Origin of the sequence: Streptomyces iconiensis (assembly GCF_028657195.3) — a bacterium.
In the GTDB taxonomy this organism is placed as follows: domain Bacteria; phylum Actinomycetota; class Actinomycetes; order Streptomycetales; family Streptomycetaceae; genus Streptomyces; species Streptomyces iconiensis.
In genome coordinates, this window is record NZ_JANCPR020000055.1 from 1 (window position 1) to 56,941 (window position 56,941).

Genomic DNA, 56,941 nt, shown 5'->3' on the forward strand with positions numbered 1-56,941 from the left:
ACGAGACCCACTCCAAGGCCCTGACGATCGACCCGATCAACATTCCCGTCTCCGACCACTCCACCTCCGACGTCACCGTCGACCCCGTCGGCACCGGCAAGCAGTGAACCCGCGCCGTACACGGGGAAGGGGCCGTGTCTTGCGAGAACACGGCCCAACCTGCCCTGCGAAGTGGCCAGTTGGGAGTCAGGGCGCTATTCCGGCGCGGGGCATCCCGGGATGGACAGCGGGCCGCTGAAGGGTCCGGCCCAGGGCGGCGATGCGGTATGCGATCGCCACCGGTTCCGTGGACACGATCGCTCGCTCGACCATGCCGTTGCGCCCCAGTCGCCGCAGGCATGCCGTCGGCGACTTCAGTGTGACAGCGGGCAGTGCTGCCGGAGTTCGTGGACGGTGACCACGACATTCGGGTGATCGTTCTCGACAGCGCGGACGCGGGCTTCCGCAGAGCACCATCGCCAAGCTGCGGGGACTGGGACGCGGCGGAGGTGCGGAACTGCTGTCGGCTTCCCGGCTTCCCGGCTTCCCGTTCACCCGGCCCTCCGGACCTCCGACCTCCCGGCCAGCGGTCGTGTCGGTGATCAGATGGATGGCGAGGGCCGGACGGGCCCTCGTTCACCAGGTGTGGAGGCTGAGGCATGAACGTTGAGGAGATCGGGCCGCGTATGGCGGGCGACAGGCTGATGTACCACCGGGCCGTCCGGGTCGATGAACCCCGTAGCTGGCTGTTCGTCTCCGGCCACGAGGCCCGTGATGACGACGGCGCGATCACCCACCGGGGCGACATGGCCGGCCAGATCCGCCTCACGCTGCGGCGGCTGGGTGAGACCGTTGCCGAAGCCGGAATGACGATGGCGAATGTCGTCCAGATCCGCGTCTTCACCACGGACCTGGCCGAGTGCAAGGCCCACTACGCGGTCTTGATGGACGGCCTGGCCGAGGTCCACTGCCGGCCGACCAGCGTTCTGGCCGAGGTCAGCGCCCTGTCCGACCCCGCCATGCTGATCGAGATCGAGGCAGTGGCGGTGCGCTGACCCGAAACGGGCCCTGGCCTTCCACCCGCGCCCTGGTCTCGCACCCGCGCCGGTACGGGTGCGAGACCGCTGTTGAGGGTGCAGGCCCTACGCGCTGTCCTGGTCACCACCCTCGGGCTCGGGGTCACGAGGTGCCTCCGGGGGCATCGGTCCACCGTCGTGCTGGCCGCCGTCGGCTTCGGGGGCGGCCACGGCGGTGGGCTCGGCGGTGACCTCGGACAGGTCCCGGGGGTGCCGGAAGGGGGTGCCCCGCCATCCCTCGGCGTCAGGTGTGCGTGTCTCGTACGTCTCGACGGGCGCGACGCTCATGCTCAACCTCCTCTTTCAACAGAGGCCGTGCCGCCGTACCGTCGAGGGCACGGCCCGTTGGCCGCGGCGGCTGCTGCCGCCGCGGTGGGTCACCCACCTCGGCGCTCGGCCTGTCCAGGGTTTCCGTCGCCGGGGTGGGCGTGTGACGGTGACAACGCTAGGGACCGGTTGTTCCCGGCTACGAGCCGATTGCGGGTGATTGCACGGCACTTGCGCAGATCACCCGAGTGTTTCCATGACCGACGCGATCAGGGCGCGTGCTTTCGCTCCGTGGACCGCCATGTCGGCGAGCGTCGCGAACGTGTCGGCGTACATGGCTACTTCGCTGGGCTGCGTGAGCGTGAGGTAGCCCGAGACAAGTTCTACGTTGACCTGCGCCTTGTCGAAGATCCAGAACCCTTCCACGGGCATGCGTGACCGACCCAGCCTGGCGGGGATCACGCCGACGCTCACGTGGGGCAGGGCGGCGAGCGACAGCAGGTGGTCAAGTTGTTCGGCCTGCGTGTCCGCGTTGCCGAGTGCGTTGCGCAACACCGCCTCTTCCACGAGGAAGGCGAAGCAACGCTGGCCCTCGCGCAGCACGCGTTGACGCTCTATCCGCGCGGCCACGGCGTCAGCCACGTCGTCCACGACCGCACGCCTACGCTGCACGCCGCGCAGCACGTCCTCCGTATACCCGTACGTCTGGAGGAGCCCCGGAAAGAGGCCGGGGGAGTACGCACGGAACCAGCGGGTCTTTTCGTAGAGCGGCAAGCGTGCTTCCTGTGGTCGCCGCAACCCCGCACCCATGCGATGCCACTCCACCCACATGCCTTCTACGGCGTGGAGGGACGCGATCAGGTCCGCGGTCAGGTCGTCCCGGCCGCAGGCGCCGCACCAGGCCCGGATGTCGTCGGCGGACGGCGTCGTCTTCGCCGTCGATATCCGGGAGACCTTGGACGGGTGCCAACCGCACGCGTGTGCGAGCGACTTGCCGTCCAGACCGGCGTCCTTGCACAACTCGCGCAGACGGTCGGCAAGGACTTTCCTGGCCTGCTGGACACTGGATGATCCGGAGAGGGGCATGGTGCGTCAGGCCGGCCTGTACTCCTCGTGCGGCGTGGCCCGTTCCCACACTGTTTCGAAGGCCGCGTTGACCAGGCTCACGACGGCCGGTTCTGTGCGCCACTCCCGGTCGACCACCTCCCCGACGCCGGAGAAGTACGTGAACAGCACGGCCGAGCCGTCGAACATCCACAGGTCCGTTCCCGGCAGCGCGATGTCCGCCGCCCTCCGCCGGGGCAACCAGCGGACCAGTTCACCGGCCGCGACGTTGGGGAACGTCACGTCGTACTCGTACCGGATGTAGTCCGTCACCGGCTCCGAGACGATCCGGGCCCGACGCATCACGACTCCTCGCGCCGTCGTCTCGGCCGCCAAGTCACCCCAGGACGCCCACCAATCGGGCAGCCGCTCGGGGTCGTTGCCATAGCGATGGCCGGCGCGCCAACGAGCGAACTCCGGGTCATTCGGTGTGTAGCTGTCACGCATCTCCAGATGCACGGCGGAGTGCCGTGCCGTGGCCAGCCCCTCACGCGCGGGATGCTTCACCGTCGCTGCCCTCCGTTACGGAGACGTGGTTCACCCACAGGGGTGTTCGGGATGATCCCCAGGAAACGCGGTTGCATGGGCCTCTCCCCACCTCCGGCCAATTGGGTCGATTGCGCGACCATTTCGGACAAGGGGAGAGCCGTCAAGAGTGAACATTGGCCGCCCACCGGTGCGCCGGCCCGATGGCTCAGTCGGCCGAACTCGTGGAATCCACTGCTGCGTTGGGTCCCGTGCGGAAGGCGCGGCGGTAGGCGGAGGGGGTGGTGTTCAGGGCGTCCCGCATGTGCTGGCGCAGGTTGGTGCCGCTGCCGAGGCCGGTGCCGGCGGCGATGTCGTCTACGGGCTGGTCGGTGGATTCCAGCAGGTGGCGCGCGTGCTTCAGGCGGGCCGAGGTGAGCCATTCGGCGGGGGAGAGGCCGGTCTCCTGCCGGAACCGCCTGGTGAACGTGCGCACGCTCATGTGGCAGTGCCCCGCCAGGTCCTTGAGGGACAGCCGCCGGTCCAGGTGCTCGACCATCAGCGTGCGGGCCCCGGCCGTCGAGGTCCCCGCGTCCTCGGTGACCGGGTGGTCGATGTACTGCGCCTGCCCGCCCTCCCGCATGGGGGCGACGACGTTGTACCGGGCGATCCGGTTCGCCACCGAGCTGCCGTGGTCCTCCCTGATCAGGTGCAGGCACAGGTCGATGGCCGCCGCGCCGCCGGCCGAGGTCAGGATTCCGCGGTCGTCGACGTAGAGCGGGTTGGTGTCCAGATCGACCGCGGGGAAGAGCCGGGTGAACTGCCGCGCGTAGCGCCAGTGCGTCGCGGCCCGGTGGCCCTCCAGCAGTCCGGCCGCCGCGAGCACGAACGAGCCGGTGCACAGCGACACCATCCGTGCCCGGCGCGAAGCCGCCCCGAGTGCTTCGGCGACACGGGAGTCCAGCACACCGTCGTCGAGTACGTCCGGCGCGCGGGTGCCCGCGACGACCACGGTGTCCGCCTGCTCCAGCAGGGACAGGTCGCCCTGGGGCAGCACGCCGTACCCGTTCACCGTCATCACCGGGGCGCCGTCCGGCGTGATCGTCCGTACGTCGTACGCCGCTTCTCCCGCGCGTGAGGTGACCATGGCGAGCATCTGGGCCGGAATGCTGAGGTCGAAGGCGACCGCGGGCGCGAGGGCGAGAACGGTCACCCGGTGCGGAGCTGCATACGTCATGGCCCGATAGTTGCACATCATGGCCCCCGGGCCACTTCTGCGGTGATCGGAAACCGGAGAGGCTGAGGCCAGTTCGCTTTCCGCACCACACGAAAGGTGGCCGCAGGCCATGTCCATCCCCGCTGTCGACCCCGAGATCCAGTCCCTGCTCGACACCTCAGACGCCGAGGTCTTCCCCCTCCACGACCTGGATGACGTCCTCGCCGATCCCGAGCGATACAGGCTGCTGCGGGAGCACCCCGCCACCCCCGTCGACGACCGGGTGAAGGTCGAGGACCTGTTCATTCCCGGGCCCGGCGGACAACTGCGGCTGCGGGTCTACCGCCCCACCGCCGAGGAGACCCTGCCCGTCGTCCTCTACCTGCACGGCGGTGCCTTCACCTACGGCTCTCCCGAGGCCGAGGAGGACCACGCCCTGCTGTACGCCGTGGAGGCCCGAACCGTCGTCGTCTCCGTCGACTACCGCCTCGCCCCCGAACACCCCTTCCCGGCCGCGCCCGACGACGCCTACGCCGCGCTGACCTGGCTCGCCGCACACGCGGCCGAGATCGGCGGCGACCCGGAACGGATCGCCCTCATGGGCGTGAGCGCCGGCGGGAACATCGCCGCCTCCACCGCCCAGCGCGCCCGCGACCTCGGCGGCCCGAAGGTGGCCTTCCAGCTCCTGACCTACCCCGTCACGGACAGCCACCAGGCCAGTGCCTCCCTGCGCGAGGCCACCGACACCCCGGTCCTCAACCAGACCGCAGCCGCCTGGGCCTGGCACTACTACACCGGCGGCGACAACCACACGCCCTACGCCTCCCCGCTCCAGGCCACCGACCTCAGCGGACTGCCTCCCGCCCTCGTCGTCGTGGCGGAGGTCGACCCGCTGCGCGACGAAGGCCGCCAGTACGCCGAGCGCCTCAGCGCCGCCGGGGTCACCACCGAACTCATCCAGGTCCCTGGCGCCGTGCACGGCTTCGACCTGATCTTCCCGACGACCCGCGTCAGCGAACGCAACCTGGCGGACCAGGTACGCGCCCTTCGCGACGCGCTCCACGGCTGACCGATCGCCGGCTCACGCAGCCCGCGGATTCAGGTGTTTGCCGCGTGGGGGTCGGCTGTCGCGTGGGGGTCGGCCAGCGGGCTCGTCGTGCCGTGTGCGGGTGGTGCGGAAGGAGACAGGAGGAAGGCAAGCGCCATCAGTACGGCGGCGATCAGGGGAACGTATGCGATGCCCAGAGTGCCCACGGCCACCCCGCCTGTGGCGGCGGCGACGCCGGTGCCGAGGTAGAGGCCGGCGATGTTCAGCGACAGAGCGGTCATACCTGCGGAAGGGGCGGCGGCAGCCAGGATGCTGCCCTGCACCGGCGGGGTGAGTGCCCAGGCGAAGAAGGCCCAGCAGGCGATGACCGCGGTCAGGACATACCGGTCGCCGATGCCGCTGAAGACGAGCCCGGCGGCCAGGGCGAGCGCGACCGCATGGCCGGCCAGGACCAGGCGCAGGCTTCGCTGGGGCCCCCAGGAATCTGCCGCCCGACCCGAGAGAAGAGCCCCGGCAAGACCGGCGGCGCCGACCAGGAACAGCACGAACGACAGCAGTCCGTACGAGCCGTGTGCCACCTCGGCGGTGTACGGACCGAGGTAGGTGTAGAACATCAGCCCGCCGCCGGCGGCCAGGAACGTCACCGTCACCAGGCGGAGTACGGCCCGGTTCCGCAACGGTGCCAGGCGCTCCCGGAGTGGTGCCGGGGCGCTGCCGGGTACGGCGGGGGCGGTGGCCAGCAGACCCACGGCTGCGACGGCCGCGACCGCGGCGATCGTCCAGAAGGTCGCGCGCCACCCGAAGGCCCCGCCGAGCCATGAGCCCAGTGGCACTCCGCTGAACAGCGCGGCGGTCATCCCGGCCGTCACCACCCCCAGGTAGCGCCCCTGCGCGCCGTCGGGGGCGCCGGCCGCGGCCGTGGCGAAGGCCGCGGAGGCCACCGCCGCCGCACACAGCGCGGCAGCCACCCTGGCACCCATCAGGAACCAGTAACCAGGGGCGAGCGCCGCCACCGCATTGGCCACCACGAACAGCAGCAGACCGACGACCAGAACGGTCCGCTTCGCGAACCGTTCGCACATCACGGACAGCGTGGGCGCGCCGACGGCGTAGACCACGGCGAACACGGTCACCAGCTGCCCGGCGGCGGCGACGCTCACCTCCAGGTCCTCGGCGACAGCGGGCAGCACGCCCGCGACGACGAATTCGTCGGTGGCGGTGGCCAGCAAGGTCAGGAACAGGATGTACAGCCAGCCCGGAAGGGCAGCTCTCTTCATCGGTCTACTACCTCCGTGGAACGCGGTGCGCGTCCCTCGCACGCTAGGTAGTGACACCAGTGTCAAGGTCAAACGCCGGAGCGCAGCAACCGCGCGAAGCCGTCGGTGTCCGCGGACTCGGCGCGCAGACGGGCGATCCTCTCCACGAGTTCGGTCCGGTGCCGCTGGAGCTGCTCCGCTTTGGCCTCCACCGCGGCGAGCCGCTGCTCGTACATGGCGAGCACTTCGTCCGGGCTGCCGTCACAGGCCAGGAATTCCTCAGTCTTCATGTCCAGGCACGGCGCCACCACGCGGATGTCCTCCGCCGTGAGACCGGCCCGGAGCGACTCCCGCACGTTCAAGACCCGGTTGACCGCCCGCTCGTCGTACTCCCGCCAGCCCTTGCTCGTCCGCGCCGCTTCCAGCAGGCCCTGCTGCTCGTAGTAGCGAATCGAGCGGCGACTGGCGCCCGTACGCTCGGAAAGCACCCCGATCTGCATGACCCCTCCTCGCGATGTCGAGGCCAACGGTACGGGGGCCCGCACCCGCAGCGGGCGGACCGTCCAGCCGCACCCGCAGCGGGCGGGCACGCGGCCTTCCCTGACCGGGGCCAGCAACCCGGACAGCTCTCAGCACGGCCCTCAACTGCGGGCCGTCTCCTAGCTGTCCGGCTTCCAGTCCTGTACGAGGAGCCCGAGGATGACCTCGTCCAGGAACTCGCCCAGCACCCAGGCCGAGGAGCGCAGTACGCCCTCGCGGACGAAGCCGTTGCGCTCGGCGGAGCGCAGCATCGCTGCGTTGTCCGACAGTGTCTCGATCTGCAGCCGCTGCAGGCCGCGCACGGCGAAGCCGTAGTGGCACAGCGCCGCGACCGCGTCGGTGCCGTAGCCCTTGCCTCGCGAGTCCGGCAGCAGTCCCATCCCGATGTGCGCGGACCGGTGGTGGCTGTCGATGCCCCACAGCGACGCGGTACCGAGCAGCGTGCCGCCGGCCAACTCCACCACCGAGAACGGAACGGTCTGCTGGTCCTTTTCGTCCACCACGAGCCGCGGGTCCTTCGACTCGGCCGTCATCGGCCGCCACGGCTGGCCGTCGGCGCGCGCGGAGTTGACCACGTCGTTGTACAGCTCGGCCCGCAGGATCGGGATGTCGTCCTCGTGCCGCGCCCTGAGCCCGACCTTGTCGCCTTTTAGCATGCAAGCTTCTTATCCGGCCGGGTCGGCCCGCGGCAAATGGTTATGAGTGCGCCTCCGCCGGAAGTAACCGCCCGTCCCCACCGAGAGACGACCATGCAACGGGCCCCGCCCCCGCCATGCAGCGGGAACGGGGCCCAAGTCGCCTACGCCGTAGGTCGGTTACCCGTCCTTGAGCGCCGTGATGAACGTTGTCCAGGCGGCCGGTCGGACGGTGAGGGCGGGGCCATGGGGCTGCTGCTTGGAGTCGCGGACGGCCATGGCGCCGTCGTGCAGGCGGGCGCCCTCGACGCAGTTGCCGCCCTGGTCGTTACTGTGGCTCGACTTGAACCACTCGATGTCACGGGGGACCTCAACCGTGCCGTTCATGGGTATCAATGCTCCTTGACTGCCTTCTTGATCAGATTCAGGGACTCTTGAGGCCCCGGGGCAAGTGCTTGCAGGTCGCCGAACGCCTCCTCGTACCGCTCCATGTCCCCTTCCCGGCGGCTGACCCACGCATCCGCCATGTTCTCCAGATAGACGAGGGACCGCATCGCCGCGCGATCTGGGAATTGCAGGACTACGAACGGGCCGTTCATTCCCGAATGTGCCCCGCAGCTGAACGGAACCACCTGGACCCGCACGTTCGGGAGGGTCGTGGCCAACTCCACGATGTGGTTGAGCTGATCACGCATCACCTCGGGACCGCCGACCGTACGGTGCAGCACGGCCTCGTTGATGATGGCCGTCAGCTTCAGCGGAGACCGCTTCCTCCGCAGCACTTCCTGACGGTTCATCCGTACGGTGACCAGGTTATCCACTTCTTCGGCGCTCTTGCCTTGGTGTGCCCGCTCGTAGATCACGCGGACATACGCCTCGGTCTGCAAGAGGCCGGGCACGAACTCCGACTCGTAGTTCTGGAGGGTGCTGGCCGTGGCTTCAAGTCCCAGGAACGCCTTGAAGCCCGGCGCGATGACAGGCCGGTACTCCGGTGACTGCCACCAGTCGCTCCGCGTCTTGGTCACGGCTGCGTACCCTTGAAGCATCGCGCGCTTCTCGTGAGTTGCCCCGTAGATCTCGCACAGCGCTATGACATCGGACGGCTCCACCGTCGCGTTCTCGCCTGTCTCCATGCGGGACAACTTCGAGGAGCTCCACAGGAGTTTGCGGACGACCTGGCGGCCGTTGAGCCCTCTGGCCTGGCGCAACTGCCTTAGTTCACTTCCGAGTTGTAAGCGGCATAGGGCGGGAGAGGCTGACTCGATGTCGGTGATCACGTGGTTCCTTCCTCCGGTGATGCGAGGAACGTTCTGCTGGCGAGCGGGGCAGCGCGCTGGTGGATGAACACCGCGCTGAGCAGCGGAAATTGGCGGACAAACTTGTGCAGGCAATCCCGCTGTCTCTCTCCCGACGGTAACTGCCTCGGTGTCACTCTGTCCTGGATTGCTCACAGAGAGCACACGGAGGAGTCCATGACGAGTTACCGATCGCCCGCGTGCGGTATCGGGCGGCATCAGGAGTGCCGGCATGCGAGGGCGAGGCAGGCGCCTGTGGGGGTGCCGGTGAGTTATGAGGCGTGCGTGTGTGCGTGCCACCGAGGGGTGGAGGGGGTCTGTATGTGGCTGTACGACAGGGAGAGGACGGCCATTCCCGCCGCGCCGGAGCTGCGGCTGTTGCCGTGGTCCACGGAGTCGGGGAATCCGTGCTACCTCAGCGGTGCGGGGGACTCCACGCTCGCCCTGTACGCGGACGAGTTGGAGGACGCCCAACTCGCCGACGGCGACCGGGCGTTGAGGCGCATCGTTGAAGTACTGGACGCGGGCGGCGGGGCAACGGTGGAGGTCGTCAAAGAAGCGGTCACCGCGCTCAGCAACGTCCTCCGGGTTGCCGACAGCAGGGGCGCCCGGCTGCCGGGCGCCCGGTGCTCCGGCTGCGGGGTCGTGATGATCAGTGGGGCAGAGTAGGGGCATGCCTACGTACGACACGATGCGCTGCCACCTTGAGACCGAGCGGTTGATACTGCGGCCGTGGGCCGAGTCGGACGCCGAAGAGTTCCGGGACCTGCTCTCCGAACGCGGTGACGGTGCGCCCACGGTTGAGCGCACCCGTACGTCCATCGCGGAGCTGCTCGCCGCGACGGAGACCACGGGGTTCGCGCTGCTGCCCATACAGCGCCGGGAGGAAGGCGACTTCATCGGCTATTGCGGGTTGATCATCGGCCGCTCCACCGTGGAGGAGCCGGAAATCGCGTACGAGCTGTTCCAGCGCGCGCACGGGCGTGGCTACGCCACCGAGGCGGCCCGCGCGGTGCTCGATGCCGCTGTTGCGACGGGGCGGAAACGGCTCTGGTCGACCGTCGGCGCGTGGAACACGCCGTCGCTCCGTGTCCTGGAGAAGCTCGGGTTCGAGCGGGATCACGTTTCGACGGAGGACAGCGGCGAAGTGGTGTGGCTCACGCGTTCGTTGCCGTAACGCGTGGAGACCTGGGGGCCCGTGGACCCCTCAACAGCGCATGGCAGCTCAATAGCGCATGGCGGCGAAGTCGATGGGCCTGGGCCGGAGCGACTGGACGCGGGTCGTCAGCCGCTTGATGCGCCTGGTCATCTCCGGCGCGGGGAGCCGCTTGCGGTCGCCGTGTCCCGGTAGCAGCCACTCGAAGTGCAGCCGGTCGGCGGTTCGAGCCAAGGAGGCGCCCAACTCCGCGATGGAGTACCAGGTGACGCTCTCGGCCACTTCCACATCGGCCGTCGTACGCGACCAGTACAGGCTGTCGCCGCTGAAGCAGTACCTGCCGTCCGCGACATAGAGCACGCTGCCCCGGGTGTGCCCCGGGAGCGGGTGAGCTGTCACGCCCTCACCGATCTCGGCCGGTTCCGTGCCGCGCAGGATGCGGTCGGCGTCCGGCGCGGCGTCGAGGTCACCCTCGTGGATCCACAGCCGGGCGCCGAAGCGGTCGGCGTAGCGGCGGCCGTGAGCGGCATGGTCCCGGTGGGTGAGCAGGACATCGGTGACGGGCCCCAGCTCCTCGTGCTCCTCGTACCGCGTGGCCAGCGTGCTGCTCCAGCGGGGCGTATCGATCATCATCGTGGTGCCGGAGGACGGCCGGCGCAGCAGGTAGGAGTTGGCTCCCGCCGTGTGCGGGGAGTTGTGCCCGCACAGGTGGACCTCGTCCGTCAGGGCCAGGGGGAAGGGGTCCAGGGCGCCGTCGAGTCGCCCGCCGGAAGGGCGGATCGAGCGGGAGGGGCAGGCGAAGGCGGCGGCGTGCAGCTGCCTGGCCTCCGCCCTGTTCTGCGGCTGCCGGATCACCTCGGAACGGCCGGCGGCCTCGCGTACCAGTTCAGGGGCAAGCTGGCGCGCGACATCGCAGTTCGTACAGCGGCCGTCGACATACCAGCCGCCGTCCCCCTCGCTCAGCTCTTCCACCCCGGTGGCCGCGCCCTGGTCTCCCGTCGGCGCGGGTGGCAGACCGTCGTTCATGGTGACTCCGTCCTGGATGTGTGCAGGCTGTACGCCTTCCCCAGAGGTATCCCGCGCCGGAGAAAAAGAGGAAGGGGGGCCGGTGCTTGTACTTTCCGGAGGGGGCCACTCTGCGAGGGAGCAGGGAAAAGGGCGGAATGTGCCGGATGTGTGCTTCGGCAACTGCGGGGTGGGATGCGGGTGTTGTGCCCCTCAGCTGTTACTCCGGGCACAGGGCGGCGGTCGGTGCTGCCACGGCGCGTGGTCGGCGCGACGCCGGAACGGGCCCGTCCATGCGCGGCTCCGGGACGGTGGCCCGTTCATGCGCGACGCCGAACGGTGGCCCGTTCATGCGCGACGCCGAACGGTGGCCCGTTCATGCGCGACGCCGAACGGTGGCCCGTCCAATGGAGGACGGGCCACCGTGATCTGTGCTCCGCGGGCAGATGACGCGGACAGGCTCCGCGAACCGGCTCCGCGGGCAGGCTGTGCGAAGAGGCACCGCGGACAGCCGCCGCGTGCGGACCGCGAGCCGACACCGGGTGCGGGGCCGCGCAGGCGGCGAGAGGCTCAGAGGCAGCGCGGGCTGGGCGAGATGTCGATCGTGGTCACCGGCCAGTCCCGGTGGACCTTGTACCAGCCACGGGGCTTCGCGCACTTCGCGTACGCCGTCTTCCCGCCCCGGTAGGTGACGACGAGGTTCGCCGCGTCGTCCTTGCGGGAGTTGTAGACGCTCGTCGCCGTCCGGGCCTTGGGGCCTACCGACTGGGGCCCCATGTCCTTGTACGCGGCGACGATCTTCCCGCCCCGGTAGAAGCAGACGGAGGGCCACGGGCACTTCTGCGCGCCCATGTTGACCAGTTCCTCGCCGGTACGCGGTGTCCGTTCCTTGCCCGCTTTCGCGGCGGAGTCGCCCCCGGGCTTCCCGGCGGCGCGCGAGGACGTGCCGTTGCCGGACTCCGTGGCCGCCTTGCCGCTGCCGCCCTGGTTTCCGCCACCGCGACCGTTTCCGCCACCGCTGCCGCCGTCGCTGCCGCACGCGGTGAGACCGAGCGTCGCCACGACGGTCAAGGCCGCCGCCACCGTCCAGTTGTTGCGGTTCTTCATGAATGCCCCCGTAAGGATAAGTTCGTTGGCTTACGTACTCTCCTTGTTCATATCGAGAGTCATGCACACGCCACCCGCAGGCAAGGCCGGAACGGGGCCTGTGGCGGGGTGGTGACGGTTCCGGGACGGCGAGGACTGACCTGTCGGCGGTTGGTGACACGGGCACGGGCCGGGGCGTCCGGAACGGTCCCGGCGGCTCAGCGGCCGGCGCCCTCCGCGTCACCCACACGGGTAGCGGTGGCCTGCCCCGGGGGCCGCCGTGGGGCGCGGCGGGTAGGCCAACACGGAGGGCCAATGCGGGGCCCGACAGGGGGAGGGCGACCCGGGCGGCGTCAACTCGGGGGCGCCGCCCGGCAGTTGGGGGTCCCGTATTCCACGGCGACGAGATGAAGGAGCCGACCCGTGCCCACCATGCTGACACCCCGCCGGATGACCACCGAGCGCCTGCTGCTCCGCCTCCCCTTCGCCTCCGACCTCGACCCGCTGCGTGACCTGTACGACGACGCGCCCGCGCTGGACAACGTCGGGACCGAGGCCGCCTGGGGCCGGGAGCGGACCCGCCGTCGGCTGGAGACATGGAGGGGGGAGTACGAACGGTGGGGCTACAGCATGTACACCGTGGTCGAGCGCCTGGACGGTGAGGTGGTCGGGCTGTGCGGGCTGTGCCCCGACGAGGGCGGCGTTCCGGAGCTCGCGTGCCTGCTCATCCGCCGCTACTGGCGCCGGGGTTACTGCCGTGAGGCCACCGCCGCCGTACTGTCACGGGCCCAGGCGAGCCCCGGCCCGCTGACCCTTTCCGCACGCATGGAAGCCGACCAGCCCTCTCTCCCGTACCTGGAACAGGCGGTCGTGTACGCCCACGGTTTCGTCTTCGAGAGCGAAGTGCCGGATCCCTACAGCGGGAAGCGCATGCGCTACTACCGCTGGTCGTCACCCCCTGCCAAGCCCACCGCCGGACCGAGGGCTGGACCCGAAGCCGGGTGGGGGGCTTGACGTCACCCACTCGGGCGTCGCAGTCGGCGCACCGTTGTCGGCCGCTCTTGTGACACACGCTGGCCCAACGCCCCCAAGCGCTGCGCGAGTTCGGTGTCCCCGTGTGGGGCCGGGGGAGAAGAGCTTGCGAAGCCTCAGTTGCGAGGCGCAGGAGAACAGCGAGAAGTGAGGAGCACCACCATGGTCAGGAAGCTGATGGAGAAGCTGCACGTCTCACGCCGGTACGGTGCCTACCTTCCCTACTACGGGTAAGACGTCCGGCCGCGCCGTTGAGCACCCGGTGAGTGACCTGTGAGCCGGTGACCTGGGAGTCGGTGTCCTGAGAGCCGGTGACCTGGGAGTCGGTGTCCTGAGAGCCGGTGACCTGGAAGGGGTGCCGACGGCGCGGGCGTCCGCCGCGGGAGCCGTGGGCGCGATAGGCGCCATAGGAAGGTGGGGGCGCCCTCCGCACGGCGGCGTCCCCACCGGTTCGGCGTACGGCGGTGTGCGTCAGCCCCTGGTGGAGGGTGAGGGTCCCGGTGAACCGAAGGCAGCAGCCCCCGCGACTGGCGGGGAGTGGCGGGGGAAGTGCGGCGTGGCGGCGTGACCGGCTGGCCATGGCGGTGCGGGCCGCGGCGGAATGCGGTGACGTATGGATGCTGGGGCCCGGCGCCTACGTGGCCGCCACGGCCGGGCCCTGCGAGACGGTGCTGCGGCGGACCACACACGAGTACGAGACACCGCCGGGCACCTTCCTCCCCGTGAAGCGGGCGGACGGTTCAGGGCCGGGCCCCAACGAGCGGGCACACGGCCACGCGGCGCGGATGCGGGGGCTGCGGCCCAAGGTGGTGGCTGCGCGGATCGGTGAGATCGCGCCGGGCGCGGCGGAGTTCGCCGAGGGCTGGCCGGTGGGCCAGGACGTCGAGGTGCTGCCACGGGCCCGCCGCGTGCTGGTGGACATCGGCGCCCGCTACCTGTTCTCCGGCGACGCGGAAGCGCTCAGGCCCCTGGGCGCCGGGCTCGCCGATGCCCGCGAGGCCCTCATCCGCTCCTGGCCCCTGCCGCCCCGGGTGCCCACTCCCGCGCGCCGCTGCCTCGCCCGCCAACAGGCGGCGTTCGCCGGTGCGTTGCAGGCAGTGATCGACCGGCGCCGGAGGACGGGCGAACTCGGGAACGATCTGCTGGGGTTGATGCTCTGCCCGTCCACGCAGTACGGGCTGCTGCCGGACGCCGCGATCATCGACAGTCTCACCGGACTGATCGTCGCCACGGCCGAGACCCCGACCCGTGCCGTCGGCTGGCTCCTGCTCGCACTCGCACGCGAAACGCAGGCCGCTGACCGCATCGCCGTCGAGGCCGCCCGTACGCTGCCCGGCGATCCGCACACGGTGACCGGCGCCCACCTCGACGGCCTCCGCTACACCCAGGCGTTCGTCCGCGAGGTGCTGCGGCTGCACCCGCCGAACTGGCTGCTGGCACGCCGCGCCACCACACAGACCCGGCTCGGCGGCTACCCCGTCGACCCCGGTACCACGGTCCTGGTCTGCCCGTACACCGCCCAGCGTGATGCCCACGAGCACCCGGCCCCCGACCGGTTCAGCCCTGAACGCTGGCTGGAAGCGGGCGGCTCGCTCAGGGTTCCGGGCGTCTTCCTGCCCTTCGGCACGGGGCCGCGCGGCTGCGAGGGCACCGCCATGGCGCTGGCCATACTGACGCTCCTCACCGCGGAGACCGCCCGCCGCCACCACCTGAGCGAGCCACCCGGGCCCGAACCCAGCCACCGGGTGACCACCTTCGGCGCCCTCACCCCCAACGACCTGCGCCTGCGCGCCACACCCCGCGACTGAGAGCACGTCGCCACTCCGCGGGTTGCCACTCGTCGGCAGGCCAGTGATCAGTGCAAGCCACCGACCGGCCTGCGCCCAGGCCACCCGCTTTACGGCTACGGCTACGGCTACGGCTACGCCCAGGCTGCCCGTCCTACGCCTTGCGCCTGCGCCCAGGGGCTGTTGTGAAAGCGCTGGTCACAGCCACTCGTTGAGGACTGCGGCCAGCACGGTCGCCTCGTAGCGGACCGCGAGCTTGTCATACCTCGTGGCTACAGCCCGGTGTCGCTTGAGGCGGTTGCGGACACGGTCCGTCGGGGCCGGGATCCGCTTGCTTGGAGTGCACGCCAGGGCCATAGCGTTGAGACAGCTGAGCCGAACCCCCCCAACGCGTCGACGCTTCATCCCGCATGACCAACTGGAAAGGCGGCAAGTGATAGGCAACCAATTCGCCACGCATGCAGAACTTTTCGATCTGGGTGGAAAGCGCGCGCTCGTCACCGGTGGCACCCGAGGCATCGGGATGATGATCGCGCGTGGCCTTCTCCAGGCGGGCGTCCGCGTGGTCATCAGCTCACGTAGCGCGGAAGCGTGCGCTCAGGCGCAGGAACAGCTGTCCAAATTCGGTGAGGTGCGCGCCATCCCCGCCGACCTGTCCCGCCACGACGAGTGTCGGCGACTGTCCGACCTCGTCACCGCTGACTCGGAGCGTCTCGACATCCTCGTCAACAACGCGGGCGCCATGTGGGACGAACCGCTGGCGACGTTCCCGGACACGGCCTGGGACACGGTCGTCGACCTGAACCTGAAGTCGCCGTTCTGGCTGGTCCAGGCGCTGCTGCCCGCACTTCGCAGGGCGGGCACCGCCGACGATCCCGCGCGGATCATCAACATCGGCAGCATCGCCGCCATCCACATCCCCCAGCGGCCCAACTACTCGTATTCCAGCAGCAAGGCCGCACTGCATCAACTCACCAGAGTGCTCGCCAAGGAACTAGGACCGCAGCACGTCACCGTGAACGCCGTGGCGCCGGGGCCGTTCCCGTCGACGATGATGGCTGCAACCCTCGATGAGTTCGGCGAGGCGATCGCGGCGTCGGCCCCACTACGCCGGATCGGCCGCGACGACGACATGGCGGGTGTCGCCGTGTTCCTCGCCAGCCGGGCAGGCGCATACCTGACGGGTACCGTGATCCCCGTCGACGGCGGCATCGCCACAACCGCGTAGGCCGCCCAGGGTCTGTTTCCGAAAGTTGATCTTGATCGTTGATGATCACGCCCGGTGGGACGTGGGGATCCGACGCGGGATCAACGCCACGATCCCGGTCCCGACGGACCGTGTCCGCGCTACGAGGCGACAGTGCTGGTCGCAGTCCTCAACGAGTGGCTGTGACCAGCACTTTCACAACAGACCCTAGGCCGCGGCCCGCACCCAGGCCGCGGCCTCGTCCGGTGTGGTCACCACGTGTACGCCGGCCGGCACCGGGGGGCGCCGGACCACGACGACGGGTACGCCCGCCGCGCGCGCCGCCGCCAGCTTGGGCGCTGTGGCCTCGCCTCCGCTGTCCTTGGTGACCAGCACGTCGACGCGGTGCCGCGCGATCAGCTCCCGTTCGCCCTCCGGCGTGAACGGGCCGCGTGCGAGCAGCACTTCCATGCGGGGCGGGCACGGTGCCTCGGGCGGGTCGACGGAGCGGACCAGGAACCACTGTTCCGTCAGCCCCGCGAAGGCGGCGAGGCCCATGCGTCCTGTGGTCAGAAAGATCCGGTTGCCCAGCGCCGGCAGTGCGGTGGCCGCCTCCTCCAGCGAGCCCACCGGGTGCCAGTCGTCGCCGGGACCCGCGACCCAGCCGGGCCGCCGCAGTGCGAGCAAGGGAACATGGGTGTCGGCAGCGGCCCTGGCCGCGTGGAAACTGATCGTCCCGGCGAAAGGGTGGGTGGCGTCGATGAGCGCGTCGACCCGCTGTTCGCGCAGCCACACCGCCATCCCCTCGGCCCCGCCGAACCCGCCCACCCGTACCTCGCCGGGCGGCATCCTCGGCGCGGCGACACGTCCGGCCAGCGAACTGGTCGTCCGTACGCCCGGCAGCCCGGACAGCAGCCCGGCCAGGCGGCGGGCCTCCGCCGTTCCCCCCAGGATCAGTACGTGCACGGAGTCGGTTGCCTTTCATGAGTGACGCGAACGAAGTGAACGCGGCGGACGCGGCGGACGCGGCGAACGCAGCGCATGCAGCGAAGGACGCCGCCAGCAGCGCTGCCGAGACCGGCAGTGGGTCCGGCGGCGGGTCCGTCGAGCCGATGGGTGGGCGCGGCGCCCAACTCAAGCACACCGGGCTGCGCCCCGGATGGACGACCGGTGCCTGTGCGACGGCCGCCACGACGGCCGCTTACACCGCGCTGCTGACCGGCGACTTCCCCGACCCGGTGACGATCACCCTGCCCAAGGGACAGACGCCTGCCTTCGCCCTCGCGGCCGAGGAATCCGCGGCGCTCGGGACACCGGGCGCCGCCTACGCCATGGCCGCCGTGGTCAAGGACGCGGGCGACGACCCCGACGTGACACACGGCGCACTCGTACGGGCGACGGTACGGGCGCTGCCACCCGGTTCCGGTGTCGTCTTCCGCGCGGGCCCCGGCGTCGGCACCGTCACCCGCGCCGGGCTGCCCCTGGACGTGGGCGAACCCGCCATCAACCCCGTGCCCCGCCAGATGATCCGGGAACACGTGGCCCGGGTCGCCGAGCGGCACGGGGCGGCCTGGGAGGCGGAACTGCACGGCGCCCGGGACGCCGAACCGCACGGGGGCGACGCGAGGCGCGTAACCGGTGGTGAGCCCGACATCGAGGTCACCCTCTCCGTCGACCACGGCGAGGAGATCGCCCGTTCGACCTGGAACCCGCGCCTGGGCATCCTGGGCGGCCTGTCCATCCTGGGCACGACCGGCATCGTCGTGCCGTACTCGTGCTCGGCGTGGATCGACTCCATCCGCAGGGGTGTGGACGTGGCCCGCGCGGCAGGGCGTACGCATCTGGCGGGGTGCACGGGTTCGACGTCCGAGAAGACGGTGGTCGCCGAGTACGGGCTGCCCGAGGACGCGCTGCTGGACATGGGGGACTTCGCGGGAGCCGTCCTCAAGTACGTACGCCGTCACCCCGTCGACCGGCTCACGGTGTGCGGCGGCTTCGCCAAGCTTTCCAAGCTCGCCGCGGGGCATCTGGATCTGCACTCGGCCCGCTCCCAGGTCGACAAGGGCTTCCTCGCCGAACTGGCCGCGCGCGGCGGTGCGGGTGCCGCGCTCGCGGGGGAGATCGCCGGTGCCAACACCGGGCTCGGCGCGCTGCGGCTGTGCGAGGCGGCGGGGGTTCCGCTCGGCGACCTGGTCGCGGAGGCGGCCCGCGACCAGGCACTCGGAGTGCTGCGTGGTGCGCCGGTCGCCGTCGATGTCCTCTGCATCGACAGGGCGGGTGTGGTTGTCGGTCGCAGCGCGTTGCGCTGACCGCGCGTCTTGCGCTTGCGGGGTGCCCTCTCCTGCGTTGCGGGGTCCCCCCCCCGCCCGGTCTGCGTTGCGGGGTGCCCACGCCTGCCTGCGTTGCGGGGTGCCCACGCCTGCCTGCGTGCGAGGTGCCCTCGCCTGCCAGGTTCCGTGGGGAGTGCCCCTTGCGGACGTGGGGCGGCTGCGGGTCGGTTGTGGCTGGGCGCGCAGTTCCCCGCGCCCCTTCGGGCGCATTTCCGTGCGCCCTTCGGGACGCAGAAGGTCCGCCGGGGTGCAGGTCCGTGCGCCTCCGGGGTGCAGGTCCGTGCGTGCCTCAGCCGCAGGTGTGGTCGCGGTCGCGGGCGGGTGAGTACAGGTGGCTGTCGCCGAACTGTTCGGCACCGAGCGTGCGGCCGACCATGATGACGGCCGTACGTTGCACGCCCGCCTCCTTGACCTGTGCCGCGATACCGTCCAGTGGCCCGCGCAGGACCAGTTCTTCCGGGCGTGAGGCGAACGCTACGACGGCGGTGGGGCAGTCGGCGCCGTAGTGCGGCAGCAGTTCGGCTACGACGCGGTCCACGTGCCCAGCCGCCAGGTGCAGAACGATCAGCGCGCCGCTGCGGCCCAGCGTCTCCAGGTCCTCGCCCTCCGGCATGGCCGTCGCGCGGGAGGCGATACGGGTGAGGATCACGGACTGGCCGACCGTGGGAACGGTCAGCTCCCGCTTGAGCGCTGCCGCCGCCGCTGCGAAAGCGGGCACGCCGGGTACGACCTCGTACGGCACCCCGGCGGCGTCCAGCCGCCGCATCTGCTCGGCGACGGCGCTGAAGACGGACGGGTCGCCGGAGTGCAGCCGCGCCACGTCGTGCCCGTTCCGGTGCGCGGCGACGAGTTCGGCGGTGATCTCGTCCAGGTCGAGCTGCGCCGTGTCGACCAGCCGCGCCCCTTCCGGGCACTCGGCGAGCAGTTCGGGAGGCACCAGGCTGCCCGCGTACAGACAGACCTGGCACGCGGCGAGCGTCCTGGCGCCACGCACGGTGATCAGGTCGGCGGCGCCGGGTCCTGCGCCGACGAAGTACACGGTCATCGGTTCTCTCCTGGTGGGGTGGGGTCGGCGGCGCTGCCCGGCTCGGTACGCGCGCCCGGGGCCGGCTGCTGGGCGGGGCGGGCGGTGTGGGCGGTGTGGACTGTCCGGGCGGTCCGGGCGGGTCCTTCCGGCCTGGTGACGGCCCACTGGGTGACCGGCATGGCCTGGCGCCAGCCGGTGAAGGCGCCGACGGGCACCGCGTGGGAGACGGCGAGCCGCACGAGGTCGCCGCCGTGGCGCCGGTACCACTCGGTGAGCAGCGCCTCGGACTCCAGCGTCACGGTGTTGGCGACGAGCCGGCCGCCGGGCGGCAGCGCCTCCCAGCACGCTTCGAGCAGCCCGGGAGCGGTCAGCCCGCCGCCGACGAACACGGCGTCGGGGGCGGGCAACCCCGCCAGCGCGCCGGGTGCGCGCCCGGTGACCACATGCAGCCCCGGCACGCCCATCCGGTCCGCGTTGCGGCCGATACGGGCTGCCCTGACCGGGTCGCGCTCGATGGTGATCGCCCGGCACGAAGGGTGGGCGCGCATCCACTCCACGGCGACGGAGCCCGAGCCGCCGCCGACGTCCCACAGCAGCTCGCCGGGCGCGGGCGCGAGCGTGGCGAGCGTGGCGGCGCGTACGTGGCGCTTGGTGAGCTGGCCGTCGGTCTCGTAGGCGGCGTCGGGCAGCCCGGGTACGGCCCCGACGCGCGGTGCGCCGCTCGCGGGGTCGCGGACGCACTCGACGGCGAGGACGTTGAGCGCGGCGCCAGGCGGGTGCGCCCACTCCTCGGCGACGCCGCTCACCTGCGCCTCGTCAGTCCCGCCGAGCTGTTCGAGTACGCGCAGCCTGCTCGGCCCGAAGCCGTGTTCGCACAGCAGCGCCGCCACCTCGGCCGGCGTTCCCGCACCGGAGCTGAGCACCAGCACCCGGCGCCCCTCGTACAGTTCGGCCGCCAGCCGCGCGAGGGGGCGCCCGACGAGCGTGACCACAGCGGTGTCCTCCACCGGCCAGCCCAGCCGCGCACACGCGTACGAGACCGAGGACGGGTGCGGCAGCACATGCAGTGCCTCGGCGCCCACTTCCTCTGCGAGCGCCCTTCCGATCCCGTGGAACAGCGGGTCACCGCTGGCCAGCACGGCGATACGGCGTCCAGCGTGCTCCGCCAGCAGCTTGGGCACGGCGGGCCGCAGCGGCGAGGGCCAGCGCACGCGGAGTCCGGCGCAGTCGGGCGGCAGCAGTTCCAGCTGGCGCGCGCCGCCGATCAGGACCTCGGCATCCAGCAGCGCGGCGCGCGAGGTACCGGGCAGTCCTGGCCACCCGTCGGCCCCGATGCCCACCACGCTGAGCCGGTGCCGCGCGGGGTGCGCGGGAAGTGCGGGAGTCACGGCCGTTACCTCGGTCTCGCTCCTAGGGGAGTGCTGACGCAGCCGAAACTCTACTGTCCACCCACCCGACACCCCTGCCCAGGGCGCTGCGCTCAGCAACGAACGAGCCCGGAGCGGGGCCGCAGCGCCCGTACGCGCTTCACCGCCGTACGCGTCTTACGTATCCCCGTGGTTCACGGTCGTGCCCGTCCCAGGTGCCCGGGTTTCACCGCCGTACGCGCCCCACGTACACCCGCGGTCGAGGCCCGTACGCGCCCTACGTCCACCTACGTCCGACTACGCCCGCCTACGCCCCCGGAGCAGTACGTCCGCCATGGTCACGGCCAGCATCACGGTGGCGCCCAGTGCCAGTCCGGCGAGCGCGTCGGTGGCCCAGTGCACGCCGAGGTAGACGCGGCTCGCGCCCACGAGCGCCGACAGCGCGAGTGCGCCCGCCCACAGCGCAAGCCGGGCCGCGCGCGAGGCGAGCCTGGCGCTGAAGACGTACGCGAGCATCAGCAGCACCGCCGTGGCGATGACGGTGTGCCGCGAGGGGAAGCACCAGCCGTCCTCCGGGATGGCCCAGAACAGGGCGGGCGGGCGTGCCCTGTCGGTGGTCTCCTTGGCGAGGGTGGCGACGGCGACGGACAGCGCCCCGGTACCGCCGACCAGCAGCAGGGGCCGCCAGGACCGCCGGCGCAGGCTCACGAAAGCGGCGCCCAGCGCCGTCACGATCAGCAGCGGGTACTTGGAGGCGTGCGTCACCACGGTCATCGGCCCGTCCAGCAGCGCAACCCGGTGCGCAACGGCCTCGCTGAGGACGGGCCTGTCGATGAACCCCGCGTTCCGCGCCAGCACCAGACCCGCGAACAAGGCGAACACCGCGAGGCTCGCGAACAGCGCGAGGCCCAGCGTCACCGGGCGCGGAGCCTGGCGCGGGTGGGCACGCGCCGAGGCGGGCGCGGGTGCGGTCCCGGGCGTGGACCCGGGTGTCGTCGCGGTCGCGGGTGCCGGGTCCAGCGGTGCGGGGTCGGTGGCCATGTGGACTCCTTCGACCTGGTGCGGCCGGTACGGCCGGTGCGGCGGGCGCTGGGCCGTCCTCGCCAGTACAGGCCACCTGGCCGCGCGGGGCGATCCGGGCGGCCCGCTTCCTCGCCCATCCGGGTACCGGAGCGGGGGCCCGAACACGTGTCCCGGGCGGCTGCATAGGGTGCGGGGCATGGCAGCTGACGAGGGCACGCGGGTCGCGGAGTTCCGGGGGCGGGTGGGGCTGCCGCGGCTGATCGACGTGCACACGCACTTCATGCCGCAGCGCGTACTGGCCAAGGTGTGGGCGTACTTCGAGGCGGCGGGCCCGCTCGTGGGCCGGCACTGGCCGATCGCGTACAAGGAGGACGAGTCGCGCCGCTTGGAGACGCTGCGCGGCTTCGGCGTGCGCGCGTTCACCTCGATGCTGTACCCGCACAAGCCCGGCATGGCGCGCTGGCTGAACGACTGGGCCGCCGACTTCGCCGCACGGACGCCCGACTGCCTGCACACGGCGACGTTCTACGCGGAGCCGAGCGCACCCGACGATGTGCGGCGGGCGCTGGCGCAGGGGGCACAGGTGTTCAAGTGCCACCTCCAGGTCGGCGGCTACGACCCCAACGACCCGCTGCTGGACGGCGTGTGGGGCCTGCTCGCCGAGCGCGGGGTCCCCGTGGTGACCCACTGCGGCTCGGGCCCCGTGCCGGGCCCGTACACGGGCCCTGGCCCCACGGGCGCGCTGCTCGCGCGCCACCCGCGGCTGCGGCTGGTGGTGGCGCACCTGGGCATGCCGGAGTACGCGGAGTTCCTGGCGCTGGCCGAGCGCTACGACGGGGTGCTGCTGGACACCACCATGGCGTTCACGGAGTTCGTGGAGAGCGCGGCGCCGTTCCCGCCCGGGCAACTGCCCCGGCTGGCCGACCTCGGCGACCGGATCGTGCTGGGCACCGACTTCCCCAACATCCCCTACTCCTACGCCGACGCGCTCGAAGGTCTGGAACGTACGGGCCTGGGCACCGCCTGGCTCCGCGCGGTCTGCCACGACAACGCGGCCCGGCTGTTCGCCGTGTGACGTGTCCAGCGCGGGCCCGTCGCCTCGGACAAGGAGCGTCGCTCAGGAGTGGAGCGTCGCGGGCAGCGGCCCGTCCGGGCGCAGCGTCGCGGCGAACACGGGTGCGGGGTGCGGGGTCGTGAAGTGCGGTACGTGGTGCGGCAGCAGGGCTTCCAGCAGGGTCTGCATCTCCCGCATCGAGAAGTGCTGCCCCAGGCACGCGCGTGCCCCGACGCCGAAGGGGTGGAAGGTGCCGGGGCGCGGCTTCTCCGCGAACCGGCGCGGGTCGAAGGACGTGGGTGCGGGCCACAGCGCGGGGTCGCGGTGCGTCAGATACGGGCAGACGAGAACGCGCGTGCCTTCCCCCACCCGCTGCCCGCCCAACTCCGTGGTGGCGAGCGCATAGCGGGGGATGAGCCAGATCGAGGGATAGAGCCGCAGCGCCTCGCTGATGAGGGCCTGATGCCCGGACGGTCCCTCGCGCAGCGCCCACTCGCGCCAGCCCGGGTTGCGGTCCAGCAGGAGCTGGAGCCAGGTGAGCGTGGTGGCGGTCGTCTCGTGCCCCGCGACGACGAGGGTCACCAGCTCGTCCCGGATCAGCTGGTCGGGGTAGTCCAGCAACTCGTGCAGGATTCCCGTCTTGGCCGCCGGAGCAGCCTGCCTGGCCTGCGCGATCGCGCGGTAGGCGGCGGCGTCCACGCGGGCCAGCTCCGGTGCCAGATCCTCGGACTCGGCGGCCCCCGAGGAGGCGGTGGTGGGAAGCGCGGCCACGACGGTGTCCACGGCGGCCAGTTCGCCCGCCGTACGCGCGTCCAGCGGGGAGCCGGTGAGCAGCCGCCAGATCGTGTCCAGCGCGAAGTACCGCATGTCCTCGCCCACGTCGGTCGGCACGCGCTCGGCCGCGCACGCGTCCCAGTGGCGTGCGATGTGCTGCGCCGCCGCACTGATGTGCTGCTCGTAGCGGCGCACGCCGACGGTCGTGAAGTGGGCCTGGAGTGCGCGCCGTTGTCGCTTCCACGGCTCGCCCGTCGCGGTGATGAGCCCCTCGCCGAGCAGGGCACGGGCGCGGTGCGAGCGCTTGGTGTAGAGCGCGGCGTCGTGGACGAGGACCCGCAGCACGTCCTCGGCTCCCGTGACGAGCACGGCGTCCTGCGTGCCGGAGGAGCCCAGAGAAAGAGGGCTGACGGGGCCGCGTTGCCAGGCCGCGTACAGGTGATCGATCAGCGCTGTCTTTGACATAACCCTGCGCATCTTATTCGATGCGGAGCGTGTCCAGGTGCGCGAACCGTTGGGCGCGGCCGTCCGGAGTGCCGTCAACTGGCGTGAGAAGAGGGGGCGTTGGTGCCGGAACTGGTGGACTACGTCGATGCGGCCGACCGGCACGTGCGCACGGGCCCGCGCGGCGGCGCACACACCGAGGGTCTCCTCTACCGTGTCGCCGCCACCCTGCTCACCGACCCGTACGGCCGCGTGCTGGTCTACCGCCGCCCCGAGGACAGCTCCGTACTCCCGGGCCACCACGACGTCCTGGTCGGCGGCTCCGTACGCGCCGGCGAGACCCCCGCACAGGCCGCGGCCCGCGAGCTGGCGGAGGAGTTCGGGCCGGGGGCGGCCGAGTGCGGGCAGCGGGCGGAGGACGGCGGCCGGCCGCATGTGATGTGGCGGGAGCGCGTCGAAGGGCCGGCCGGGCCGTGCTGGCTGACGGTGCACCACGCACGCGTGACGGAGGACGCGCTGCGCCCTGATCCGGAGGAGATCGCCTGGCACGGTTTCCTGCCCCCCGAACAGTTGCTGGACGGCGCGCACCCGCGGCCGTTCAACCGCGTCGGCCTGCGCGCGCTGCGCCGCCTCGCCGACGCACCACAGAACCCACTGGCCCGCCAAGTGAACGCGCTGACCACCTGGGACGGACACAAGAGGCATACATGATCACAGCCGGACTCACCTCGGACCCACACCCCGCGGACTCCCCCCACTTGGACGCTCCCTCCCCGGACGCCCTTTCCCCGGACGGCTCCTCCCCGGTGTCAGCGGCGACCCCAACGACCCCGGCACAACGGGCCTCCCCGGCGCCCGAACCCCCCGTCTCCGGGCGGCTGCTGGAGGCCCGGGACCGGCTCGCTCGCCGTGTTCTCGCGCGGGTGGGCGCCGACGGGCTGCTGGACGCGCCCTGCGAGAGCCGCGTACTGGAGTCCGCGCTGCTGCTGCGCCTGGTCATCGGGCTCACCCCGACCGACCCGGCGCGCGACCGGCTGACGCACCACCTCAAGCACGCTCTCGACACCGCGCCCCCGGACCCGATCCAGCGTGCCGTGGCCAGGGCCGTACTGGGCGAGGTCGTCACCGGCGACGCGGAGACCGAGCGCGCGCTCTCCCGCTTCGCGCACTTCACGGTGGACCGTAAGCGCACGATGTTCCAGACCCTGCTCGCACACCTGGGCGCCGCACCCTGGCCCCCCGTTCCCCTGGACGCTTACGAGGCCCGGGGCCAACAGTCCTGGCTCGCCCTGGAGATGGCCGCGCTGAAGATCCTCGCCGTGCAGGGTACGGGCCGCGCCGACGCGCTCACCCCGCACGACTGGGCAGCGCTCGCACCCGCACTGCGCACGGGTCCCGCCTGGGAGGCCAACAACCTCGCACGCCTGCTCGGCCTGCTCGCGCTGAGCACCGACCCCGTACGGCACCCGGAGGTCGCAGCCGCCGTCACGCGAACGGCCCGTGAGCTGCGGCCCGACGGCGGGCTGCCGTTCATCACCGGCATGGACGTCTTCGCCACGGCCACCGGCGGCCTCGCGCTGACGGCCGCCGGATACGGCGCGCATCCCGCCGTGGCGCGCATGGTGCACGGGCTCGCGGCGCAGCAGCACAAGGACGGCGGCTTCGGCTTCACCCGCGGGGTACGCCAGAGCGACGCCGACGACACGGCGTACACCGTGGAGTTCCTGCGCGCCATGGCGCCCGTACGGCACGCGGCCGTCATCGAGGCGGCCGAGGACTACCTGACGGGGCTCGCCAACGACGACGGCGGCATCCCCACCTTCGCGCGCGGCGTCGACTCCGAGGCCGCCATGACGGCGGGCGCCGTCAACGCGCTGGCGCCGAGCGCCCGTTGCCGGGAAGCGGTCGAGGCAGCGGCGCGCTTCCTCACCGGAGAGGCCGCCGCCGCCGCTCTGCACGAACGCAGTTGGAGCCGTAACGTCACCAACGCCGTGCACCGCACCGTCCTCGCGTGCGACTCCCTCACCTCCCTCGCCCCGGGCCCCGTGCTCCGCGAACGCCTCGCCGCGCTCCGTACCCGGCTGCTCGCGCACCTGCTGGAACACCGGCTGCCCGACGGCGGCTGGGGCCACGAGGACACGGGCCCCAGCGACCCCATCAGCACCGCCTACGCCACCGTCGCGCTCGCGCGCGCCCCGGGGCATACCGCCGAACTCGGCGCAGCCGTCGACTACCTCGCCGACCGCCAGCGTCCCGACGGTGGCTTCGACTCCGTCCCCGACCAGGCGGGCCCGCGTCCCCTCCTCTACGACGCCCCCGCACTGGCCGACAACTGCGTCCTCCTGGCCTGGGGCCATGCCCTGCGCCGCCCCACGACCCCACGCCGATAGTCCGCACCCACCCCGAACTCCCGTGCCCCCGAAGCCCGTCCGGCGCCACGTCGCCGCACGCGCGGTGCCGCCCCGTGCGGTTGCCGCCCCGCGCGGTGCTGCCCCAAGGACCGTCACTGCGCCGTCCCCGTGTCGGTCCGCTCACCACTCCCGCGAGTGAAGCTCTTCACTCTTCCGAAGGGCAGGGCGCGGAAGGGCGGTTGGCGGGAGGGGGGTCTTTGCTGTGATGGCCCGGTTATGCCCCTTGTTCCCGCGCCTGCCCCGGGCGGGCTCCCCCTCCTCGGACATGCGCCGCAGATGCTGCGGCGACGGCTCGCCTTTCTGGAGTCCCTGCGCGAGCTGGGCCCCGCCGCCACCATCCGGCTCGGTCGCGGCACGGTCACCGTGCTCAACGACCACCGGCTGGTGCGCGACGTCCTGTCCGCGCGTGCGGGGGACTTCGGCCTCAGTCCGCACTTCCGCGTGATGAAACGGATCATCGGCAACGGCCTGCTGGCCACCGACGGTTCCTTCCACAGACGGCAGCGCAAGCTGTTGATGCCCGCGCTGCGGCAGTCCCGTATGCGCGCGTACGCCGAGATCATGTCGGACCTCGCCCAACGGCACCTCGACGGGCTGCGCGGCACGGCGCAACCCGTTGACGTCGACCGGATATTGATGGCGCTCGCCACGGAGACGGTCACGCGCTGTCTGTTCTCCACGGGCGTCGCCCAGCACCAGGTCGACAGGGTCGCGGAAGCGGTGCCCGTCCTCATGGAGTGGGCGGGCAGCAGGGGCATGGACCCCACAGGGCTGCTCGCGAAGCTCCCCACGCCCCTCAACCGCCGCTTCCGCGACGGCATGTCGGCGCTCGACACCCTCGTCGGCGGTCTGATCGCGGAACGGTGCGCGGGCAACGGCCGCGTGCGGACGGACGAGGACCGCGAGGCCGGCGAGGACAGCGGGGTCGGTGAGGACAGCAAGGACCGGAATGACGACGGCGTCCGCGACGGGCGCGGGGACCGTGACGAGGTCGGTGATCCCGAGGGGCGCGGTGTCTCAGATGCCGCCGCCGGTGTCACCGGTCCCGCCGGCACCGAAGGACGCGTCGAGCAGGGCGACCTGCTCGACGCCATGCTCCGGGCCACCGACGCCGCGACGGGCGAGCGGATGCCCGAGCGGCAGGTGCACGACGAGGCGATGTCGTTCCTGATCGCCAGTACCGAGTCCGTCTCCCGCACCCTCACCTGGGCACTCCACCTGCTCGCCCGTGATCCGGACGTACGCGCGAAGCTGCACGCCGAGGTGGACGCGGTGCTCGCGGGGCGCACGGCCCGCTGGGAGGACATTCCGCGGCTCCCGTACACCCGGCACGTGCTCAGCGAGGTGCTGCGGCTGTATCCGCCGGGCTACCTCATTTCGCGTACGGCGGCGCGCGACACCGTCGTACGGGCCGAGGGCGCGGGCGAACTGCCGCTCGCGGAGGGCGCGATGGTGATGTTCTCGTACTACGCGCTCCAGCGTGACCCCCGGCTCTTCCCCGAGCCCGGCGCCTTCAGGCCCGAGCGCTGGGAGAGCGGGGAGGCGGCGTGCCCAGGAGGGGCGGCGCGGCAGGCGTTCCTGCCGTTCGGGCTCGGACCGCACGGCTGTCTCGGCGAGGGCTTCGCCTGGACCGAGATGACGCTCGTGCTCGCCTCCCTCGCCGCGCGCTGGGAGCTGCGCGCTGTGGGCGAGGAGCCGCCGCGCGCGGTCGCCGCCTTCTCGTTGAGCTTCGACGACGCCCGGATGACGGCCGTGCCCCGTGTGCCGGGCCCGCGCGGCGAAGCGCCCCGGTGTCCGACCGCGGCGCCACACCCATAACCCCCACCCCCACAGGGAAGTGACATGACCGTCGAGGAACTCAAAAGCGTGCTGGTGTCCATGGGAGTGGACGGAGAGCTCGTCACTCCGGACGCCGTACGGGAGGAGGTGGACCTGGACTCGCTGGGCCTGGCGGAGCTGGCGCTCGTCATGAACCGCGAGAAGGGCATCCCCGTCACCGAGGACGAGCTGTCCTCCACCGTCACCGTCGCCGACATCGCCGCGCTCCTCACGGACGCGGCGGAGCGCACGGGCGTGCACACAGGTGTGCACACGGCGGGCGGTACCGCGTGAGGGGCGAGGACAGGCGGGGCGGTGCCGCGCACGCGGTCGGCATCACCGGTATGGGCCTGTTCACCCCGGCGGGCGACGGTACGGAGGCGACCTGGTCGCGGGTGTGCGAGGGCACGCCGACCGCGGTGTTCGCCGAGGGTTTCGGGCCTGAAGGCCGGTCACCGGTGTCACCGCATCCGCACATCGGCTGCCCCGCACCCGGCTTCGACCCCGCACGGCTGGGCGCCGCACGCCCGCGAAGGCCGGACCGTACCGTGCAGCTCGCGCTGCTCGCGGCGGCCGAGGCGGTGCACGACGCGGGGTGGGCGGACCCGGCGCTGCCCGAGCCGCCCGACTGGGGCGGGGCGCGGGTCGCGGTCGTCATGGGCTGCGGCGCCTCGGGCGCGCACACGCAGGAGACCGAGTGGCGCGCGCTCGCCGAGCGGGGGCCGACCGGGATGTCGCCGTACGCGGTGCCGAGTTCGCTGGGCAACTCTGCTGCGGCGCAGCTCTCCCTCGCGCTGGGCGCCGAGGGCACCTGCTTCACCGTCAACACCGCCTGTGCGGCCGGGGCCACGGCGGTGGGCACCGCCATGGACCTGCTGGCGCTCGGCCGCTGCGACATCGCCGTCGCCGGCGGCGCCGACGCGGGGCTCACACCGTTCTACGTCGCGGGCTTCGACCGGATCAGGGCGCTGTCCCGGCGGTACGCCGAACCGGCAGCCGCCTCACGCCCGTTCGACGCCGACCGCGACGGCTTCGTCATCGGCGAGGGCGCCGGAGTGCTCGTCCTGGAGCGGCTGGCCGACGCGAGGGCACGCGGCGCACGCGTGCACGCCCGGCTGGTGGGGTACGGCGCGGCGGGCGACGCACACCACCCGGTCAAGCCACGGCAGGACGGTGCGGGGATCGCGGCTGCCGTGCGTGAGGCGCTCCTCCAGGTGGGCGCGGGGCCCGACGAGGTCGGCCATGTGAACGCGCACGCCACCGGCACCCCGCTCGGCGACAGCGTGGAGGCGGGCGCACTGGCCAGGCTGCTGCCGCACGGCCCTCCGGTCTCCTCGACCAAGGGCGTCACCGGGCATCTGCTCGGCGCCGCGGGAGCGGTGGAGGCGGCGCTCGCCGCGCTCGCGGTCGCGCGGGCCACGGTGCCGCCGAACGCCAACCTCACCGAGCCTTCACCGGAGTTCGACCTGCGGCTGCCGACCCGCGCGCTCGACCACAAGACCGGCCTCGCGCTGTCCGTCTCGGCGGGCTTCGGCGGCCACAACGCCGCGCTCGCCCTCGCCCCCGCCTGAGCCCCACCGCCTCCGCGAGAACGGACAGTCATGCCCGAAGCCCTGCGGCCTCTGCGGCCCGCAGCCTCACTGACCGCACCGCGGCCCCTGTCGGTACGGGACCGGCTCATTCTCGACATCGCGCGCCGCGGCCCCGACAGCTCGCTCCATCTGGGTGGGCTGCTGCTCTTCGACGGGCCGGCGCCGACAACGGACGAGCTGGCCGCGCACCTGGCATCCCGGGTGCTGGCGGCGCCCGAGCTGACCTACCGGCTCGCGGCCGACGACCGGCTGCCCGCCTGGGCACCCGATCCGGCCTTCGACGTGAGCCGCCACATCCACCGGGTCACCGTCCCCGGCAGCGTGCCGCGCATGCCGGACGCGACGCTGCGCGCCGTGCTCGACCAGCCGCTCGACAGGGACAGACCGCTGTGGGGCATCTGGCTCGTGCAGGGCGAGGGTGACGGGTTCGCGCTCTGTTACCGCGCCCATCACGCGTTCCAGGACGGGCGCGCGGCTGCCGAGACGCTCGGATGCCTCTTCGGCCCTCCCGCCCAGCAGCGGGGCGCGCCCAAGGCGGCCCAGCTCGTCCCCGCCGCCACCCGCGGCGACTGGGGGCTGACGGTGCTCAAGGACCTGCTGCCGCCCGTACGTCCCGCCGCGCGCTGGCCCGCGCTCTCGGCCGCCACCGGCGCGGGGCGTACGGGCGTCACGGCGAGCTGCGACCTCGCCCCGCTGCACGCGATCTCCCGTACGACGCGGGCCACCGTCACCCAGATCTGCCTGGCAGCCGTCACGGGCGCGCTGCGTGCCTGGCACCCGGAGACCTGGGCCGCCGCGCCGGGGCGCAGCCTGCGTGCCACGTTCGCGATCAGCCTCCGTACGGCCGACGATCCGCTGCGGCTGCTCGGCAACCACGGCGGGGTGGCGACCGTGCCGCTGCCGTGCGGGGAACCCTCGCCGCTGCGGCACCTCAGCCTGCTCCAGCGCGAGGTGACCCAGCCGCGGCTCGCGGCGCTGGGGCGGCGCCACCGGGTGCTCTTCGACCGGCTGCCGTACTGGTGCGGGCGGCTCGGCCTCAACCGGGGCATCGACCCGCGCTATGTGCCGCTCACGCTCGCCGACGTGCGCACCCGTTCGCGGCTCAGCTGGGCGGGGCAGGCGCCGGTCGCGCTCTTCCCCGTACCGGTCTCGGTGCCGGGCCAGCCGCTCTTCGTCGCCTGGACCACCTTCGGCGGACGGCTGCATGTGACGTTCGTCGGCGACGCGGCCGTGCCGGGCCTTGAGGGGCTGCCCGCGCTGTGGCGCTCGGGCCTGGCGGCCCTGGGGGAGAGGGCACGCGAAGGATGACGCGCCGGGGGTGAGCCCGACTGGCCGTGCTGCCCCGCACACGTCAGATTGGGACAGTGCGGGAGAAAACAGGTGACAACGGCAACCCCCTCAGAAGGCACTCCGGCAAGCATGTCGTGGCGCCCACGGGCGTACTGGGCGGCAGGCGGGGACGGTATGTGCGGCTGGTCCCCGCCGCGCTGATCGTCCTCGGGACCCTCATCGAACTGACGGCGGCCGGCGATGTCACCGTCTCGGCCCTCTTCGCCGCCGCGCCCGTCGTGGCCGCCGCGCTCCAGTCGGCCCGCGCCACCCTGATCACCGGCATCCTCGCGACCTGTGCGATCGCGGCGCTGTCCCGCTTCTACGAGGGCATGGCCGGGCTGGAGTCCGAGGCCAGGGTGCTGACCGTGGTGACCGTCTCCGTGATCGCGATGGGCGTCAACGCCATCCTGCGCCGCAGCGTCACGGAGCTGGCCTCCGTCCGCACCGTCGCCGAGGCCGTCCAGCTCGCGGTGCTGCCGGGCCCGCCTACCCGTATCGGTGACCTCGCGGTGGCCACGCACTACCGCGCCGCGCAGGCCGACGCCCGTATCGGCGGAGACTTCTACGCCGTCGAAGAGACCCCGCACGGCCTCCGGCTCCTCCTCGGCGATGTGCGCGGCAAGGGGCTCGGCGCCGTCAGGGCCGTCGTCATCGTGGTCGGTGCCTTCCGCGAGGCCGCCGAACAGGAGGCCACGCTCGCCGGGGTGGCCGCACGGCTCGACAAGGCGCTCCAGCGCGAGGGCAAAAGGCAGCGCGGCGCCGCCGAGTCCGAGGGGTTCACCACCGCCGTGCTCGTGGAGATCCCCGACGCCACGCAACCACCCGACCCGGGCGACGGCTCACGCACCCTGCGCCTGGTCAACCGGGGCCATCCCGGGCCGATCCTGCTCGACGACGGCCAGGTATCCGTCCTGGAGGCGGCCGTACCCGCACTGCCGTTGGGCATGACCGAACTGGGCGTATGGCCCGACCGCACCGAGGAGTTCCGCTTCCCGCCCGGCGCCTTTCTTCTCCTCTACACCGACGGCCTGTCCGAGGCACGCGACGAGGAAGGCGCCTTCTACGAGCCGCACGCCCGGCTGGCAGGCCGCCATTTCCCGGGCCCCGACCGGCTGTTGGGCATGCTCGTCGAGGATGTCGCCGCCCATACGGGAGGCACGGCCGAGGACGACATGGCGCTGCTCGCGCTCGCCCACGGAAGCGATTCCTCCGTCACGGTACGGAGCGGTAAGGGCCAACCCGGGTGACCGGGCATCCCAATTGACCCGCCATCAACCGAAAAGCGTTGGCCAGTGTGACTACAAATTAGCGGGAACAGCTTGGAATCACGGGCGCGCTTCTATTAACGTCCGATAACGCAGCGCGGTCGTCACTGTCGTCACGAGAGACGGCACCGTGCGCCGTCGCCGAATCCCGTACGTACGGCACCACGAGCCACAACTCGCCGGAGCCGCACCGTGGGAACCGGGGAACCACCCCTTCTCGTCACGCCATGACGGGAAGGACGGGGTGAATCGGGCAGCCTCGCGAGAGGACGCCGGTAGGAGACCTTCCTGCTCCGAACCCGTCAGCTAACCCGGTAGGCGAGAGGAAGGAAAGGAGAACGCCACCCGTGGCGTCCACGTCGAAGCGGCATGCCCCCGAGGTCACGTACGACCCGTACTACGACGATGACGGGTCGGCGCCGTACGACGCCTACGGCCCCTATGACGCGTACGGCCCAGGCGACACCCACGGTCCCGGTGAGGCGTACGGGCCCCGCGGCGGATTCGCCTCCAGTGGCGCGTACGGCCCCGAAGACTCCTACGGCGACGCGCCGTTCGAGGAGTGGAACCCCACGGAGGAGTCCCTTCGCCCCGTACGCGGCAAGCACCGCGTGGGCAAGCAGCGCTCCGGCGGTATGGCCCGCAGCGGCGCCGTGCTCGGCGTCGGCATGATCGCCGCGGTCGGCGCGGGCGGCATGGCGACGGCCAAGGACAAGGACCCGGCGGCGATCACCATGCCCGATCTGGCCTCGGCTGCCGGAGCGGTCAAGGAGATACCCAAGCACCTCCCCGACGCCGACCAGCTCCCCGGCGTCGGCGACCTCATGTCCGGCGACGACACCGACTCGGGATCCGTGGCATCGACCGCGGCCCAGGCACCCCTCACCCAGGCCGGGCTCTCCCAGGACGAGGCGGCCGAGGGCACGACCGACGCGGGCGAGGCACTGCGCGCCCGCATCCTGGCGCAGGCCGAGCAGCAGCAGACCGAGGCCGACGCGACGGCCCGTCAGCAGGCGGCACAGGAAGCAGCCCAGGAGGCGGCGGCCGAGGCCAAGAAGTCGGCTGCGGCCGAGGAGAAGGCCGAAGAGGCACGCAAGAAGCGGATCGCCGAGGAGAAGAAGCGCAAGGCCGAGGCCGAGCGCCTCGCCAAGCTCGCCCGCCAGTGGACGGCGCCCCTCGCCTCCTACCAGCTCAGCGCCGGATACGGCCAGGCGGGCGGCATGTGGCAGAGCGACCACACGGGCCAGGACTTCGCCGCCCCCAACGGCACTCCGGTCAAGGCCATCCACAGCGGCACCATCAAGGAAGCCGGCTGGGCCGGTTCGTACGGCTACCGCGTCGTCCTTGAACTGGACGACGGCACCGAGCTGTGGTTCTGCCACCTCTCCTCGATGACCAAGTCAGCGGGCGACAAGGTCCGTACGGGCGATGTCATCGCCCGCGTCGGTTCCACGGGCAACTCCTCGGGCCCCCACCTCCACGTGGAGGTAAGGCCCGGCGGCGGCGACCCCGTCGACCCGCTGCCGTGGCTGCGCGGCAAGGGCGTCGACGTCTGAGCCGTCCCCGGCCGTCCGGGACGCGCCGCTCCTACTGGGCGACACGTCACGGACGGACCGGCCCCCGGCCCGTCCGGCCCCCGGCCCGTCCGGCCTCGTCGTCGGGCGCGCGCACCGGACGGGAGACAGGCGGCACCGGACCCCGCACCGCGCCGCACGGCACACAGCACCCGGCAACGAACGCGGACCGGGCGGGGCAACCGGGGCACATGTCCCGGTGCTCGCCCGCATGGCCCGCATGGCCCGTATAGCCCACATGGACCCACCCCCCACACCCCGCGCCGCCGCCTCGGACACCGCTGAGGCGCACGTGCCGCACAGGCGGCAGCCCCTCGGCACGCACCACAGGAGGGGACGAGGCGGCGGCGGAGGGGAACAACAGCCCCGGCGGCCCCGGTGAACACCCCCCGACACCGGGGCCGCCGGTCAGCGCGCGTCACGCGGTGCGCGCGGGGCCCGCGTTACGGTCGCGACATGTCCGAGAACGCTAAGAAAACCGGGAGCACAGCGCCCCAGGCGAACAGCGGAAGCGCCCCGCGACTGAGCGCCGACAGGAAGATCGGCGAGCTGTCCGTCTCGCCGCTCTCGCTCGGCGGCAACGTCTTCGGCTGGACCGCCGACCAGGCCACGTCCTTCGCCGTCCTCGACGCCTACACGGAGGGCGGCGGCAACTTCGTCGACACCGCCGATGTCTACTCGGCCTGGGTGGAGGGCAATTCGGGCGGCGAGTCCGAGACCGTCATCGGCGAGTGGTTCGCGGCGCGCGGCCCCGCGGTACGCGACAAGGTCGTCCTCGCCACCAAGACCGGTGCGCACCCCGACCACAAGGGCCTCGCGCCGGCCACCCTCAGGGCCGCGCTGGAGGACTCGCTGCGCCGCCTGCGCACCGACCACATCGACCTCTTCTACACCCACTACGACGACGAGACGGTCGAGGTCTCGGAGATCATCAGCACCCTCGACAGCTTTGTGAAGGAGGGCAAGGTCCGCGAGATCGGCGCCTCCAACGTCTCTCCCGCACGCCTCGAAGAGTTCCTCACCTTCAGCGACACGGCAGATCTCGCCCGCTACGTCGCGCTCCAGCCGCACTACAACCTCGTCTCGCGCGACACCTACGAGGGCGAGCTGGCCGCCGTCGCACAGCGCGCCTCCCTGGCCGTCGTGCCGTACTACGCGCTCGCCTCCGGCTTCCTCACCGGCAAGTACCGCCCCGGCCAAGAGGTCCCCGAGAGCGCGCGCTCCGGCAAGGCGGCGCAGCTCCTCGCCACCGACAAGGGCCAGCGCGTTCTCGCTGCGCTGACCACCGTCGCCTCGGCCCACCAGGCATCCGAGGCAACCATCGCCCTCGCCTGGCTCGCCGCCCAGCCCACCGTCACAGCCCCCATCGCCAGCGCCCGCACCCTGGACCAACTCCCCCCACTCATGGCCGTAGGCACCACCACCCTCGCCCCCGACGAACTACGCCTCCTCACAGACGCCTCAGCGTGAGGCCCTGGCGGGCCCGGGTTGCGCGTGGGCCGGGCCCCGGGCCGGGGCGCGCGTGGAGCGGGGCCGGGCGCCGAGGGCCTACGGCCCGGTCGCCTCTCGGGACGGGAGCGGTCGTCCCCCGCCTGTCTGTTGCCTGTCCTCGCCTGTTTCTTCGTCCGTCCCCCGCCTGACGGCGGAACAGCGCAGGCGCCGCCGCCCACCTTGACGCCGAGGCGGCGACACTCTGCGGGTGAACGCCCGCCTCGGCGGGCCGCTTTCGGCCTCGGGGGCCCAGCACCGGCACCGGCCGACGGCGTTGCGTACGGGCGGACGCGAGGCCCCTGCTGGGGTCGGCACCGGCACCGGCACCGGCACAGGCACCGGCATCGGCGGCAAGTGTCACGTACACGTGGGCGCCCGGCCCGGTGCCGACGGGGCCCGCAGCGGACAGCACGTCGGCGTCGGCATCAGTGACGGCATCGGCGACGGAACCGGCGTCGGCATCGGCACCGGCGTAGGCGCAAGCGCGAGCGGCAGCGTCACCCGCGGCGGGGCTGACCGTAGGCGCGTTCGACGTTGAGCCGTACCACCTGCCGCCCGTCGGCGACCATCGCTGCGCGGTACTCGTCCCAGTCCGGGTGCTCGCCCTGGATCGCGCGGAAGACCTCGATCAGTTCCTCCACCGTCGCGTCGTGCGGCTCCCGCGCGACCGGCGTCAGCTCAGCCGTCCCCTCCGCGACCGTCCATGCCCACCCGTCGTCGCTGGTCACATGGAAACTCGCGCGCGGATCGCGGGCCAGATTGCGGGACTTGGCGCGGTCCTCCGTGATGGAGACGCGGAGCAGCCTGGTCGCGGGGTCGTAGGTGTGGTTGACGTTCGAGAGCTGGGGCCTGCCGTTCGCACGGATCGTGGCGAGCACACCTCTGTCGTGCTCGGACAGCAGCGCGAGTAGAGCTTCTTCTGTCTCCTGGGCTGTGCTGGTCATGGTGGCCTCTTCCTGAACGCTCGTCCGGATTGCCAGTCTGGCTCGTCTTACTCGCCTGGCTCGTCTTGCCCGTCGTCTCTGTCGTGCTTCGTCGTGTTCGGCCGGCACGGGGCCGACCCGAGGTGAAGGGGTGGGGGTGCCCCCACCCCGAACCCGGTGGGCAGCGTCAATGATTCCCGACCCCGCCGGGCGATGGAATGACCTTGTACACGCAGATCAACTGACGCGCTCGGAGAGGAACTTGTACATGGTCATGTCGAGAAGCAGATGGAGCAGGCTGGTCATCGGCGTACTGGGCGTCGGCTCGGTCGTCACCCTCACGGCGACGGGCACGGCACAGGGCACGGGGCCCGTCGAGCCGCGCGGAAGCGCGGGACCGCCGGGCAAGGTGAGCAACGCGGCGTCGGCGGCGTACGGCGCGGCACCGGGCAACTCCGCCTCGGGGAGCGGTGACGCGAGCGGGAAGAAGGGCGGGAAGAAGGGGGCTGAGGCGCAGAGGGTCGGGTCCGCCTGGACGAGCACGTGGGGTGCGGCGCCCCAGCGGCCCACTCCGGGAACGGAGGACACGGGCCCCAACTGGTCCGTACGCGGCTTCGACCGCCACTCCGTACGCCAGGTGGTCCGCGTGACGACGGGCGGCACGTCTCTGCGTATCCGCCTCACCAACCGTTACGGTGCCAAGCCCCTCCGCATCGAGGGCGCCTCCGTCGCCCGTACGGCGAAGGGTGCGGCCACGAGACCGGGCACCGCGCGTCCCCTCCGGTTCGACGGCCGTGCCTCCACCGTCCTGGCCCCGGGCGCCGAACGAGCCAGCGACGCGACCGCGTTGAAGACCCGGCCCGGCGAACGCCTCACCCTCACCCTCCGCACCGGCGCCCACACGGGCCCCGCCACCTTCCACCGCTTCACCACGGGCACCGCGTACCGGGCCAAGGGCGACCACGTAGGGGATACGTCCGGCGCGGCGTACAGCGCGCGTACCGCGTCCTGGTACTACCTGGCCGGCGCCGACGTACGAGGCAAGGGCAGCGCCGGGGCCTCCGTCGCGATCGCCGGTGACTCCCTCATCGACGGCGTCGGTGCCACCCCGGGGCGCGACACCCGCCTCTCGGACGCCCTCGCCCGCCGCCTCGCCGCACGTTCGGACCGCCCCCTCGGCGTCCACAACGCGGGCATCGCTGGCAACAAGCTCCTCAACAGCGCCGCCTGTTACGGCGACCCCGGCGTCGACCGCCTCGCGCACGACGCCCTCGCCCGCCCCGGCGTCCGTACGGTCCTCGTCCACCTTGGGGCCAACGACATCGGAGCCCCCCACTCCGGCGACCCCTGCGCCCAGCCGGCCCCCGAGGTCACCGCTGCCCAACTCATCGCGGGGCACAAGCGTGTGATCCGCGCAGCGCACGCCCGTGGCATCAAGACCGTAGGCGCCACCGTCCTGCCCCTGAAGGGCTCCCGCTTCCCCTTCTGGACGGAGCGCGGCGAACGCGTACGGCACGCCGTCAACCACTGGATACGCACCAGCGGCGCCTACGACGCGGTCCTCGACGTCGACCGTGTCCTACGCGACAAGACCGGCCCCGACCCCGACAAGCCCGACCCCACCCTCGTCATCGACGACGGCGTCCACCCGAACGACAAGGGGTACGCGGCACTCGCCGACGCCGTGGACCTCACCTCACTCTGACCCGTAAGCCCCGACCCCGGCCCTCTCCACCACCCACCCTTCCTCAAGGAACGCGGCCGTGCCCCGCGCCCGCAGGGCCCCGTCGCCCGAGGCGAGCCGCACCCAACTCGCCGCGTCAGGGCCCAACATGCCCCGCAGCGTCGCCGACTCCCGCAACAGTTCCCGCAACAGCGCGGGCTGCGGGCCCGCCGCACGCGGCTGTCCCACATACGGGGGCCGGGCGAGGACCCCGCGCACAGTGGCGTACACATGGACGCCACCGTCCAGCGCCGCGGGCAACGCGTCCGGCCCCTCACTCACAGGGAAGGCCCCTGGATCGAGCAGCACTCGCTCATAGTTGCGCCGCTCGCTCTCGTCCAGGACGGCGAGCTGCTCCGCGTCCAGCCATGTGAGCACGACCGAACTCACCGCGCCGGGCAGCGCATACGGCGCCGCCGGCACATACCCCGCACCGCTGATGTGCGCCGAAACCCCCACCCCGAGCCCCCCGACCCGCACCGGCATCATCGGCACGACCCCCGAAACCCCGCGCCGCGCGAACTTGTACCGCAACTGCGCCGGCGCCCCGTTCGACCCCACCCCCAACACCGCGACCCGCTCCCCAAGCGGCGCGACCCCCGCCTCCTCCAGCACCCGCCCCACATCCAAGGGCCACGTCCGCACCCCTTCCTCCCCCAGCACCACCCCCCCCGCCACCACCCCCCCCCGCAAAACCCACCCCACCCCCAACCGCCCCCGCCCCCACACGTCTCCACCCATGCCAACCTCCACACCCGGGCACCCCTCAGTCATGCCCGCCCACTGGTTCGGCCTCCCAGGGAACACCCACCGGACGGCACTTCCCCTACCGCAACGCAGGGGACGTGCCGGCGCCGCGAGTAGGCGGCTCAGCTCCCGTAGGCCGGCCGACATGGCTGAAGGAGCGACCAAGCGGGTGGTAGTGGCTGGAGCGATTTTCGACGCCGGCGTCCACCTGAACGACAAGGCGTATGCGGCTCTCGCCGACGCCGTCGACCTCGCCTCACCCTGACCCCGAAGCCCACCGGGCCGGCCCTGCCACCGCCCACACGACACGGGTCAGCAGACGACGCCCGTCACGGCGCCACGTACCCGTACGGCGATCTCGTCGGGCGCCTCGTGTTCCCAGAACCGGAGAACCGTCCAGCCGAGCGATTCCAGGTGGGCGGTCGTCTCCAGGTCACGCGCGACGTTCTTGTCGAGCTTGGTACGCCACCAGGCCGCATTTGCCTTGGGACTTGTGGCGTGGGTGGGGCAGCCGTGCCAGAAGCAGCCGTCGATGAACACGGCGATCTTCGGTCCCGGGAAGGTGATGTCGATCGTCCGGCGTGCCATGCCGGGTACGCGTCGTTGGAGGCGGTAGCGGAGCCCCGCCGCGTGGAGAAGGCGCCGCACGGCCAGCTCGGGAGCCGTGTCCCGGCGGCCCTGACGGCTCATGCGAGCGGAGACCGTGGGGGAGGAGGGAGACGGCGGCGGAGTACGTTCGGACACGGTTTCAGTGTGCTGCACAGAGTGCGTCGGACGCGCGTTCGGTGTCGGAAGCTGCGACCTTCCGATCCGGCCTCGGACACCACTCGGAGAGTCGGCGCCACACGCTCTCGGTCGGTGCGTCGAGTCCGAGCGCGGCACTGAGCACGTGCACCGCGAGGCGAGGCGGGACGGCGTTGCCGATCTGCTGGGACACGTCGCCACCCCTCCACGGGTACCGGGCGGGGAAGGTCTGGAGCTGTCCCGCTTCGGACAGCTCGAACCGTGGCAGCTCACACTCCCGGGCGTCGTCGGTGACGATGCGGTTCCGGGAGATCTTCCCCGTGACCGTCGCGGACGGCTGACAGGAACGGCGCCTGCCGCGCGCCTTGGGGTCTCCGCCGGTGCCGTAGTTGGAGACGACCTGGAAAGGCGGGCGACGAGGGCTCAGCACGTCCTCCATGGCCACCCAGGGTTCGAGGAACAGATCGCCCGCGGGACGGGGGACCCCCTTGCGGTACCGATGGTGCGTCGGGGAGGGAAGGGCGGCGTGCGCTCCGCCGAAGCGAGCGATCAGCACAGCTCGTCGACGTGTCTGCGGCACACCGAACTCCTCGGTGCGCAGGATGTCGTGGTCCACGGAGTATCCCTCGGCGGAGAGCGCCTCCCCGAACGCCTCCCAGACGGGCAGCACAGCGGGAACCTGCTCCAGCACGATCGCGTGGTACGGACGCGACTTGGGATCGTCGATGGCGTCGAGCGCCCAGCGCAGGGGTTCCAGTACGAGCCCGGTGCGCTCGTCATCCATTTTGACCAGGTCCGCGTCGATGTCGGCACGCTTTTCCCGCTTGACCAGGCGCTTCACGAACTCCAGCACATCGTCCAGGGCACGCCGTCCCGCACCACCTCCCGCCACGGTGAACGTCTGACACGGCGGGCCCCCGACCAGGACGTTCCGCTCGTGGAACTTCGAAGGGCCGTACTCGCGCACGTCGGCCTCGATGGTCTTGAGGCCGGCCGCTCGGCGGGTCGCACACGCTCCCGCGTCCCATTCGATGCCGATCGAGTCGACACCCAGGACGTCCGCCGCCACGTCCATGCCGCCCGGTCCGGCGAAAAGGTCCACGATGCGCAATTTTGCAGGTGGGGACTGGTGGGGCAGTGCGGCGGTCATGATGAGTGAGTCTATAGGCGTTACCGTCCGTCGTGGCCCGCCTCGGCTATCCGGCGTGCAGTGCGGCGCCGACGGCTCGGCCGAGCGCTTCCCCCACCGGGGGCGGCGAGGCGTGTCCCACCTGGCGGTACCGGGCTGTCTTGCGGCCGGCGAAGTGCCAGTCCTTGGGAAAGCCCTGGAGGCAAGCCGCCTGCTCCACCGTGAGTGCCACCATGCCGGCCCTTCCGAGTTGCGGATCCCAGTGGAAGTCGGCTCCGGGGACGTCGTCCGCCACCGTGCCACCGTCCACGCCCATCCGCGCCCAAGTGCTCTTCGTGCCGGTCGGACCGAGGTCCGGGCCGCCGCGCTCCCACGAGCCGCCCACCAGTGTCGGAGCCACGCGGTCGGCCTGGAGGGCCCAGCGGTCGGCGTCCGCCCAGCCGCGCGCCGCCATGGAGGCGCCGAGAGCCTGGCCGACCGTCGGGGGAGTCTCCGACGGCGCCGGTGCGCGGAACGTTGTCGTCACGTCGCCGCTCATGGCTACGAGAACGCCTTGTTTCCTGTCCTGGGGCACTCCGTGCTCCACCGCGTTGAGCACGAACCAGTCGAGACGGTAGCCAAGAGGGGTCAGCCGTTCGGTGACGTACTCCCGAACCGACTCGTACACCTCGCTCGTCACCAGATCCGGCACGTTTTCGAGCAACAGTGCTCGGGGTCTCAGGGCCCGTGCGAGGTCGATCGTGGCTCGGAGGACCGTCAGCTCGTAGCTGTTGCCTCGTTCCCGATTGACGGCCGCCGCGGCCTTGAGGCGGGGAAGACCCGCGGAGATCAGGTCGAGACCGTGGAGATCATGGCCCAGCCGGTGTGTGGTCGGGTCGAGGTCGAGCAGGTCGATCTCGTGCACGTTCCAGTCGGGACGGTTCGCGCACAGGGTCTGACAGGCGACAGGACGGTTGTCGACCAGGAGCACCGGGTCGAACCCGGCGTTCTCCAGCCCGAGCGCCAGCCCGCCGGCCCCGGCGCAGACCTCAAGGGACCTGAGGCGTGTCCGACCGTGCCCGGAGGGCATCGGCTGCTGGGGAACGGGAGTTGCCGGCGTGCGGGCCCGCGGCTGCTGCGGAACGGGCCCGCCCTCGGTGACCCGTTCCCCGGAGACGCTGCCTGCTTGTGGCGCCGCCTTGTCGGCACGAAGAGCAGCGACGGACTCCGCGGCCACGATCTTCAGCTCGGCGTCCAACTCCGCGTCGTCGAGGGCCTCGAAGAGGACGAACGGGGCGATGCGGAGGAGCCGTTTGAGGAAGTCACGCAGAACATCCCGTTCGTTCAGGTTGTCGAGAAGGAGCGTGTCCCAGACACGGAGAATGCCGCGCACGAGGTGCGGGCTCCCTCCCAGCGCCTTACGGCGGGCGTAGATCTGGTCGAAGGCGGCCTCGCCGAGGATCTCCAGGGCCGCGTAGGGGTGCGGTGATCCGGGATCGTGGATGAGTTGCGCACGCCACCACAGCCGGCCGAAGACGTGACGGGTGATGTCGCTCGCCAGGATGCGGTCGCGGGGAGGACGGGGGTAGCGCCAATGGGCCACGTCGGGGAGCACGACCAGGGCCAGGAAGGCCCACATGTCGCCGGACGCGGCTTCGGCAGGGACGAGGTTCATCTCCGCGTGCAACATCGCGGCGATGTCGAGGTCGAACCTGGCGCGCGCCGAGCGCGTCGACTCCTCGGGGAAGCCGGCGGCCCGCGCGTGCACGAGGACGCGTTCACGCAGGGTTCGCAGGTCTCCCTCGCCGGCCCGGTCACCTCCCGTGGCGACGTAGACGGCCGAGTCGTGGCGTGTGCCGGTGCGCCGGGCGAGTTCCGCCAGAGGTAGCTCCTTGTACTCCTGGTACAGCGGTCTGGCCTGCCCGGCGAGGAGACGGGGGTACAGCAGGGCCATCGGTCGCTACGCCTCCTTGAAGATCTGAGTGGCGGCCTGGAGCTCGGAGGCGAACAAGCTGGGTGAGTGCTCACGGCGCAGGCGTAGGTCGTGGACGGTCGAGCCGGGGAAGAGTCGATGGAAGAGGTTGGTCAGGGTGGCTCCGAGAGAGTCCTCGGGGAAGTCCGCGCCGTCCACGAACTGCTCCTGCTGCAGGGCGTGTTCGAGCATGATGCGTGCACAGTCCGCGTAGACCATCGACAGGACGGCCCTGTCGACGGCGCGGGGCTTTCCCGCGTTGGCGAAAGCGGTGGCCACGGTCTCGTTGCGTTCGTTGACGAGCAGCAACAGCGATCCCATGGCGGCGGAGTGGAGGTGGGCACCGATCTGTAGATGCCAGGCGGCCTCGGTGGGGAAGGAGGTGTGCTCGAAGTCGATGACCGTCATCGGGAACTGCGGGGCGTCCCCTTGCAGGCGCAGCGTCGCCTGATCGCTCCAGAGCAGCGAGCCGGCGCGGTGCGGAGCGAAGGGGGCGTGCGTGGAGGAGACGCCGGAGAGCACCAACACGGTGTCCAGTGTCAGGACGCCACCCAGATCCACGCCGCGCAGTGTGCCTCGCAGCTCGATGTCCTGGACACCGTCCCCCGTGAGAGGCACCCGCCGGAGGCAGCCGCGCAGGTTGGAGCCCGTCGCGGTCCAGATGGCGGCCAGGCCGAGCACGGCGTCCGCCGGCAGGCCCGCACCGGCTCTGGCCCGGGGGACATCGATGCGCACCGCCCGTCGCAGTTCGACATCCATCTGGTAGTCCCAGTCGTCGAGCGCTTCGGGAAGAGGAAGTTCTTCGTCGCCGAGGACGAGACGCCACCCTTCCGGGACGACGACCGTCGCCGGTGGCGTCCGATACGGAAGCGCGAGCCTGCTCATGTGAGGCTCACCGCCCGGGTCTTGACCGTGATCTCCGTGATGGTGTCCGGAGCGGGCAGCACCACGGCACGCCACACGGCGTCGTCCCCGCCCTCGATCACGTACGTCGGGGTGGTGTGCAGGTCGCCCGACGGGTCCTCCCAGCCTACGAGTTGGGGCTCTGGCGCGCCCATCGGTGGGTCCGTCTCGCGATTCCCGGCTCCCGGTAGCGCCACGGCCAGTTCGACGCGTACGCGTTGCGCGACCGGCGCGGGGAGCCGGAAGTGCTGTACCAGAACGGCCACCCCGGAGCGCTCCTCGAAGGAGGTGTCGCCGACGTACTGGACGCGCGGACGGTGCTTGGCCACGTTCGAGGGTCGGGGCGCCGGCAGGCCGCCCGCTTCGCCCAGGGATCGGGGCGTTCCTGCACCGTGGCGGTCCGAGGTGCCTCCCACGGCCGCACCTTCGGCCGGTGCGTCCTCCGTGTCGTCGTCCGGCATCGCCACCGCCCTGCCGACGGCGGTGCCGTAGTCGGTGCCCGCACCGATGCCCCATGCGCCACCGACCAGCGACGAGAACCGGGTACTCGCCGCGCCGAGTGCCACGTGCGCCGAGCCGCCCCGGGCCGAGCCGCCCAACTCCAGAAGCCCTTCGACCGACTCCTTGATCCGCGTGAACGTCGTTCGTACGAAGGAGCTGTCCGGAAGCTCCAGGGACTGTGGGTTCCAGGCGTCGTGCGTCGGCGGTTCCGACTGCGCGAACACCTCGTCGAGTTCCGTGTCCGCGCGGAACACGCCGGCGTAGGAGACCTGCTCCATGCCCGGCTCGCGGCCCGCGTAGTAGGTGACCACGAGTTCCGCGGGACGCATCAGGCACACATGGTGCACGGTGTGCCCGATCTGCGCGGATTCCATCGCCCGCCGGGCCGCAGGAGAGAGGCTCGGCGACGGCACGAGGCGTTTGACGAGCCCCAAGCGGCCGAGGAGTCGATGGGGGCGGCGACACATGAGCTCTTGCCCGTCGCCACCTTCCATCTTCCGGAAGGCGTCGACGAAGAGGTTCAGAGGGCGCGTGCTGCGCGGATCGGGTACGGGGACGTCGAGCCCGTCACAGGTGACGGAGAACCGCATGGGGACGCGCCCGTCGGCGCGCTCCAGCATCTTGGGCCACAGTTGCCACGCCATGGTCTGTGCCAGGTACGCGGCAGCGGCTTGCGCATCCAGTGCGTCAAGGTGCGGATCGACGACGACCACACTGGTGCCGGTCTCCCCGGGCCCGAAAGGGGTCAGCCCCAGGCGCTTCGCGGTGTCCTCCGCCGTCCGGCCGGTCAGGGGCTCGATCACGTCCCCGGACGCGTCGCCCCACCAGTGCCGGCCGGTGAAACGTCGCGTGCTTCCGTCGGTGGTCGTCGCGTGGAAGCTGGTCCACAGAGCGCACCCCATGAGCCGGGTTTCCAGCTCTCCGGCCGGAGTGCGACAACGTGTGTGCACGAGGACGGTGCCCGCCTTGGACAACAGGTAGAAGATGCTCTTGCCGAAGCCGTACGTCCCGCCCCCGAGCGCGCCGTCACGGGGCTCACCCACATTGCGGACGAAGGCGACGAAGTCCTGGCCGCCGGGCACACCGTCGTCGGCGCGTGTGGGCCCACCGAGGCCGCAGGTGCCGCGGTCGGAGATCACCATGAGTCGGATGGAAGGGCTGCCCAGGGAGCCCCGCAAGGGCAACCGGTCCGTCCTCGGTGCGTTGTGCGTCAGCAGCTCGCGCCAGGACGTCGCGTGCGCGGGTCCGACGGTGCGCAGCTCGATTCCGAACTCCACCGAGCCTTCCTGCTCGGTGTCACGCGCGTCCCAGCTGTTCTGCGCGGCCTCCCGCACCAAAATCGTCAGCAGGTCCAGTTCGGGGCGCCCGAGTTGATTGCGGATTCCCTCCGCCGCGCCGGCGCCCTCGGGAGGGAAAGGTTGCGAGTACCACCGCGCCTGCGTCGTGGTCCCTGTCATGAGCCCTCCTCGACGAGCATGGCCTCCAGATACCGCTCCACCCGGGTCCTGGACAGCGGGTGCGGGGGCTCGACGGCCAGATCGACCGTGTACTCCACGTCGGTCACGGTGATCGGCACCTCGGCGGCCGTCAGATCCTGGCTCGTCAGCCGGGGGAACCCCTTCTCCACGGCGTACCAGCGCTCCTCCGCCACGCGGAACAGCACCGATCGGTAGCGTTCCGCGTCCGCGGTACGGTAGCCCGCCTCCACGAGCAGTCCGAGCAGTGCGCTCTCGTCGTCGCACAGGGACAGCGCGCGGGCCACCAGGTCCACCACGCTGCTTCCGGACGCGGGGTCGGTGGCCCGCTCCAGGCGAAAACAGACGAGCCGGAGATTCCCACCCTCCGGGGCCTCCAACTGGCGCAGGCCGTGTACGCGCACCCGCAGTGCGTTGCCGCCGGTGACGGACTTGACCTCGACCGCGTCGGTGCCGGTGGTGAAGTCGTGACGGTTCCCGCTGGGGCCGAGCCACAGCCGATGCGCGCTCGGGTCGTCCTCCAGCAGGCGCGCCAGCAGCGTCAACTCTCCGAAGAGCGCGGCCAACTGATCGACTCCCAGCGGTGAGCCGCTGGTCTGGAACAGCGCTCGCCAGCGGTCCAGTACGCGGTGGACGGCCTTGAGCGCCGGGGCGTCGCGGGTCGGGGACGCGCTCTCGCTCTCCGAGCCCTCGATCTCTTCGAGCACGTCCTCGCACAGGCCCGTGAACACGTCGTCCAGGTCGCGTCGTAGGCAGCCGAGGTCGGCATAGCTCTGATAGACCTCGGCGTCCTCCAAGGGGCGCTTGCGCAGCAGCAGGACGGGCCCGTCCAAGCCGCGTCGTACGCGTTGACCGGAGGCGATGGGAACGAGCAGGTGCCGGTGGCCCTCGTGGTCGACCGCGGCCAGCGGCGGGCCGCTCCGGGTCGAGACCGGCAACGGGGCCGTACGCAGCCGGTGGGGTGAGGAGGCGGGCCGGTCGGCCAGGTCGCGCCAGCGGTCCTCGACGGCGGGCCGGAATCGCCCCTTCACCCGGCGTCCTCCGCCTCAAGCGCGCTGAAGTCCTCTTCTTCGAGGCGCACGCGGGACAGATCGGCGGAGATGTAGCTTCCGTCCCAGTTCACCTGGCTGTCCTCCGTGCTCGGTTCCGGGAAGACCAGACCGACGCCGATCACATGCTCCTCAGCGCCCAAGGGTTCACGCCTTTCGCGCTTCTCGCTCGGGACCGAGTCCTTGTCGATCGGGTAAAGAACGACCAGGCCGGTGTCAGGAAGCTGCTGGGCGCGTGCCGCGGTGATCTCCTTCTCCTTCATCTTCTCCGAGACGTTCTTCAGGTCGACTGCCGCGTCCCGACGGCTCATCAGCGTCTTGATGTCCGCGAAATCAGGCTCCGCGGGGTAGTGGACGCGGGCACGCGAAACACGTCCGACAGAGATGTCAGGCCCGAAGGTGAAGGAGTCCTCGTCGTTCCGGACAGGAGTACCGATGAGGGCGACGTTCCACCGGCGGAGCGCCCCTGCCTTCACTCTCCGCTGGATGTACTCGGTCAGGAGACGCGAGTCCCCCTCCTGCGATTTCGGGTGGAAGCTGTATTCCTCCAGGAAATCAAGAACCAGCTCGTGGTTGACGCCGTGCAGCACGTGGCGTCCGTCCTCCGGACGGGCGTCGTGCCTGTCGGCCGCTGCGGCGGCGCCGGTGACGAGCGTGCGCGCGGCGCGCTGGTTGCCCAGCAGCCAGTCGGCGTTCGTGTGGAAATAGTGCGTCTGCACGCGGCGGCCCCCGTAGGAGGAGCACGCCTTCACCGCCGACTTCATCTTGGCCGCCGCCGTCACGCGCAGGCTCGGGTGAGTACGTAGGCGCACGGCGAAGGACAGCGGAGTCTCGTCCTCATGCATGTAGACGTCGATGTCCCGCCGCATCTCGGCCTCGACCGTGGCCACGTGACGGAACCAGCCCTGCAACTCGTCCGTCATCCAGATCCGCGGCAGGTCGGCGTACCCGTGCCGGAAACCGAACCATCGGCCCATCTGCAACAGGGTGTCGTAGGCCGAGACAGCGCGGACGAAATAGCTGACCGACAGGCCCTCCAGGGTCAGACCGCGCGAGAGCGTGTTGCCGCCGACGGCAACGGCCACCACAGGGCCTTTGTCGTAATCCAGGCGGTCCTCGCTCCGCGAGTTGTCCATGACGACACGGCAGTCGTCCAGCACGCCCGGAAGCTCCGGGAGCAGTTCGTCGAACGCGACCGTCTTCTCCCCGAAGTCCTCCGCCGGCACCCGTGTGGTCTCCGCGTTCCACAGCGCGCGCAGCCGGCTGAGCATTTCCGGATCGCTCAGCCGGCCACGCACGTGAATACGCGCCTTCTCCAGCGGTTGCCAAAAGCTGTCGTGCACCAGGGTGTTCACGCTGGTGTGGATGAGCATGGTCGCGTGGGGATTTCCGGTGCCCCGTACCCTGCGGGCCGCCGTGGAGAGCCAGAAATAGCGGATGGCCTGCTCAAGGGTGTCGGTGACGGCCGGCGTGAAGCCCTCCACCTCGGCCCGGGACGTGGGACGGACGTCGGAGACGTCGTCCTCCGGAACGCTGCGGACCATGTCGTGACCGTCGTCCATGTCGGCCGGGTCCTCCCCGTCCAGCGCATAGCGTCCGAAGAGGACCTCCGTCCCGAAATGGCCTTTCGGCTTGGGCAGGTTGACGATGAAGTCCTGCGGATACAGGTCGTCGGCCGACGGATCGATGAGGACATTGGCGAACGGAGAGGCCGTGTAGCCCACGTACCCGGATTTCGGCAGGGTGTCGAGGATCCTGCGAATCAGCGGGTTGATCGTCTTCGTGGCGACCGTCGCCTGATCGGCCTCGTCGTCGATGATGAGGGCAGGTGCGTCCTTGAGGTAGTCGGAAGCCGATTCGAGCCACTTGGCGAACTTACGCAGCACGGGGGCATTCTTCTTCACCACGCACAGGACATGGGTCTGATTGCTGCCGCCGAAGTAGGACTTGGCGTTTTCCGTGGGGACGAAATCGTGGTCGAGGCCGGTCAACTGCGACCACCGTGTCGGATTCGCGTGCACCAACTGCTGGACGAGCCGAGCCTGTGTCTGTCGGCGCAGGCCGTTGTGGACCCCGGAGAGCACGATGAAGAGTTTGTAACCGCGATCGGCCGCTTTCGCCATGACGGAGGTGAAGTTGGTGGTCTTGCCCGACTGCACGTAACCGACGACGAGCCCTCGGGTGGAGAACTCACGTTCCTTGGGGTGGCTGAGCAGGGAGACGATTCGGGTCGAGGCGTCGTCCAGATCCTGGACGGCCTCGTCCGGCCAGCCGGCTTCTCGCTGGATGCGCTTCACCGCGTTCCAGGCCACATCGTCCTCGCGAGGACCGGTGTACCAGGTGTCCCGGTTTCCGCGAACCACGGAGCGTGGCTCCTCCAACTCCTTGATCTCCAGCATGCGTTGTTCGTGACGTTCCCTGAGGGCCTCGATGGTGTCGTCGGGGAGCCGGAGGATCTGGAGTTTCTTCACGGCATCGGCCGGTGTGGCGGTATCCAGGAGACTCCGAAAGACCTCGTACTGGTCGTCCAGCTCGCTGCTCACCGGGGGCCTCCTGATCGTCGCTCTGTGGTTCTCCGTATGCAGCCTCTGTCACCGGGCCAGGTCAGGGGAACACGAGCCCCGCAGATTGCCCAAAATGTTATTTATGTGGGACAAGCGAAAGTGGCGGTGCCAAACGGTCGGAGGCGTCTCGCCGCCGCTGTTCACCCCCGAGGGACAGGCCCCTGGCCCCAGGGGTTGGGCTGGTGCGGCTGGGACAACGTAAGGGCCGCGCTGGTGGTAGGGGGGCCCGCGAGGGCGCGGTTGTTCCAGATGCGGTGGAGCAACTCGCGCTCGCGTGCGGCGAATCCGGGTGCCGTCGTGCCGTTGGCGGCGCGGGAGCGGAGGAGGGCGAGGGCTGTGGCGTCGTGCTGGTACCTCGCGACCGTGCGGGCCGCCTCGGGTCCGTGGCTGCGGCGGGCCGTCGCGCGGGCGAGGGAGCGGGCGCGCATCGAGGAGAGGGACCATGGTTCCGGCTCGTCGAACCAGCCCGCCGCCGCGTACGCGGGCAACGTGTTCCGTACGACGCGCAGCTCGTGCGTCCGTGACCAGATGGCCAGCCAGGTCAGCGCGGCGAACACGGGGATCATGAACAGCCCGTAGACGGCCATGAACGTGAGGTTCTCGAACGACGCCGACCCGTTCCATATGGCGTGCAGCAGAATCCCCGTGAAGAGGCCGGCGAACGGCAGCACCCAGCGCAGCACGCGCCGGCGCCTGGGCAGGGTCGCCACCATGCCGAACGCGACGCCGACCAGTGCGGTGAACAGCGGGTGGGCGAACGGTGCCAGGACGATACGGATGAAGAACGTCGCCGCTGTCGCCGAGTTGGACAGGCTGTCGGGGTCGAGCGCCGAGTCCTCCCCGTACGCCGTACCGAGATACAGGATGTTCTCGGTGAAGGCGAAACCGGTCGCGGTGATCCCGGCCACCGCGATGCCCGCGACGACGCTGTCGAGTTGGCGGCGCCGGTAGAGGAAGAGCAGCAGAACGGCTGCCGCCTTGGTCGTCTCCTCGACGAACGGGGCTATGACGGTGGCCCCGAGCGTGTCCGCCTCGCCCGGTGAGTCCACGACGACGGAACTGGCGAGCCAGTTCGTGGCGAAACCGTTGGCGAGGATCGCGACGAGCGTCGCCGCGCACGCGCCCCACGCGAAAGCGAACAGATGGGTACGCCAGGGTGCGGGCAACGCCCCGCTCAGCCATCGGAAGGCGGCGATCAGCAACGGTACGGGGAAGAGCGCGAGCCCGAAGCCCACCAGGAGGCCCTGCGTACCGGTCTGTTCGCGGACGAGCGCCAGAATCATCAGCCCGCACAGCGCCAGCAGCACGGCCAAGATGACGGCGCGCAGCGTACGGCGATGCCGATGCCACCACGACGTCACCACGGCACCCCCGCCGTACGGCCGTTCCCCGTACGTTCCCTCCCCGTACGGCCCCGCCCACCCGGTCGGCCCGGTGGGTCCGGGCCGACCGGGTATCCCTGATGTCCCGGGGAACGGTTGTGCGCCGGGGCCCTGCTCGGCCCCGCCACCGGCGCCTGGACCACCGGTTCCTGGACCGACGCCCGACCCCATCGCTGCTCCGGCACCTGCTCCGACACCTGCTCCGACACCTTGTCCGGCGCCGGTGCCGGTGCCGGCGCCAGGACCCACGGGGCTCGACCCCGCGTTCGGCCCGGTGCCGGGCGCAGCGCCTTGCCCCGCCCATGGGCCGTTCCCGGGTCCGTTCCCGGGTCCGTTCCCGGGTCCGTTCCCGGGCCCGTTCCCGGGCCCGTTTCTCGGACCGGTGCCCGCTCCGGCGCCTTCCCCCGCGCCCGGCGGGATGCCTGGCCCCGCGTCGGCTGTACGCGGTGGCGCGTACGAGCTGTATGGGTTGTACGGCTCGTACGAGTTGTGATGCGTGTACGGGGGCGACGAGGCGTACGGGTCGGCGTCCTGCGGGGACCTCGCGTCCCCCGGAACCTCGGCACCCTGCGGCACATGCGGGGTCTGCGGAGGTGGCGGAGGCGGCGCGGTATGCGCGCTCCGTGGCTCGGAGGCGGGCTCACCCGCGTAGTTCGTAGCGCCTACGGTGCCGCCGGCGATGGCACCCTCCGTGCCCCCGGCACCCTGCGTGCCCCGGGTGCCCCCGGCACCCTCGACACTCTCGGCATCCCGAGAGTCCCCCGCGCTCATGGAACCCCCCGTACCCCTGGAACTGGAATCCACAGCGCTCCTCACCCCCGGTGCACCGTTCACCGCCGCGTGCGGGCCCGTGGGCCCCGGTGTCCCCGGCGTGGGGGGCGGGGCCGCGTTCGGTGGCGCGCTCTGAGCGCCGGCTGTGTCGTCATGCACCCATCGACAGTAACCAGTGTGGGTGACGTCCGGAGGCTGACGGCCGCAACCTCAGGTCACGGCTCAGATGCGGCGGAAGAGGAGATCGCGTACCGCATGCCCCTTGTCGAGCCCTTGCCCTTCAAAACGGGTCAACGGGCGCGAGTCGGGGCGCGGTGCGAAGCCGCCGTCCGGCTGGGTGTTCGCGTAGGCGGGGTGCGCCGTGAGGACTTCGAGCATTTGCTCGGCGTAGTCCTCCCAGTCCGTCGCGCAGTGCACCAGCGCGCCGGAGCGCAGCGCGACGGCGGCGAGGTCGAGGAACTCGGGCTGGAGCAGGCGGCGTTTCTGGTGCCGTGCCTTGGGCCAGGGGTCGGGGAAGTAGACGCGCAGGCCGGACAGGGAGCCGGGAGCGATCATTTCGCGGAGCAGGATGATCGCGTCACCGTTGCCGACGCGTACGTTCGTGAGGCCCTTTTCGTCCGCGAGACGCAGCAGGTTCCCCTGGCCCGGGGTGTGCACGTCGACGGCGAGGATGCCGGTGGACGGGTCGGCGGCGGCCATCTGAGCCGTGGCCTCGCCCATGCCGAAGCCGATCTCCAGTACGACGGGAAGTTCCGGATCTCCGAACAGTTCGGAAAGATCCAGCCGCCGCAGCCCGTCGATGTCGAACCCCCACCGCGGCCAGAACCGTTCCAGCGCGGCACGCTGCCCCGCCGTGACCCGGCTGCGGCGCGGCTGGAAGCTCCGGATCCTGCGCTCGTGGTGCGAGCCGGCGGGATCGGGCGACGGGCCGGCCCCCGGCGGGAACATCCGGGCCGGAGGCTGGGGGCCCGGTCGGGGCCGGCCCCGACCGGACGGCAGCGGCGCGGACGATGTCGACGGTGCTGAGGAGGAGGGAGACGGGGACGCCGAGGGCGAGGAGGGCGGCGAGGACGGCTGGGGAACGGCCCTTCCGCCGACGTTGGGGTCAGCGCTCGGCCCGGCGTCCAGGCCGGGGCCAGAACCGGTGCCGGAAGCGGGGCCAGAACCGGTGCCGGAAGCGGGGCCCGAACCGGCGCCGGAACCGGCGTCGTGGTCGGCGGGACCGTGGGGGTGGGGGAAATTCGTGGACACAGTGTGGTGATTTTACCGGTGCCCGCCCGCCGCCCCGCCCGCGTAGGGCTCAGCGGGATCGACCCCGAGCCGTCCCGTGCCGGAGCACCCGCCGCCGAGGCGGATGCCGGGCACCTCACGAGGGCTCGGCAGCGCCGACTCACGGGCCACGACTCAGCTCACCCCTCACCCCTCACCGCGATACGGCGACCCCTCACAGTGCGACGCCTCACTGCCCCACGGCGGCCCCTCACAAGGCCGCAGCGGCCCGTAACCACGCGAAGGTGGCCCTCACAGGGCCTCACGGGGCCATGGCCGCCAACGCCCGTTCCGCGATCTCGCGCCCGATGGGTAGCGAGGCGGTCGCGGCCGGTGACGGGGCGTTCAGTACGTGCACCGTGTGCGGGCCCTCCGCGAAGAGGAAGTCGTCGACGAGGGAGCCGTCCCGCAGTACGGCCTGTGCGCGTACCCCGGCGGGCGCGGGCCGCAGGTCGGCCTCGGTGACGTCGGGGAGCAGGCGCCGTACGGCGGAGGTGAAGGCGCTCTTGGACAGGGAGCGGCGCAGCTCTCCCGCGCCGTACCGCCAGTGGCGTCTGGCTATGTGCCATGTGCCCGGGTACGTGAGCAGGCCGCCCAGGTCGGACCCGCTGATGACGGGCCATGTGTACCCCTCGCGGGCGAGCGCCGGCACCGCGTTGGGGCCCAGGTGCACGCCGCCGTCCACGCCGCGCGTGAGGTGGACGCCGAGGAAGGGGAAGGCGGGGTCGGGTACGGGGTAGACGAGGCCGCGCACCAGGTGTTCGCGGGAGGGCACCAGCTCGAAGTACTCGCCCCTGAACGGCAGTACGCGGGCCGGTGCGGGGTCGCCCGCGAGCCGGGCCACGCTGTCGCAGTGCAGGCCGGCACAGTTGATCAGGGCGCGAGCGCGCAGCACCCGCCCGTCGGCCGTACGGACGGCGACGCCGCGTCCCGGGCGGCGGTCGACGGCGGTGACGGTGCCCTGTGCCCCGTACCGCACCTCGGCACCCGCGTCTTCGGCGAGCCGCGCCAACTGCCGCGCGACGGCGCCGTAGTCGCACACGCCCGTCGTCCCGACGTGGATGGCGGCGAGCCCGCTCACGTGCGGCTCGCGCTCGGCTATCTGTGCGGGGCCCAACTCCCGTACGGGGATGCCGTGCTGTCTGCCGCGCTGGATCAGGGCGTGCAGCCGGGGCAGCTCCTCGCGCTCGGTCGCGACGATCAGCTTGCCCGTGACCTCGTGCGGAATGCCGTGCTCCGCGCAGAACTTGACCATCTCGGCGGCGCCCTGCACCGCGAAACGGGCCTTGAGCGAGCCGGGCGCGTAATAGATCCCACTGTGGATCACACCGCTGTTCCGGCCCGTCTGGTGGCGTGCGGGGCCTGGCTCCTTCTCCAGGACGGTGACGCGGGTTCCCGGTGCCGCGCGGGTAAGGGCATAGGCCGTGGACAGGCCGACGATGCCGGCGCCGACCACCAGCACATCGCGGTCGGCGGTCGGCACCTCGCTGTCGTGGCCCCTCGCTGAGCCTTGGGACGTCGTGGACACGTGACCCATCATGACCCGGGCCACTGACACTCCGCTGCGGCGCCCGTCACGTCGATGATCAAGGAACCTCCCGCACGCCCTCCACGCCCCCCGGACGCGGCCCACATCAACGCCTCACGCACAGCCCATGCCCCGCGCACAGTCCACGCCTCACGCCCCGCCCAATCCCTACGTCCAGCGCCCACGTCACGCCGGGCCCATGCCCCGCGACGCCCGGCCCATGCCCCACTGCGGCCTATCCATGCCCCACGATGCCCAGCCCATACCCGGCGACGCGCACGCCACCTCTCGCGCACACGCCGTGCCTCCCGCACACTTCGCCCCGCACGCGTACGCCGCCTCTCCAGCGCATCCCGCCCCGCACGCGTACGCCATGCCTCACGTGCGGCCCACCCCTCACGCGGGAGTGACAAGCAGCGGCCGTGCGCGTTCGCGCAGGGCGACGACCCGGGGCTCGTCCCCGTACGGCTCCAGGCGGTGCAGGAGATCGCGCACGTACTCCGTCGTACGGGCCGAGGAGATGCGTCCCGCGACCTCCACGGCGCGGGTGCCCGCCGCGCAGGCGGCGTCGAGGTTTCCCGACTCCAGTTCGGCCACGGCGGATACGACGAGGCGCAGCCCGTGCGAGCGGACGAATTCCTCCGTCGGCTGTGAGAGCGCCTTCTCGGTGAACCTCCGCACCTGGCGCGGTGCTTTGAGGTCGCGGTAGCACTCGGCGGCGTCGGCCGCGAGCCGGTCGTAGGAGTAGAAGTCCAGCCAGGACGGGTCCGCGTCGCCGCGGCGTGAGCGCTCCAGCCAGCCTTCGGCGGCCGAGAGCGCTCCGGCGCACGCGTGGGCGTCGTTCGCCTTCGCGTGCGCCCTCGCCTCGACGAGCTGGAAGAAGCTCATGGTGCGGGCGGTCGCGAGTCCCCTGTTGCGTTCCAGCGCCGCCTGCGCGAGGTCGACGCCCTCGTCGGCGAACCCTCGGTAGGTGGCCTGGAGCGACATCGAGGCGAGCACATAGCCGCCCAGCGGCACGTCGGCTGCGGCGCGTGCGAGGCGCAGTGCCTGGATGTAGTAGCGCTGTGCGGCCTCTTGCTGGCCCGTGTCGAAGGCCATCCACCCGGCGAGGCGCGTCAGTTCGGCCGTGGCTCCGAACAGGGAGCGGCCGACCTCGTCGGTGTAGGCGCCGAGCAGCAGCGGCGCCGCGTCCACGCGCAGGCACTCGGGGACCATCGAGGAACGCCAGTCCCCGCCGCCGTACTTGGAGTCCCAGCGGCGGGCCTCGTCGGCGGCCTCGCGCAGTTTGGAGACGTCGGTGTGTCCGACGCGCAGTGGCGAGGTCCCGTTCTCCTCCTCGCGCGCGCGCCCCTCGGCGATCGCCGCGACGGCCGCGACGGGGCCGCCCTGTGCGGACTCCTCCGCGTACTCGACGTAGCGCGCGACAGAGCTGTCCGCCGGGGTTATGAGCCAGCGCGATGCCGGCGTGGCGTAGGCACTCACGGCGAACGAGCCCGCGAGGGACTGCCAGATGCTGCCGCCGCCTCTGCGCCCCGCGAGATCGAGGCGGTAGAGATCGGTCGCCGACCTGACCGCGGCGCCCACGTCGCGCGGGAAGGCGAGCCCGACCTCGGGGGTCGGATCGGCGTCCGCGAGCCCGATCTCGTGCAGTGGCACGGGACGGCCGAGTTTGCTGCCGATGGCAGCGGCGATGAGGTGGGGCGCCGCACCCTGCGGCACCATCCCCTTCGACACCCAACGAGCCACCGACGTCTTGTCGTACCGGAGCGTGAGTCCACGCTGAGCCCCGAGGTCGTTGACCCGACGGGCGAGTCCGGCGTTGCTGATCCCTGCGAGGGCGAGGACGGTGCCGAGCTTCTCATTCGGCCCGCGTGACTCCCTGGACATGCGCACCCCTGACACACACCGACGACCGCCCCGCGGCTGGCGCGGGGCCCCCTCCCGTCACTGCGCACTGCGCGCCGCGCGGAAGCACTGCCAACACAGCGTAGTTCGCCGAATCCCTACCGTTAAGGGGCGTCCTGCCGGATGGCGAGATCTGTCGCCGTACGGGTGTACGTGCGCGGGTCACGTGCCAACCGCGCGCCGCCCGGCGCGGGACGGCCGGAATCGTGTGCGAAAACAGCCGGGGTACGTGCTCCGGGTGTGTGGCCGTGCGCCCATCCATGCGCCTGCCCCGCATGAACGGGGAGCGCTTCCATGGGAGTTGCGTGGGTCGGCCCGCTGCACAGGAACAGTGGGCTGGGGGACACCGCCGTCTCATTCCCCGCGGGCGGCGGTTCGGCCCGGGAGACGAGAGTGTCTCCCGGGCCGACAACTGTCCCCGTACGTCCCGGATCCCTTCCCACGCCCCGGTTCTCACCCGGAACCGGAGCGCGCGGTGCGCCGCCGTAAGCGGGCCCTGCCGGGGGCTTTTCGCCGTACGGGGCGGCTGGTTGGCCCTCCACGGAGGCCGCGGGGCGACCGTTGAGGACTCCCGCGCGCAGGGCACGCGGAGCCTCGGCGTACGGTGGCGCACGGTGCCGTGCCGTGAGCCTTCCGCGCGCCTCGCCGCGAGCCGGAGAACCCTGCCCGGACGCTCCCGGTGCCGCCCGTTCGGCCCTTGCGTCGGAGCGCGTTACCGCTTCGGTGCAAGTCGCGTGCCGGT

The 56,941-nt window shown here is 71.5% G+C and carries 51 protein-coding genes, 1 pseudogene and 1 riboswitch; of the genes and pseudogenes, 21 read left to right on the forward strand and 31 right to left on the reverse strand.

Annotation, left to right across the window (positions count from 1 at the left end; translation table 11 throughout):
• Positions 1 to 186: 186 nt before the first annotated feature.
• Positions 187 to 456 carry a winged helix-turn-helix transcriptional regulator gene (locus NMN56_RS43455; protein ID WP_430542802.1) on the reverse strand — a complete coding sequence of 90 codons (270 nt, stop codon included), beginning with the start codon at positions 454 to 456 and terminating at the stop codon, positions 187 to 189.
• A 182-nt stretch (positions 457 to 638) separates the two neighbouring features.
• Between NMN56_RS43455 and NMN56_RS36190 the strand changes: the two genes are divergently transcribed.
• Entirely contained in the window at positions 639 to 1,034 is a 396-nt protein-coding gene (locus NMN56_RS36190; protein WP_274045539.1) for a Rid family hydrolase, read from the forward strand.
• Between the two features lie 87 nt (positions 1,035 to 1,121).
• On the opposite strand, the gene NMN56_RS36195 is transcribed toward NMN56_RS36190, so the two are convergent.
• The 4 genes from NMN56_RS36195 to NMN56_RS36210 form a co-directional block, all read right to left on the reverse strand.
• A complete protein-coding gene (locus NMN56_RS36195; RefSeq protein ID WP_274045538.1) occupies positions 1,122 to 1,343 on the reverse strand; it encodes a hypothetical protein in 222 nt (73 codons plus the stop codon).
• A 219-nt stretch (positions 1,344 to 1,562) separates the two neighbouring features.
• Entirely contained in the window at positions 1,563 to 2,408 is an 846-nt protein-coding gene (locus NMN56_RS36200) for a helix-turn-helix domain-containing protein (protein ID WP_274045537.1), read from the reverse strand.
• A gap of 6 nt (positions 2,409 to 2,414) precedes the next feature.
• Entirely contained in the window at positions 2,415 to 2,933 is a 519-nt protein-coding gene (locus NMN56_RS36205; protein WP_274045536.1) for a DUF6879 family protein, read from the reverse strand.
• A 187-nt stretch (positions 2,934 to 3,120) separates the two neighbouring features.
• The gene (locus NMN56_RS36210; RefSeq protein WP_274045535.1) at positions 3,121 to 4,128 is read right to left on the reverse strand and encodes a GlxA family transcriptional regulator; all 1,008 of its coding nucleotides are present in this window, start codon (positions 4,126 to 4,128) and stop codon (positions 3,121 to 3,123) included.
• A 109-nt stretch (positions 4,129 to 4,237) separates the two neighbouring features.
• Here NMN56_RS36210 and NMN56_RS36215 point away from each other — a divergent pair, with 109 nt between their 5' ends.
• Positions 4,238 to 5,176 (forward strand): alpha/beta hydrolase, encoded by a 939-nt coding sequence (locus NMN56_RS36215; protein WP_274045534.1) that lies wholly within the window; start codon positions 4,238 to 4,240, stop codon positions 5,174 to 5,176.
• Positions 5,177 to 5,205: 29 nt separating this feature from the next.
• On the opposite strand, the gene NMN56_RS36220 is transcribed toward NMN56_RS36215, so the two are convergent.
• Together NMN56_RS36220 and NMN56_RS36225 are read right to left on the reverse strand one after the other, a co-directional pair.
• Positions 5,206 to 6,432 carry an MFS transporter gene (locus tag NMN56_RS36220; protein WP_274045533.1) on the reverse strand — a complete coding sequence of 409 codons (1,227 nt, stop codon included), beginning with the start codon at positions 6,430 to 6,432 and terminating at the stop codon, positions 5,206 to 5,208.
• Between the two features lie 68 nt (positions 6,433 to 6,500).
• Complete coding sequence (locus tag NMN56_RS36225; protein WP_274045531.1) at positions 6,501 to 6,911, reverse strand: MerR family transcriptional regulator; 411 nt, start codon at positions 6,909 to 6,911, stop codon at positions 6,501 to 6,503.
• Here NMN56_RS36225 and NMN56_RS36230 point away from each other — a divergent pair.
• Complete coding sequence (locus NMN56_RS36230; protein ID WP_274045529.1) at positions 6,910 to 7,074, forward strand: hypothetical protein; 165 nt, start codon at positions 6,910 to 6,912, stop codon at positions 7,072 to 7,074. The two genes, NMN56_RS36225 and NMN56_RS36230, sit on opposite strands and share 2 nt — an antisense overlap.
• Here the strand turns inward: NMN56_RS36230 and NMN56_RS36235 are convergent.
• The 3 genes from NMN56_RS36235 to NMN56_RS36245 form a co-directional block, all read right to left on the reverse strand.
• A complete protein-coding gene (locus tag NMN56_RS36235; protein WP_274045528.1) occupies positions 7,071 to 7,607 on the reverse strand; it encodes a GNAT family N-acetyltransferase in 537 nt (178 codons plus the stop codon). The genes NMN56_RS36230 and NMN56_RS36235 overlap by 4 nt on opposite strands.
• 159 nt (positions 7,608 to 7,766) lie before the next feature.
• Entirely contained in the window at positions 7,767 to 7,973 is a 207-nt protein-coding gene (locus NMN56_RS36240) for a DUF397 domain-containing protein (protein WP_274045527.1), read from the reverse strand.
• A gap of 5 nt (positions 7,974 to 7,978) precedes the next feature.
• Positions 7,979 to 8,863, reverse strand: coding sequence for a helix-turn-helix domain-containing protein (locus NMN56_RS36245; RefSeq protein WP_274045525.1), 885 nt, complete (start codon positions 8,861 to 8,863; stop codon positions 7,979 to 7,981).
• A gap of 339 nt (positions 8,864 to 9,202) precedes the next feature.
• On the opposite strand from NMN56_RS36245, the gene NMN56_RS36250 reads away from it, so the two are divergent.
• Both NMN56_RS36250 and NMN56_RS36255 read left to right on the forward strand, forming a co-directional pair.
• On the forward strand, positions 9,203 to 9,550 hold the full coding sequence (locus tag NMN56_RS36250) for a hypothetical protein (RefSeq protein ID WP_274045523.1): 348 nt from the start codon (positions 9,203 to 9,205) through the stop codon (positions 9,548 to 9,550).
• 4 nt (positions 9,551 to 9,554) lie between these two features.
• Complete coding sequence (locus NMN56_RS36255) at positions 9,555 to 10,058, forward strand: GNAT family N-acetyltransferase (protein WP_274045522.1); 504 nt, start codon at positions 9,555 to 9,557, stop codon at positions 10,056 to 10,058.
• A gap of 48 nt (positions 10,059 to 10,106) precedes the next feature.
• On the opposite strand, the gene NMN56_RS36260 is transcribed toward NMN56_RS36255, so the two are convergent.
• Together NMN56_RS36260 and NMN56_RS36265 are read right to left on the reverse strand one after the other, a co-directional pair.
• The gene (locus NMN56_RS36260; protein ID WP_274045521.1) at positions 10,107 to 11,063 is read right to left on the reverse strand and encodes an MBL fold metallo-hydrolase; all 957 of its coding nucleotides are present in this window, start codon (positions 11,061 to 11,063) and stop codon (positions 10,107 to 10,109) included.
• Between the two features lie 549 nt (positions 11,064 to 11,612).
• Positions 11,613 to 12,149, reverse strand: a complete 537-nt coding sequence (locus NMN56_RS36265; protein WP_274045519.1) for a hypothetical protein — start codon at positions 12,147 to 12,149, stop codon at positions 11,613 to 11,615.
• Between the two features lie 411 nt (positions 12,150 to 12,560).
• Here NMN56_RS36265 and NMN56_RS36270 point away from each other — a divergent pair, with 411 nt between their 5' ends.
• Together NMN56_RS36270 and NMN56_RS36275 are read left to right on the forward strand one after the other, a co-directional pair.
• A complete protein-coding gene (locus NMN56_RS36270; protein ID WP_274045684.1) occupies positions 12,561 to 13,142 on the forward strand; it encodes a GNAT family N-acetyltransferase in 582 nt (193 codons plus the stop codon).
• Between the two features lie 518 nt (positions 13,143 to 13,660).
• Positions 13,661 to 14,968: a cytochrome P450 gene (locus tag NMN56_RS36275; protein WP_274045518.1), complete on the forward strand. Its 1,308-nt coding sequence runs from the start codon at positions 13,661 to 13,663 to the stop codon at positions 14,966 to 14,968.
• Between the two features lie 177 nt (positions 14,969 to 15,145).
• Here NMN56_RS36275 and NMN56_RS43460 read toward each other — a convergent pair.
• Positions 15,146 to 15,247 (reverse strand): annotated as a pseudogene (locus tag NMN56_RS43460) (IS5 family transposase); the annotation flags it as partial.
• 133 nt (positions 15,248 to 15,380) lie between these two features.
• Here NMN56_RS43460 and NMN56_RS36280 point away from each other — a divergent pair.
• A complete protein-coding gene (locus tag NMN56_RS36280) occupies positions 15,381 to 16,175 on the forward strand; it encodes an SDR family oxidoreductase (RefSeq protein ID WP_274045517.1) in 795 nt (264 codons plus the stop codon).
• Between the two features lie 186 nt (positions 16,176 to 16,361).
• Here the strand turns inward: NMN56_RS36280 and NMN56_RS36285 are convergent, their stop codons facing one another.
• Complete coding sequence (locus tag NMN56_RS36285; RefSeq protein WP_274045515.1) at positions 16,362 to 17,099, reverse strand: cobalt-precorrin-6A reductase; 738 nt, start codon at positions 17,097 to 17,099, stop codon at positions 16,362 to 16,364.
• Between the two features lie 146 nt (positions 17,100 to 17,245).
• Between NMN56_RS36285 and NMN56_RS36290 the strand changes: the two genes are divergently transcribed.
• Positions 17,246 to 18,442 (forward strand): cobalt-precorrin-5B (C(1))-methyltransferase, encoded by a 1,197-nt coding sequence (locus NMN56_RS36290; protein WP_274045683.1) that lies wholly within the window; start codon positions 17,246 to 17,248, stop codon positions 18,440 to 18,442.
• A 310-nt stretch (positions 18,443 to 18,752) separates the two neighbouring features.
• On the opposite strand, the gene cobM is transcribed toward NMN56_RS36290, so the two are convergent.
• From cobM to NMN56_RS36305, 3 genes are all read right to left on the reverse strand, one after another.
• Positions 18,753 to 19,508 (reverse strand): precorrin-4 C(11)-methyltransferase, encoded by a 756-nt coding sequence (gene cobM / locus NMN56_RS36295; RefSeq protein ID WP_274045514.1) that lies wholly within the window; start codon positions 19,506 to 19,508, stop codon positions 18,753 to 18,755.
• Positions 19,505 to 20,878, reverse strand: coding sequence for a precorrin-6y C5,15-methyltransferase (decarboxylating) subunit CbiE (gene cbiE / locus NMN56_RS36300; protein ID WP_274045513.1), 1,374 nt, complete (start codon positions 20,876 to 20,878; stop codon positions 19,505 to 19,507). Before cbiE ends, cobM begins: the two co-directional genes overlap by 4 nt.
• A gap of 276 nt (positions 20,879 to 21,154) precedes the next feature.
• A complete protein-coding gene (locus NMN56_RS36305; protein WP_274045512.1) occupies positions 21,155 to 21,898 on the reverse strand; it encodes a phosphatase PAP2 family protein in 744 nt (247 codons plus the stop codon).
• Positions 21,899 to 22,076: 178 nt separating this feature from the next.
• Between NMN56_RS36305 and NMN56_RS36310 the strand changes: the two genes are divergently transcribed.
• Positions 22,077 to 22,955 carry an amidohydrolase family protein gene (locus NMN56_RS36310; RefSeq protein WP_274045510.1) on the forward strand — a complete coding sequence of 293 codons (879 nt, stop codon included), beginning with the start codon at positions 22,077 to 22,079 and terminating at the stop codon, positions 22,953 to 22,955.
• Between the two features lie 42 nt (positions 22,956 to 22,997).
• Here the strand turns inward: NMN56_RS36310 and NMN56_RS36315 are convergent, their stop codons facing one another.
• Complete coding sequence (locus tag NMN56_RS36315; protein ID WP_274045508.1) at positions 22,998 to 24,173, reverse strand: cytochrome P450; 1,176 nt, start codon at positions 24,171 to 24,173, stop codon at positions 22,998 to 23,000.
• Positions 24,174 to 24,275: 102 nt separating this feature from the next.
• On the opposite strand from NMN56_RS36315, the gene NMN56_RS36320 reads away from it, so the two are divergent.
• The 10 genes from NMN56_RS36320 (at position 24,276) to NMN56_RS36365 (ending at position 36,173) form a co-directional block, all read left to right on the forward strand.
• Positions 24,276 to 24,863, forward strand: coding sequence for an NUDIX domain-containing protein (locus NMN56_RS36320; protein ID WP_274045507.1), 588 nt, complete (start codon positions 24,276 to 24,278; stop codon positions 24,861 to 24,863).
• Entirely contained in the window at positions 24,860 to 26,542 is a 1,683-nt protein-coding gene (locus tag NMN56_RS36325) for a prenyltransferase/squalene oxidase repeat-containing protein (RefSeq protein ID WP_274045505.1), read from the forward strand. Before NMN56_RS36320 ends, NMN56_RS36325 begins: the two co-directional genes overlap by 4 nt.
• Before the next feature lie 237 nt (positions 26,543 to 26,779).
• On the forward strand, positions 26,780 to 28,381 hold the full coding sequence (locus NMN56_RS36330) for a cytochrome P450 (protein ID WP_274045504.1): 1,602 nt from the start codon (positions 26,780 to 26,782) through the stop codon (positions 28,379 to 28,381).
• A 24-nt stretch (positions 28,382 to 28,405) separates the two neighbouring features.
• The gene (locus tag NMN56_RS36335) at positions 28,406 to 28,675 is read left to right on the forward strand and encodes an acyl carrier protein (protein ID WP_274045503.1); all 270 of its coding nucleotides are present in this window, start codon (positions 28,406 to 28,408) and stop codon (positions 28,673 to 28,675) included.
• Positions 28,672 to 29,952 (forward strand): beta-ketoacyl-[acyl-carrier-protein] synthase family protein, encoded by a 1,281-nt coding sequence (locus NMN56_RS36340; RefSeq protein ID WP_274045502.1) that lies wholly within the window; start codon positions 28,672 to 28,674, stop codon positions 29,950 to 29,952. The genes NMN56_RS36335 and NMN56_RS36340 overlap by 4 nt, the downstream gene beginning before the upstream one ends.
• Before the next feature lie 30 nt (positions 29,953 to 29,982).
• Positions 29,983 to 31,281 (forward strand): wax ester/triacylglycerol synthase domain-containing protein, encoded by a 1,299-nt coding sequence (locus NMN56_RS36345; RefSeq protein WP_274045501.1) that lies wholly within the window; start codon positions 29,983 to 29,985, stop codon positions 31,279 to 31,281.
• 56 nt (positions 31,282 to 31,337) lie between these two features.
• The gene (locus tag NMN56_RS36350; protein WP_274045500.1) at positions 31,338 to 32,552 is read left to right on the forward strand and encodes a PP2C family protein-serine/threonine phosphatase; all 1,215 of its coding nucleotides are present in this window, start codon (positions 31,338 to 31,340) and stop codon (positions 32,550 to 32,552) included.
• Between the two features lie 185 nt (positions 32,553 to 32,737).
• Positions 32,738 to 32,906, forward strand: a riboswitch (cyclic di-AMP (ydaO/yuaA leader).
• Positions 32,907 to 32,917: 11 nt separating this feature from the next.
• On the forward strand, positions 32,918 to 34,126 hold the full coding sequence (locus NMN56_RS36355; RefSeq protein ID WP_274045499.1) for a peptidoglycan DD-metalloendopeptidase family protein: 1,209 nt from the start codon (positions 32,918 to 32,920) through the stop codon (positions 34,124 to 34,126).
• A gap of 540 nt (positions 34,127 to 34,666) precedes the next feature.
• Entirely contained in the window at positions 34,667 to 35,614 is a 948-nt protein-coding gene (locus tag NMN56_RS36360) for an aldo/keto reductase (protein WP_274045682.1), read from the forward strand.
• Between the two features lie 229 nt (positions 35,615 to 35,843).
• On the forward strand, positions 35,844 to 36,173 hold the full coding sequence (locus NMN56_RS36365) for a hypothetical protein (RefSeq protein WP_280842860.1): 330 nt from the start codon (positions 35,844 to 35,846) through the stop codon (positions 36,171 to 36,173).
• Here the strand turns inward: NMN56_RS36365 and NMN56_RS36370 are convergent.
• Complete coding sequence (locus NMN56_RS36370) at positions 36,133 to 36,579, reverse strand: PPOX class F420-dependent oxidoreductase (RefSeq protein WP_274045498.1); 447 nt, start codon at positions 36,577 to 36,579, stop codon at positions 36,133 to 36,135. The two genes, NMN56_RS36365 and NMN56_RS36370, sit on opposite strands and share 41 nt — an antisense overlap.
• Positions 36,580 to 36,832: 253 nt before the next feature.
• On the opposite strand from NMN56_RS36370, the gene NMN56_RS36375 reads away from it, so the two are divergent.
• Positions 36,833 to 38,263 (forward strand): SGNH/GDSL hydrolase family protein, encoded by a 1,431-nt coding sequence (locus NMN56_RS36375; protein WP_274045497.1) that lies wholly within the window; start codon positions 36,833 to 36,835, stop codon positions 38,261 to 38,263.
• Here NMN56_RS36375 and NMN56_RS36380 read toward each other — a convergent pair.
• From NMN56_RS36380 to NMN56_RS36440, 12 genes are all read right to left on the reverse strand, one after another.
• On the reverse strand, positions 38,255 to 38,926 hold the full coding sequence (locus NMN56_RS36380) for a hypothetical protein (RefSeq protein ID WP_280842859.1): 672 nt from the start codon (positions 38,924 to 38,926) through the stop codon (positions 38,255 to 38,257). The genes NMN56_RS36375 and NMN56_RS36380 overlap by 9 nt on opposite strands.
• Before the next feature lie 414 nt (positions 38,927 to 39,340).
• On the reverse strand, positions 39,341 to 39,718 hold the full coding sequence (locus NMN56_RS36385) for a very short patch repair endonuclease (RefSeq protein ID WP_274045681.1): 378 nt from the start codon (positions 39,716 to 39,718) through the stop codon (positions 39,341 to 39,343).
• A gap of 58 nt (positions 39,719 to 39,776) precedes the next feature.
• Positions 39,777 to 40,922, reverse strand: coding sequence for a DNA cytosine methyltransferase (locus NMN56_RS36390; protein ID WP_274045494.1), 1,146 nt, complete (start codon positions 40,920 to 40,922; stop codon positions 39,777 to 39,779).
• 46 nt (positions 40,923 to 40,968) lie between these two features.
• The gene (locus NMN56_RS43140) at positions 40,969 to 42,834 is read right to left on the reverse strand and encodes a DNA cytosine methyltransferase (RefSeq protein ID WP_347178698.1); all 1,866 of its coding nucleotides are present in this window, start codon (positions 42,832 to 42,834) and stop codon (positions 40,969 to 40,971) included.
• A gap of 6 nt (positions 42,835 to 42,840) precedes the next feature.
• Complete coding sequence (locus NMN56_RS36405; protein ID WP_274045492.1) at positions 42,841 to 43,737, reverse strand: hypothetical protein; 897 nt, start codon at positions 43,735 to 43,737, stop codon at positions 42,841 to 42,843.
• A complete protein-coding gene (locus NMN56_RS36410) occupies positions 43,734 to 45,713 on the reverse strand; it encodes a hypothetical protein (protein WP_274045491.1) in 1,980 nt (659 codons plus the stop codon). Before NMN56_RS36410 ends, NMN56_RS36405 begins: the two co-directional genes overlap by 4 nt.
• Complete coding sequence (locus NMN56_RS36415; RefSeq protein WP_274045489.1) at positions 45,710 to 46,762, reverse strand: PD-(D/E)XK motif protein; 1,053 nt, start codon at positions 46,760 to 46,762, stop codon at positions 45,710 to 45,712. Before NMN56_RS36415 ends, NMN56_RS36410 begins: the two co-directional genes overlap by 4 nt.
• Positions 46,759 to 49,323, reverse strand: coding sequence for a Z1 domain-containing protein (locus NMN56_RS36420; RefSeq protein ID WP_274045488.1), 2,565 nt, complete (start codon positions 49,321 to 49,323; stop codon positions 46,759 to 46,761). The genes NMN56_RS36415 and NMN56_RS36420 overlap by 4 nt, the downstream gene beginning before the upstream one ends.
• A 161-nt stretch (positions 49,324 to 49,484) precedes the next feature.
• Entirely contained in the window at positions 49,485 to 50,651 is a 1,167-nt protein-coding gene (locus NMN56_RS36425) for a PrsW family intramembrane metalloprotease (protein WP_430542803.1), read from the reverse strand.
• Between the two features lie 1,068 nt (positions 50,652 to 51,719).
• Positions 51,720 to 52,496, reverse strand: coding sequence for a tRNA (guanosine(46)-N7)-methyltransferase TrmB (gene trmB, locus NMN56_RS36430; RefSeq protein ID WP_274045678.1), 777 nt, complete (start codon positions 52,494 to 52,496; stop codon positions 51,720 to 51,722).
• Positions 52,497 to 53,028: 532 nt separating this feature from the next.
• Positions 53,029 to 54,303, reverse strand: coding sequence for an L-2-hydroxyglutarate oxidase (lhgO, locus tag NMN56_RS36435; RefSeq protein ID WP_274045677.1), 1,275 nt, complete (start codon positions 54,301 to 54,303; stop codon positions 53,029 to 53,031).
• Between the two features lie 387 nt (positions 54,304 to 54,690).
• Positions 54,691 to 56,181 carry an NsdA family TPR-like regulatory protein gene (locus tag NMN56_RS36440; RefSeq protein ID WP_274045485.1) on the reverse strand — a complete coding sequence of 497 codons (1,491 nt, stop codon included), beginning with the start codon at positions 56,179 to 56,181 and terminating at the stop codon, positions 54,691 to 54,693.
• Positions 56,182 to 56,941: the final 760 nt, after the last annotated feature.

Coding starts and splice junctions, on each gene's coding strand:
- NMN56_RS36410 (WP_274045491.1), bottom strand. CDS start 45,713: ATGACAGGGACCACGACGCAGGCGCGGTGGTACTCGCAACCTTTCCCT.
- NMN56_RS36345 (WP_274045501.1), top strand. CDS start 29,983: ATGCCCGAAGCCCTGCGGCCTCTGCGGCCCGCAGCCTCACTGACCGCA.
- NMN56_RS36215 (WP_274045534.1), top strand. CDS start 4,238: ATGTCCATCCCCGCTGTCGACCCCGAGATCCAGTCCCTGCTCGACACC.
- NMN56_RS36230 (WP_274045529.1), top strand. CDS start 6,910: ATGACCCCTCCTCGCGATGTCGAGGCCAACGGTACGGGGGCCCGCACC.
- NMN56_RS36220 (WP_274045533.1), bottom strand. CDS start 6,432: ATGAAGAGAGCTGCCCTTCCGGGCTGGCTGTACATCCTGTTCCTGACC.
- NMN56_RS36375 (WP_274045497.1), top strand. CDS start 36,833: ATGTCGAGAAGCAGATGGAGCAGGCTGGTCATCGGCGTACTGGGCGTC.
- NMN56_RS36370 (WP_274045498.1), bottom strand. CDS start 36,579: ATGACCAGCACAGCCCAGGAGACAGAAGAAGCTCTACTCGCGCTGCTG.
- NMN56_RS36335 (WP_274045503.1), top strand. CDS start 28,406: ATGACCGTCGAGGAACTCAAAAGCGTGCTGGTGTCCATGGGAGTGGAC.
- NMN56_RS36225 (WP_274045531.1), bottom strand. CDS start 6,911: ATGCAGATCGGGGTGCTTTCCGAGCGTACGGGCGCCAGTCGCCGCTCG.
- NMN56_RS43455 (WP_430542802.1), bottom strand. CDS start 456: ATGGTGCTCTGCGGAAGCCCGCGTCCGCGCTGTCGAGAACGATCACCC.
- NMN56_RS36305 (WP_274045512.1), bottom strand. CDS start 21,898: ATGGCCACCGACCCCGCACCGCTGGACCCGGCACCCGCGACCGCGACG.
- NMN56_RS36290 (WP_274045683.1), top strand. CDS start 17,246: ATGGGTGGGCGCGGCGCCCAACTCAAGCACACCGGGCTGCGCCCCGGA.
- NMN56_RS36265 (WP_274045519.1), bottom strand. CDS start 12,149: ATGAAGAACCGCAACAACTGGACGGTGGCGGCGGCCTTGACCGTCGTG.
- NMN56_RS36190 (WP_274045539.1), top strand. CDS start 639: ATGAACGTTGAGGAGATCGGGCCGCGTATGGCGGGCGACAGGCTGATG.
- NMN56_RS36210 (WP_274045535.1), bottom strand. CDS start 4,128: ATGACGTATGCAGCTCCGCACCGGGTGACCGTTCTCGCCCTCGCGCCC.
- NMN56_RS36385 (WP_274045681.1), bottom strand. CDS start 39,718: ATGAGCCGTCAGGGCCGCCGGGACACGGCTCCCGAGCTGGCCGTGCGG.
- NMN56_RS36310 (WP_274045510.1), top strand. CDS start 22,077: ATGGCAGCTGACGAGGGCACGCGGGTCGCGGAGTTCCGGGGGCGGGTG.
- NMN56_RS43140 (WP_347178698.1), bottom strand. CDS start 42,834: ATGGCCCTGCTGTACCCCCGTCTCCTCGCCGGGCAGGCCAGACCGCTG.
- NMN56_RS36270 (WP_274045684.1), top strand. CDS start 12,561: ATGCTGACACCCCGCCGGATGACCACCGAGCGCCTGCTGCTCCGCCTC.
- NMN56_RS36200 (WP_274045537.1), bottom strand. CDS start 2,408: ATGCCCCTCTCCGGATCATCCAGTGTCCAGCAGGCCAGGAAAGTCCTT.
- NMN56_RS36240 (WP_274045527.1), bottom strand. CDS start 7,973: ATGAACGGCACGGTTGAGGTCCCCCGTGACATCGAGTGGTTCAAGTCG.
- NMN56_RS36390 (WP_274045494.1), bottom strand. CDS start 40,922: ATGACCGCCGCACTGCCCCACCAGTCCCCACCTGCAAAATTGCGCATC.
- NMN56_RS36330 (WP_274045504.1), top strand. CDS start 26,780: ATGCCCCTTGTTCCCGCGCCTGCCCCGGGCGGGCTCCCCCTCCTCGGA.
- NMN56_RS36315 (WP_274045508.1), bottom strand. CDS start 24,173: ATGTCAAAGACAGCGCTGATCGATCACCTGTACGCGGCCTGGCAACGC.
- NMN56_RS36235 (WP_274045528.1), bottom strand. CDS start 7,607: ATGCTAAAAGGCGACAAGGTCGGGCTCAGGGCGCGGCACGAGGACGAC.
- NMN56_RS36255 (WP_274045522.1), top strand. CDS start 9,555: ATGCCTACGTACGACACGATGCGCTGCCACCTTGAGACCGAGCGGTTG.
- NMN56_RS36440 (WP_274045485.1), bottom strand. CDS start 56,181: ATGTCCAGGGAGTCACGCGGGCCGAATGAGAAGCTCGGCACCGTCCTC.
- NMN56_RS36405 (WP_274045492.1), bottom strand. CDS start 43,737: ATGAGCAGGCTCGCGCTTCCGTATCGGACGCCACCGGCGACGGTCGTC.
- NMN56_RS36325 (WP_274045505.1), top strand. CDS start 24,860: ATGATCACAGCCGGACTCACCTCGGACCCACACCCCGCGGACTCCCCC.
- lhgO (WP_274045677.1), bottom strand. CDS start 54,303: ATGGGTCACGTGTCCACGACGTCCCAAGGCTCAGCGAGGGGCCACGAC.
- cobM (WP_274045514.1), bottom strand. CDS start 19,508: ATGACCGTGTACTTCGTCGGCGCAGGACCCGGCGCCGCCGACCTGATC.
- NMN56_RS36260 (WP_274045521.1), bottom strand. CDS start 11,063: ATGAACGACGGTCTGCCACCCGCGCCGACGGGAGACCAGGGCGCGGCC.
- NMN56_RS36250 (WP_274045523.1), top strand. CDS start 9,203: ATGTGGCTGTACGACAGGGAGAGGACGGCCATTCCCGCCGCGCCGGAG.
- NMN56_RS36195 (WP_274045538.1), bottom strand. CDS start 1,343: ATGAGCGTCGCGCCCGTCGAGACGTACGAGACACGCACACCTGACGCC.